Source organism: Priestia sp. YIM B13486, assembly GCF_042787865.1.
GTDB classification, from domain to species: Bacteria; Bacillota; Bacilli; order Bacillales; family Bacillaceae_H; genus Priestia; species Priestia megaterium.
On sequence record NZ_JBHZOZ010000020.1, the window covers coordinates 1 to 47297 of the forward strand.

A 47297-nucleotide genomic window follows, 5' to 3' on the forward strand; every position below is an offset into this window, starting at 1 on the left:
GATGCTAAAGTTGTTAAAGGAAGACATTGAAGCCATATTTGAACAAGATCCTGCAGCAAGAAGTTATATTGAAGTGATATTAACCTATTCGGGGTTGCATGCTATTTGGGCACATAGATTCGCTCACGGGCTTTTTAAAAGAAAGTGGTTTTTTCTGGCACGTGTAATCTCACAAATTAGCCGATTCTTCACAGGGATTGAAATCCATCCGGGTGCGAAAATTGGCCGCCGCTTTTTTATTGACCACGGAATGGGAATTGTGATTGGGGAAACGTGCGAAATTGGAGATAATGTAACAGTATATCAAGGAGTAACACTCGGAGGAACAGGGAAAGAAAAAGGAAAGCGTCACCCGACGATCGAAGACAATGTCTTAATTGCAACAGGTGCTAAAGTACTAGGGTCGATTACGATTCATGCGCACTCCAAAATTGGAGCGGGCTCAGTTGTGTTAAATGACGTCCCAGAAAACTCAACGGTTGTTGGTATCCCTGGCCGAGTCGTCATTCAAAATGGCGTCCGGATTCCAAAAGATTTGAATCATCAAGATTTGCCAGATCCAGATGCAGAGCGTTTTAAACAGCTAGAGAAAGAAATTTTACACCTGCAAAATCAATTAAAGGAATTAAAAGAAGGGAAGATTCACCATGGCAATTAAGCTATATAACACGTTAACACGTCAAAAAGAGACATTTGTACCGCTAGAAGAAAACAAAGTCAAAATGTACGTGTGCGGACCGACCGTGTATAACTATATTCATATTGGAAATGCGCGTCCTGCAATCGTATTTGATACGGTGCGCCGCTATTTAGAATTTAGAGGCTACGATGTAGAGTATGTCTCAAACTTCACAGATGTGGATGATAAATTAATTAAGGCAGCAAAAGAGTTAGGAGAAGATGTTCCAACGATCGCAAACCGCTTTATCGATGCTTACTTTGAAGATACGTCAGCTCTTGGATGCAAGCATGCCGATGTGCATCCACGCGTAACTGAAAATATGGATATCATTATTGAGTTCATTGATGAACTGGTGAGAAAAGGATATGCATATGAGTCAGAGGGTGATGTATACTATCGTACACGTAAGTTTGAAGGATACGGAAAATTATCACATCAATCTATTGATGAATTGCAATCCGGTGCTCGTATCGAAGTTGGAGAAAAGAAAGAAGATCCATTAGACTTTACTCTTTGGAAAGCAACCAAAGATGGAGAAATCGCATGGGATAGCCCTTGGGGTCAAGGAAGACCAGGCTGGCATATCGAGTGCTCTGCGATGGCACGCAAGTATTTAGGTGATACAATTGATATCCACGCAGGCGGTCAGGATTTAGCTTTCCCTCATCACGAAAATGAAATTGCCCAATCAGAAGCGCTCACTGGGAAATCGTTTGCGAAATACTGGCTTCATAACGGATATATCAATATTGATAATGAAAAGATGTCTAAATCACTAGGGAACTTCGTGTTAGTTCATGACATTATTAAAAAGCATGATCCGTCCCTACTTCGATTCTTTATTTTATCCGTTCACTATCGTCACCCAATTAACTATAACGAAGAAATTTTAGAGAATACGCGCAAAGGGTTTGAGCGTCTGCAAACAGCTTACGGCAACTTAACTCACCGTCTAGAGGCAGCAACAAATCTTCAAGAAGATGCTTCAGAATGGTTCGAAAAGCTAAAAGAGCTTCGCGAAACGTTTGTTGAAGAGATGGATGATGATTTTAATACGGCAAATGCCATTTCTGTTCTGTTCGAGCTAGCAAAGCAAGCTAACTTGTATTTATTAGAACAAACAACGTCTACAGATGTAATTGAAGCCTTTATTAAAGAGTTTAAAGAACTAGGTGCTGCAATAGGCATTACGTTTGGAGAAGCTGAACTTCTAGACGAAGAAATTGATCAATTGATCCAAGATCGTATTCAGGCTCGTAAAGATCGTAATTTCCAATTAGCAGATCAAATTCGAGATGAATTAAAGGCTAAAAATATTATTTTAGAAGATACGGCGCAAGGAACAAGATGGAAAAGAGGATAATAGTGTTATGAGCAGCAGTAAATTAGATGTAAAACAGCTAAATAGCTTAGCTCTTGCTTATATGGGTGATGCGGTGTTTGATTTACATGTTCGCCGCCACCTGCTGGTGTTAGGGACAGTGCGCCCTAACCAGCTTCATAATAAAGCTAAAAAATACGTATCAGCAAAAGCACAAGCGCAAATCGTATATTATTTTAAAAATGAAAACTTTTTTACTGAAGAAGAAGAAGGTGTACTGCGCCGAGGACGCAATGCAAAGTCCGGTACAGTCCCTAAAAACACAGATGTGCAAACGTATCGCTACAGTACGGCATTTGAAGCGGTCGTAGGCTATTTGTATCTTTTAGGTGAAGAAGAAAGAATGATGGAACTTATTACTAAAGCTATCTCTTTCGTCGATGAAGGAGAGGGAGGAATGAATCATGGAACATGAATTTATCATTGGACGTAATCCGGTCCTAGAAGCCCTAAAGTCTGGGCGCGACATTAACAAACTATGGATTGCCGAAGGATCGCAAGGCGGTTCTATGGGGCAAATCACGCAGTTAGCAAAACGTAATGGTGTATTGGTGCAGTTTGTACCGAAAAAGAAAATTGAGCAAATGGTAGAAGGTATTCATCAAGGAGTAGCTGCACAAGTTGCTGCTTATCAATATGCAGAGTTAGATGATTTATTTAACTTAGCGGAAAAACGTAATGAAAGTCCGTTTTTTCTTCTGCTAGATGAGCTTGAAGATCCCCATAATTTAGGTTCTATTATGCGAACAGCCGATGCCGTTGGCGCACACGGCATTATTATTCCAAAGCGCCGTTCAGTTGGATTAACGGCCACTGTAGCTAAGGCCTCTACAGGAGCGATTGAACATGTTCCCGTAGCAAGGGTAACAAACCTATCAAGGACGATTGATGAATTAAAAGATCGAGGCGTATGGATTGTTGGAACAGATGCGAAAGAAAGCGATGATTATCGCAACTTAGATGGAGGTATGCCGCTTACGTTAGTTATTGGAAGCGAAGGAAAAGGCATGAGTCGTTTGATTCGTGAAAAATGCGACTTCCTTGTACAGCTTCCAATGGTTGGGCATGTTACATCGTTAAATGCATCTGTAGCAGCTAGTCTTCTCATGTATGAGGTTTACCGAAAACGCCATCCTCTAGGTGAATAAGAATGGATATTCTACTGGTGGATGGTTATAACATGATAGGTGCGTGGCCCGACCTAAGAAAGCTTAGAGATAATGATTTAGCCGGTGCTCGAGACCTGTTAATCGAAAAGATGGCAGAGTATCAAGCATATATGGGGTATCGTGTCATTATTGTCTTCGATGCTCATATGGTCGAAGGAATTGAAAAGAAGGCAAAAAATCATAAGGTTGACGTTGTATTTACAAGAGAAAATGAAACAGCGGATGAGTACATTGAAAAGCTGGCTCAAGAGCTAAACAATGTAAAGACACAGATTCATGTTGCTACATCTGATTTCACGGAGCAGTGGGCAATCTTTGGACAAGGTGCGCTCAGAATTTCTGCTCGAGAATTGTACAACGAAATTGAGCAGATTGAGAAACATATTAATCTTGATGTGAAGTCTATTCAAAATCAAAAGCCAGCGGCACGCATTCAACTTTCCAATCAAGTAGCCGAAATTTTCGAAAAATGGCGTCGGGGACAGCGGTGAGGTTATTGACGGTACGGAATTAGCTACTGTATAATATTTCTATCTACTGTGCGGTCGGGGGGATCGATATGGGCGATAATTATGGGAGAAAACTGCATGCTCATTTCGAACAACAAGAGGATGAAACAGTTGTCGATCTTGTGCATAAAGGCGATATTGACGCATTAGAGTATTTGATTCATAAATACAAAAACTTTGTGCGAGCAAAGGCGCGGTCATATTTTTTAATTGGGGCAGACCGTGAAGATATTGTACAAGAAGGTATGATAGGGTTATATAAGGCAATTAGAGATTTTAGAGAAGATAAGCTAACTTCGTTTAAAGCTTTTGCTGAACTTTGCATTACCAGGCAAATTATTACCGCTATTAAAACCGCAACAAGGCAAAAACATATTCCATTAAACTCTTATGTATCATTGGACAAGCCAATATATGATGAAGAGTCCGACCGAACCTTAATGGATGTTATTTCGGGGACAAAAGTAGCAAATCCAGAAGAGTTGCTCATTAATCGAGAGAAGTTTGATGATATTGAATTAAAGATGGCTGAACTTTTAAGTGATCTTGAGCGAAAAGTTCTCGTTCTTTATTTAGATGGTCAATCTTATCAAGAGATTTCAGAAGAGTTAAACCGCCACGTCAAATCCATCGATAATGCACTTCAGCGTGTGAAGAGGAAATTAGAGCGCTACCTCGAGATTCGTGAAATCACAATGTAGCCTTCTATCCTCATATTGACATGCTAAGAAAGTCTGTGATACTTTTTTATAGACATTATCACTCTATAGGTGGTTGACATTATGCGTAAAAAAGTTGTACTTGCGTGTGTGCAATGCGCTAGTCGTAACTATACGACTATGAAAAACACACAGCAAAACGAAGAGCGTTTAGAAATGAAGAAGTTTTGCAAAACGTGTAACGCACATACGATTCATCGTGAAACAAAGTAGATCAATAATCTGCACAGACTAATACCCCTTTTAATTTATTGGAGGTTACAAACATGAACCGTGTAGGAAATTTCTTGCGTGATGTTGGGCGTGAGATGAAGAAGGTAAGTTGGCCTAAAAAAAATGAGCTAACTCGTTATACAATTACTGTTATTTCTACAGTTGTATTTATGACACTCTTTTTTGTAGTAGTTGATTACGGAATTTCGTCACTTATTCGTTTAATCCCTTGAATAAATTGACTTGAATCATGGTATAATAAAGCTAAATTATGTTTTTTTCAGAAAAGCCCGGAGACGGGTTTTTTAATTTGCTTTAAGAATGATTGTGCTAGGAGTCAACTATTTTCCTAGTGCGTTGTCTGTGCAATAGATTAGGACATCTTATTTTATAGTGAGCTGGGAGGGAAGGACGTATAGTCCTCAGAAATGGAGAAAAATTGGTATGTAGTCCATACTTATTCTGGATATGAAAATAAAGTAAAAACAAATTTAGAAAAGCGCGTAGAAACAATGGGTATGCAAGATAAAATTTTTCGCGTTGTTGTTCCTGAAGAAGAAGAAAGAGAAATTAAGAACAACAAAGAAAAGATTACAAAGAAAAAAGTATTTCCAGGGTACGTGTTAGTTGAAATCATCATGACGGATGATTCATGGTATGTAGTTCGTAATACACCTGGCGTTACGGGCTTTGTAGGTTCAGCAGGTTCTGGCTCAAAGCCAACTGCTCTTCTACCAGAAGAAGTAGAAATGATCTTAAAACAAATGGGCATGGACGAGAAGCATGCTGACTTTGACTTTGAACTAAAAGAAACAGTATTGGTTCAAGAAGGTCCGTTTGCAAACTTCGAAGGTACCATTGAAGAAATCGATACAGATAAACGTAAAGTTAAGGTTCATGTGGATATGTTCGGAAGACAAACGCCAGTAGAGCTAGACTTTACACAAATTGAAAAAATATAATCTGTAAGACCTTGCAATTCATGAAGTTTAATGTTAATATTTCATAAGTCAGTATGTCTCAAAACTAGAGACTAAAACAACTATTTCTTTATTTTATATATAAAGAACATTGAGTGGGAGGGCATCGCCCTATTACCACATCACGGACTTAAGGAGGTGTGTCTCGTGGCTAAAAAAGTAATTAAACTTGTTAAGTTACAAATTCCTGCAGGTAAAGCAAATCCAGCGCCACCAGTTGGTCCTGCATTAGGTCAAGCCGGTGTTAACATCATGGGTTTCTGTAAGGAGTTTAACGCTCGCACAGCTGATCAAGCTGGTCTTATCATTCCTGTTGAAATCACGGTATTTGAAGACCGTTCATTTACATTTATTACGAAAACTCCACCTGCTGCTGTACTACTTAAGAAAGCGGCTGGTATTGAGTCTGGTTCTGGTGAACCAAACCGTAATAAAGTTGCAACAGTCAAGCGTGACAAAGTGCGTGAGATTGCTGAAACTAAAATGCCTGACTTAAACGCTGCTAGCGTTGAATCTGCAATGCGCATGGTAGAAGGTACAGCGCGCAGTATGGGAATCGTAGTTGAAGACTAATTCCATTTGATTGGGTGTTAGAAGGTTGCGAGAAATGGAAGTTTTCCTATGCTCGCAACCTTTATTAGTGGGAGGTTATTCCGTTAAAACCACATAAGGAGGAAACAAAAATGGCTAAAAAAGGTAAAAAGTACGTTGAAGCTGCTAAGCTTGTAGATCGTACACAAACTTATTCAGTACAAGAAGCGATTGAATTAGTAAAGAAAACAAACACAACTAAATTTGATGCAACTGTAGAAGTAGCATTCCGTTTAGGAGTTGACCCTAAGAAAGCTGACCAACAAATTCGTGGTGCAGTAGTACTACCAAACGGTACAGGTAAAACTCAACGTGTATTAGTATTCGCTAAAGGCGAAAAAGCTAAAGAAGCTGAAGCTGCAGGCGCTGACTACGTTGGCGATGCTGACTACATCAACAAAATCCAACAAGGTTGGTTCGAGTTCGATGTAATCGTAGCTACTCCAGATATGATGGGTGAAGTCGGTAAACTTGGTCGTGTATTAGGACCTAAAGGTTTAATGCCAAACCCTAAAACTGGTACAGTAACATTTGATGTTCAAAAAGCAGTTAACGAAATCAAAGCTGGTAAAGTAGAATACCGCGTTGATAAAGCTGGTAACATCCACGTACCAATCGGTAAAGTATCTTTCGAAGAGAGCAAGTTAGTTGAAAACTTCACTACAATCTTCGAAACTATGGTAAAAGCTAAGCCGGCAGCAGCAAAAGGCACATACATGAAGAACGTAGCTGTTACTTCAACAATGGGCCCTGGTATCAAAGTTGATACTGCTTCATTCTCTGCTTAATAAATTTGGAAATAAATCGGTGTTGACTTTTTGAAAGTCCCTGATTATAATAGATAATGTTGTTAAAAAGAATAACATTTGTACCGTAGACAGTAGGTGCTGCAAAGCTTAATTTCCTACCGAGGTGTGTGAGATAAATTAGTGAAACGTTATGGTTCGCTTACTACACCTCCATGTCTTTATTGTCATGGAGGTTTTTTATTGCACCTTGTCTGAGTGTACGGAAGGAAATCTACAGGAGGTGTAAAGATGAGCAACGTAATTGAACAAAAGAAACAAGTCGTAGACGAAATTGCTGAAAAACTTCAAGCGAGTAACTCAATAGTTGTCGTTGACTACCGTGGTTTGAATGTTGCTGAAGTTACTGAACTTCGTAAGCAATTACGTGAAGCAGGCATTGAGTTCAAAGTTTACAAAAACACTTTAACTCGCCGTGCTGTAGAAAAACTTGAACTAACAGATCTTAATGATGCGTTAGTAGGTCCAAATGCAATCGCATTTGGTGGAGAAGATGTTGTTGCTCCAGCTAAAATTTTAAACAACTTCGCGAAAGAACACGAAGCGTTAGAAATCAAAGCTGGTGTAATTGAAGGTAATGTTGCATCTGTTGAAGAAATTAAAGCACTTGCAGAACTACCATCTCGCGAAGGCTTACTTTCTATGTTGCTTAGCGTGCTTCAAGCTCCAATTCGCAACCTTGCTCTTGCTACAAAAGCTGTGGCAGATCAAAAAGAAGAACAAGGTGCATAATCTAGTCTGTTATATATAACACAATCACAAGGAGGAAATTAACAATGACTCAAGAACAAATCATTGAAGCAGTTAAAAATATGACTGTTTTAGAACTTAACGATTTAGTAAAAGCAATCGAAGAAGAATTTGGCGTAACTGCTGCTGCTCCTGTAGCTGTAGCTGGCGGTGCTGCTGGTGAAGCTGCTGCTGAGAAAACTGAATTTGACCTAGTACTTGAAAGTGCTGGCGGACAAAAAATCAAAGTTATCAAAGTAGTACGTGAAATCACTGGTCTTGGCTTAAAAGAAGCTAAAGAAATCGTTGATAACGCTCCAAAAGCTCTTAAAGAAGGTATTTCTAAAGAAGAAGCTGAAGAAGCAAAAGCTAAACTTGAAGAAGTTGGCGCTTCTGTAGAAGTTAAGTAATTATTGCTTAACAACTGATATAAAAAAGCTCGCTTGTACAAGCGAGCTTTTTTGCTTCTGTCATCCTTTTCATTTATAGTAAAGAAGAACATATTGATTAGGAGGTTCTATTTTGACAGAACATTATTTTTCTAATACACCATCGTCTGCAAGTAATGAAGAGCGCTTTTCATTTGAATTGAGAGGAACCTCTTTTTCATTTACGAGTGACCGCGGTGTTTTTTCAAAAAAAGAGATCGATTTTGGATCGCGCCTGTTAATTGAAACGTTTCAAATGCCCGAGAATCCCGGCCCGCTTCTGGATGTTGGATGCGGATATGGCCCAATTGGGTTGGCACTTGCAAAAGAGGACAGCCAAAGAAACGTTCATATGGTTGATGTTAATGAACGTGCATTAGCGCTAGCTCAAAAAAATGCTGAAGTTAATTCAGTATCAAATGTTTCAATCTATCAAAGCTCTTGCTATGAAAATGTGAAGGAAACGAATTTTGCAGCTATTCTTAGTAATCCGCCGATCCGTGCGGGTAAAAAAGTTGTTCATGAAATTCTAGAAAAATCATTAGATCACCTTGCCGACCAAGGAGAACTTTGGATTGTGATTCAGAAAAAGCAAGGAGCGCCATCTGCTCTTGCGAAATTAGAATCTCTATTTAATGAAGTGGAAGTAGTAGACAAGAAAAAAGGGTATTATATCATATGTGCTAAAAAATGTTGACTAATATTTTTTAGTGTGTTAGCATTATAAAATGCCAATATATAAATATTCCATATAAGCTCGGGTTATACATAAAATAAAAGGTATAATTTTGAATTATATGGGAAAAACTAATAAAATCAATAGTACGTTTTTATGAAATTGTGGTTTTCTATTTAAAGAGACCATTTTTCTTTTGTTCAATAATAAACATATGGTTTATTATATATTTTGAATAATAACGCTTGATTTGAGGGGTGAATCAGTTGACAGGTCAACTAGTTCAGTATGGACGCCACCGCCAACGCAGAAGTTATGCTCGTATTAGTGAAGTTTTAGAGTTACCGAACTTAATCGAGATTCAAACGGCTTCATACCAATGGTTTTTAGATGAAGGTTTACGAGAAATGTTCCAAGATATTTCTCCAATTGATGATTTTACAGGTAACTTATCACTAGAATTTATTGATTACAGCTTAGGTGAGCCAAAGTATTCAGTAGGAGAGTCCAAAGAACGTGATGTAACTTATGCAGCACCTCTTCGTGTTAAGGTGCGGTTAATTAATAAAGAAACAGGTGAAGTAAAAGACCAAGATGTGTTCATGGGAGATTTCCCATTGATGACCGAAACAGGTACCTTTGTAATTAATGGTGCTGAGCGTGTTATCGTATCACAGTTGGTTCGTTCACCAAGTGTTTACTATAGTGGAAAGCTTGATAAAAACGGTAAAAAAGGATATACAGCAACTGTTATCCCTAACCGTGGTGCATGGCTAGAATATGAAACTGATGCAAAAGATGTAGTATACGTGCGTATTGATCGTACTCGTAAACTGCCAGTAACAGTGCTGTTACGCGCGCTAGGTTTCGGTTCTGACCAAGAGATTATCGATTTAATCGGTGATAATGAATACATCCGTAATACGCTTGAAAAAGATAATACGGAAACAACGGAAAAAGCGCTATTAGAAATCTATGAGCGTTTACGTCCGGGTGAACCACCGACAGTTGAGAATGCGAAGTCTCTATTAGTATCTCGCTTCTTTGATCCAAAACGATATGACTTAGCGAACGTAGGTCGCTATAAAATTAATAAAAAGCTTCATATCAAACATCGCTTATTTAATCAAAAGCTAGCTGAAACATTAGTTGATCCTGAAACAGGTGAAATTATTGCAGAAAAAGGCGCAATGATTGACCGCCGTCTGCTAGATCGCTTGATTCCGATGCTTGAAGGTGGAGTAAACTTCAAGACTTATAGTCCGGTTGGTGGAGTAGTAGAAGACGATGTTACATTACAATCTATTAAGATTTATGCGCCAAATGATCCAGAAGGTGAAAAAATCATCACTGTATCAGGTAACGCATATGTAACAGAAGAAGTTAAAAATATCACACCTGCTGATATTTTAGCATCAATCAGTTACTTCTTTAACTTGCTTCATCAAGTAGGAGACACAGATGATATCGACCACTTAGGTAACCGTCGTCTGCGTTCTGTAGGTGAATTGTTACAAAACCAATTCCGTATCGGTTTATCTCGTATGGAACGTGTTGTTCGTGAAAGAATGTCAATTCAAGACACGAATACAATCACACCTCAACAATTAATTAATATTCGCCCAGTTATTGCGGCGATTAAAGAGTTCTTTGGAAGTTCTCAATTATCACAGTTCATGGATCAAACGAATCCATTAGGCGAATTGACGCACAAACGTCGTCTTTCAGCTCTAGGACCTGGTGGTCTAACTCGTGAGCGCGCTGGTTTCGAAGTGCGTGACGTTCACTACTCCCACTATGGCCGTATGTGTCCGATTGAAACGCCAGAGGGTCCGAATATCGGGTTAATCAACTCACTATCTTCTTATGCAAAAGTAAACAAATTCGGTTTCATCGAAACACCTTACCGTCGTATCGATCCTGAAACAGGTAAAGTGACAGAGCGAATTGACTACTTAACAGCTGATGAAGAAGATAACTATGTTGTAGCCCAAGCGAACGCTCGTCTAGGTGATGATGGTTCATTCTTAGATGAAAATGTCGTTGCACGTTTCCGTGGAGAAAACACGGTTATCCGTCGCGATCGTTTAGATTATATGGATGTATCACCAAAACAAGTTGTATCTGCCGCTACAGCATGTATCCCATTCTTAGAGAACGATGACTCTAACCGTGCATTAATGGGTGCGAACATGCAACGTCAAGCAGTACCTTTATTAAATCCTGAAGCACCAATCGTAGGTACAGGTATGGAATACGTATCTGGTAAAGACTCTGGTGCAGCCGTGATTTGTAAATATCCTGGTGTTGTAGAGCGCGTAGAAGCAAAACAAATTTTTGTTCGCCGCTATGAAGAAGTAGACGGACAAAAAGTTAAAGGTAACTTAGATCAATACAAATTATTAAAATTTGTTCGTTCTAACCAAGGTACTTGTTACAACCAGCGTCCAATTGTTTCAGTTGGCGACGAAGTAGTAAAAGGTGAGATCTTAGCCGACGGTCCTTCAATGGAAAAAGGTGAGCTTGCTTTAGGACGAAACGTAATGGTTGGTTTCATGACATGGGATGGTTACAACTATGAGGATGCCATCATCATGAGTGAACGCCTTGTGAAAGACGATGTATATACGTCTGTTCATATTGAAGAATATGAATCTGAGTCTCGTGATACGAAGCTTGGACCTGAAGAAATTACGCGTGACATTCCAAACGTAGGTGAAGATGCGCTTCGTAACTTAGATGAGCGTGGAATCATCCGCATTGGTGCAGAAGTAAAAGACGGAGATCTTTTAGTTGGTAAAGTAACGCCAAAAGGTGTAACAGAACTAACAGCTGAAGAACGTCTTCTACACGCTATTTTCGGTGAAAAAGCGCGTGAAGTTCGTGATACTTCTCTTCGTGTACCGCACGGCGGCGGTGGAATCATTCTTGATGTTAAAGTCTTCAACCGTGAAGATGGCGACGAATTACCACCAGGTGTAAACCAATTAGTCCGTGTATATATTGTTCAGAAGCGTAAAATTTCTGAAGGTGACAAAATGGCCGGTCGTCACGGTAACAAAGGTGTAATTTCACGTATTTTACCTGAAGAAGATATGCCTTATCTACCAGACGGTACGCCAATTGACATCATGTTAAACCCATTAGGGGTACCATCTCGTATGAACATCGGTCAGGTGCTAGAGCTTCATTTAGGTATGGCTGCTCGTAAGCTTGGCATTCACGTTGCGTCTCCAGTATTTGATGGTGCGCGTGAGGAAGATGTTTGGGCAACAATCGAAGAAGCTGGCATGTCTCGTGATGCTAAAACAGTTCTATATGATGGTCGAACAGGTGAACCATTCGATAACCGTGTATCAGTAGGAATCATGTACATGATCAAACTTGCTCACATGGTAGACGATAAACTTCACGCTCGTTCTACTGGACCATACTCACTTGTTACACAACAACCACTTGGTGGTAAAGCGCAGTTCGGTGGACAGCGTTTTGGTGAGATGGAGGTATGGGCACTTGAAGCATACGGTGCTGCTTACACATTACAAGAGATCTTAACAGTGAAATCAGATGACGTAGTAGGTCGTGTGAAAACATACGAAGCAATTGTTAAAGGTGAAAACATTCCAGAACCCGGCATACCTGAATCGTTCAAAGTATTAATTAAAGAACTGCAAAGTTTAGGTATGGATGTGAAGATGCTTTCTGCTGACGAGCAAGAAATTGATATCATGGACTCAGAAGAGGACCATGAGCAACCAACAGAATCAATTATTGCTGATAACGAAGAAAGCCTTTCTGAAGGACAAAAAGATCCTGTCACAAAAGAGTAAGGAATTACTTTCATATAAACGTTAAGGGAAAAAACCTGTAGATTAAAAGGGAGGTAGGCTCCTTGCTAGATGTAAATAACTTTGAGTATATGAAAATCGGTCTAGCTTCGCCAGATAAAATTCGTTCTTGGTCGTACGGTGAGGTAAAAAAACCTGAAACGATCAACTATCGTACGTTAAAACCTGAAAAAGACGGCTTATTCTGTGAGCGTATTTTTGGTCCACAAAAGGACTGGGAATGTCACTGCGGAAAATATAAGCGCGTTCGTTATAAAGGTGTTGTATGTGATCGTTGCGGCGTAGAAGTTACGCGCGCAAAAGTTCGTCGTGAACGCATGGGTCATATCGAACTAGCTGCACCTGTTTCTCATATTTGGTACTTTAAAGGTATTCCTAGCCGCATGGGACTTGTCTTAGACATGTCCCCTCGTGCGCTAGAGGAAATCATTTATTTTGCTTCTTATGTAGTAACAGATGCTGGTGATACACCACTTGAAAAGAAACAGCTTTTATCAGAGAAAGAATACCGTGCGTATCGTGAGAAGTACGGACAAACTTTCCATGCAGCAATGGGTGCTGAAGCTGTTAAGAAATTATTGCATGACATCGATCTTGATAAAGAAGTAGATGCTTTGAAAGAAGAATTGAAAACTGCTCAAGGTCAACGTCGTACACGTGCTATTAAACGTTTAGAAGTACTAGAGGCTTTCCGTCATTCTGGTAACGAACCTTCTTGGATGATTTTAGACGTTCTACCGGTTATTCCGCCAGAACTTCGTCCAATGGTTCAATTAGATGGTGGACGCTTTGCTACGTCTGATCTAAATGATTTATATCGTCGTGTAATTAACCGTAACAACCGCTTAAAGCGTTTATTAGACCTTGGAGCTCCTAGCATTATCGTTCAAAACGAAAAGCGTATGCTTCAAGAAGCTGTAGATGCATTAATCGATAATGGTCGTCGCGGACGTCCGGTAACAGGACCAGGTAACCGTCCATTAAAATCTCTTTCTCACATGTTAAAAGGTAAGCAAGGTCGCTTCCGTCAAAACTTATTAGGTAAACGTGTTGACTACTCTGGCCGTTCGGTAATCGTTGTAGGTCCGAACTTAAAGATGTATCAATGTGGTCTTCCAAAAGAAATGGCGTTAGAGCTTTTCAAACCTTTCGTAATGAAAGAGCTTGTTGAACGCGGTTTAGCTCATAACATCAAGAGTGCAAAACGTAAAATTGAACGCGTGCAACCTGAAGTATGGGACGTATTAGAATCGGTTATTAAAGAGCATCCAGTTCTTTTAAACCGTGCACCAACGCTACACAGACTAGGTATTCAAGCATTTGAACCTACGCTTGTAGAAGGTCGCGCTATCCGTCTTCACCCGCTTGTATGTACAGCATATAACGCTGACTTTGACGGTGACCAAATGGCGGTTCACGTTCCATTATCTGCAGAAGCACAAGCAGAAGCACGTATCTTAATGCTTGCTGCTCAAAATATCTTGAACCCTAAAGATGGTAAACCAGTTGTTACACCTTCACAGGATATGGTATTAGGTAACTACTACTTAACGCTTGAGCGTGAAGAGGCAGTTGGAGAAGGTATGGTGTTCAAGGATACAAATGAAGCACTATTAGCGTACCAAAACGGTTATGTGCATCTTCATACACGTGTAGGTGTGTATGCAGGTTCTTTAAACAACGAAACGTTTACAGAAGCACAAAATCAACAGTTGCTTGTTACAACGGTTGGTAAATTAGTTTTCAACGAAATTTTACCAAAATCGTTCCCATACATTAACGAACCAACAAGAGAAAACTTAGAAGTGAAAACTCCTGAGAAGTACTTTGTTGAAAAAGGTGCAGATGTGAAGGAATTCATCAAGAATCAACCGGCTATCGCACCGTTTAAGAAAAAAATCTTAGGTAATATTATCGCTGAAGTATTTAAACGTTTCAAAATTACTGAGACTTCTAAAATGCTTGACCGTATGAAAGACCTAGGTTTCAAATATTCTACTAAAGCCGGTATTACAGTTGGTGTAGCTGATATCGTGGTTTTAGGAGAAAAAGAAGTTATCTTAACAGAAGCGCAAGCTAAAGTAGATAACGTACTAAAACAATTCCGTCGCGGTTTAATTACTGAAGATGAGCGTTATGAGCGTGTTATCTCTGTATGGAGTAGCGCGAAAGACGTTATCCAAGGTAAATTAATGGCGTCATTAGACAAACGCAACCCAATCTTCATGATGAGTGACTCTGGTGCCCGTGGTAACGCATCTAACTTCACTCAGCTTGCAGGTATGCGTGGACTAATGGCCAACCCGTCTGGTCGTATCATTGAGTTACCAATCAAATCTAGTTTCCGTGAAGGTTTAACAGTATTAGAGTACTTTATCTCTACCCATGGTGCACGTAAAGGTCTTGCCGATACGGCTCTTAAAACTGCTGACTCAGGTTACCTTACTCGTCGTCTGGTTGACGTGGCACAAGACGTTATCGTACGTGATGACGACTGTGGTACAGACCGCGGTATTCTGGCTGTTGCAATCAAAGAAGGAACAGAAGAAATTGAGAAACTTGATGAGCGTCTAATTGGACGTTATGCAAGAAAAACCCTACTTCACCCAGGAACAAACGAAGTGTTAGTGAAAGAAAACGAACTAATTACAGAAGACCTAGCTGAAACAATTGTGGATGCTGGTGTTGAAGAAGTATGGATTCGTTCTGCATTCACTTGTAACACTCGCCACGGTGTATGTAAAAAATGTTACGGTCGTAACCTTGCAACTGGTTCAGAAGTTGAAGTGGGTGAAGCAGTTGGTATCATCGCTGCTCAATCTATCGGTGAGCCAGGTACACAGTTAACGATGCGTACATTCCATACAGGTGGGGTTGCTGGAGACGATATCACTCAAGGTTTACCGCGTATCCAAGAGATCTTCGAAGCGCGTAACCCTAAAGGTCAAGCCGTTATTTCTGAAATTGAAGGTACAATTGCCGGCATTTCTGAAGGACGCGATCGTCAACATGAAATTACTGTTCAAGGAGAGATTGAAACGCGTTCTTACACAGCTCCGTACAGTGCACGTCTGAAAGTTATTGAAGGACAGCGCATTGCACGTGGTCAAGAATTAACAGAAGGTTCAATTGATCCTAAAGAACTACTAAAAGTAAAAGACATCACGGCTGTACAAGAGTACTTGCTTCGTGAGGTGCAAAAAGTATACCGTATGCAAGGGGTAGAAATTGGAGATAAACACGTAGAGGTAATGGTTCGCCAAATGCTTCGTAAAGTGCGCGTAATGGATTCAGGAGATACAGATGTATTACCAGGTTCATTACTTGATATTCACCAATTCACTGATGCAAATGAAAAAGTATTACTTGAAGGCAATCGTCCAGCGACGGGTCGTCCTGTATTACTTGGTATTACAAAAGCATCTCTTGAAACTGATTCCTTCTTATCTGCTGCATCATTCCAAGAAACAACGCGTGTTCTTACCGATGCTGCAATCAAAGGAAAACGTGATGAGTTGCTTGGACTTAAAGAGAATGTTATCATTGGTAAGCTAGTTCCGGCTGGTACAGGTATGACGAGATATCGTAATGCTGAACCGATCAAAAACCAAGCTGAAGAAACGGTAACAATCGACTAATTATAAAATCATTACTCTAGAATGGATGTTTTTTTAAAAAACTACAAAACGTTAGTTGACATCCATTCTAGGGAATGATACTATATCAAAGGTGCTCCTATAAACTACCTGTTACTTTGGAGGATATGATAATGTCTTATGAAAAAGTATTACAGGCTGATCATATTATTGTAGGAACAAAGCAGACGGTGAAAGCATTAAAAAAAGGTACAGTAAAGGAAGTCATCATTGCTGAAGACGCTGATTTTTATGTCACATCCATTGTGGCAAAAACAGCACAGCAAGAAAACGTTCCGTATACGTATGTCCCTTCTATGCGAAAGCTTGGTCAAGCTTGTAGGATAGAAGTTAACGCTGCAACTGTTGCAATTATTAGTTAACACGTTTTTGAACTTTTAGTTTCAAAGACTTTGTTTTTTGCTAAAAAATGAACCACCTGGATGTGTGGTCTTACAAAAGGCGAAAGGAGGAAAATTTAAATGCCTACTATTAACCAATTAATCCGTAATGGTCGTGTGAGTAAAGGTAAAAAATCTGACTCACCTGCTTTAAACAGAGGTTACAACAGCTTCAAAAAAGCTCAAACTAACCAATCTTCTCCACAAAAACGTGGTGTATGTACACGTGTGGGTACTATGACACCGAAGAAACCGAACTCGGCTCTTCGTAAATATGCTCGTGTACGTTTAACAAACGGTATCGAGGTAACAGCTTATATCCCAGGTATTGGTCACAACTTACAAGAACACAGCGTGGTACTTATCCGCGGTGGACGTGTAAAAGATTTACCAGGGGTACGTTACCATATCGTACGTGGTGCACTTGATACTGCTGGTGTGGATGGCCGTATGCAAGGTCGTTCTAAATATGGTACTAAGCGACCAAAAGCAGCTAAAAAATAATAGCTTAACAATTAATAGATAAACTTTTAAAAGTGAAAGGAGGAAGTAGAATGCCACGTAAGGGACCTGTTGCAAAAAGAGACGTATTACCAGATCCGATTTACAATTCTAAGCTTGTATCTCGCTTAATCAACAAAATGATGCTTGATGGAAAGCGCGGTAAGTCACAAGCTATTCTTTATAGAGCATTCGATTTAGTACAAGAGCGCAGTGGTAAAGAAGCTATGGAAGTATTCGACCAAGCTCTTAAAAACATCATGCCTGTACTAGAAGTTAGAGCACGCCGTGTAGGGGGTTCTAACTACCAAGTTCCTGTAGAAGTACGTCCAGAGCGTCGTACTACTTTAGGTCTTCGTTGGTTAGTAAACTATGCTCGTCTTCGTGGAGAAAAAACGATGGAAGAGCGTTTAGCTAACGAAATCCTTGATGCAGCTAACAACACTGGTGCTGCAGTTAAGAAACGTGAAGATACTCACAAAATGGCAGAAGCTAACAAAGCATTTGCTCATTACCGTTGGTAATCTTTTAACGAAACTTTTTAAAAAACAAATTATAATATGGAAGGAGAAATACCTAAGATGGCAAGAGAGTTCTCCTTAGAAAACACTCGTAATATTGGGATCATGGCTCACATTGATGCTGGTAAAACAACAACAACTGAGCGTGTTCTTTATTATACTGGCCGTATCCATAAAATTGGTGAAACTCATGAAGGAGCTTCACAAATGGACTGGATGGAGCAAGAGCAAGAACGTGGTATCACTATCACGTCTGCTGCGACAACTGCTTCTTGGAAAGGTCACCGCGTTAACATCATCGATACTCCTGGACACGTAGACTTCACTGTTGAAGTTGAGCGTTCATTACGTGTACTTGATGGAGCTGTGGCAGTTCTTGATGCTCAATCTGGTGTTGAGCCTCAAACAGAAACAGTATGGCGTCAAGCGACTACGTACGGTGTTCCCCGTGTCGTATTCGTTAACAAAATGGACAAAATTGGTGCTGACTTCTTGTACTCTGTAAAAACGATCCACGATCGTTTAGGTGCAAATGCTCACCCAATTCAGTTGCCAATTGGTGCTGAAGATGAGTTCGAAGCAATCATTGACCTAGTGGAAATGAAAGCATACTTCTACGAAGATGACTTAGGTACTCGTTCAGAGTCTCGTGAAATTCCTGAGGAATACAAAGAGCAAGCTGAAGAATACCGTGCAAGCTTAGTAGAAGCTGTTGCAGAACTTGATGAAGAATTAATGATGAAGTACTTAGACGAAGGCGAGCTTACAGTTGAAGAACTAAAAGCTGGTATCCGTAAAGGTACTTGTGACGTTGAATTCTACCCAGTTATCTGTGGTTCAGCATTCAAAAACAAAGGTGTACAATTAATGCTAGATGCAGTAATTGACTACCTACCATCTCCAGTTGATGTACCATCAATCCAAGGTATCGTACCTGACACAGAAGAAGAAGTTACGCGTGAGTCTAGCGACAACGCTCCTTTCTCAGCATTAGCGTTCAAAGTTATGACGGATCCTTATGTTGGTAAATTAACGTTCTTCCGTGTGTACTCTGGTGTACTAAGCTCTGGTTCATACATCAAGAACTCTACAAAAGGTAAGCGTGAGCGTGTAGGTCGTATCCTACAAATGCATGCTAACTCTCGTGAAGAGATTTCTGAAGTATACGCTGGAGATATCGCGGCAGCTGTAGGATTAAAAGATACTTCTACTGGTGATACTCTATGTGACGAAAAGAGTCTTGTAATTCTTGAGTCTATGGAATTCCCAGAGCCAGTTATCTCTTTATCTGTTGAGCCAAAATCAAAAGCTGACCAAGATAAAATGACTACAGCTCTTCAAAAGTTACAAGAAGAAGATCCAACTTTCCGTGCGGAAACTAATACAGAGACTGGTCAAATCATCATCTCTGGTATGGGTGAGCTTCACCTTGACATCATCGTTGACCGTATGCGTCGCGAATTCAAAGTAGAAGCAAACGTTGGTGCTCCTCAAGTAGCTTACCGTGAAACTTTCCGCGCTGGTGCGAAAGTTGAAGGTAAATTCGCTCGTCAATCTGGTGGTCGTGGACAATTCGGTCACGTTTGGATTGAGTTCGAACCTAACGAAGAAGGAAAAGGCTTTGAATTTGAGAACAAAATCGTTGGTGGTGTAGTTCCACGTGAATACATCCCTGCAGTTCAAGCTGGTCTTGAAGATGCATTACAAAACGGTGTTGTTGCTGGTTATCCATTAATCGATATCAAAGCTGCTTTAGTTGATGGATCTTACCATGACGTTGACTCAAGTGAGATGGCGTTTAAAATTGCCGCTTCTATGGCTCTTAAAAACGCAGTATCAAAATGTAGCCCAGCTATCCTTGAACCAATGATGAAGGTTGAAGTTGTTATCCCTGACGAATACTTAGGAGATATCATGGGTGACATTACGTCTCGTCGTGGACGTGTAGAAGGTATGGAAGCACGCGGTAACGCTCAAGTTGTACGTGCATTCGTTCCACTTTCTGAAATGTTTGGTTATGCAACTGCATTACGTTCAAACACTCAAGGTCGCGGAACATATTCTATGCACTTCGATCACTACGAAGAAGTTCCTAAATCAATTTCAGAAGAAATTATTAAAAAAAATAAAGGTGAATAATTGATTTTCACTCTTTATTGAAGTATAACTACTTATGTACGCTGTGAAAGTGGAGCTCATTCCCTTTCACGGCCTCATAAAACATAAACTACATGAATTTTAAGGAGGATTTTCGAATGGCTAAGGAAAAATTCGACCGTTCAAAAACACATGCCAATATCGGTACAATTGGTCACGTTGACCATGGTAAAACAACTTTAACAGCTGCTATCACTACTGTTCTTGCTAAGAAAAGTGGTAAAGGTGCAGCAATGGCTTACGACATGATCGACGCTGCTCCAGAAGAGCGCGAGCGTGGAATCACAATCTCAACTGCACACGTTGAGTACGAAACTGACACTCGTCACTATGCACACGTTGACTGCCCAGGACATGCTGACTATGTTAAAAACATGATCACTGGTGCTGCTCAAATGGATGGCGGTATCTTAGTAGTATCTGCTGCTGATGGTCCAATGCCACAAACTCGTGAGCACATCCTTCTTTCTCGTCAAGTAGGTGTACCTTACCTAGTTGTATTCTTAAACAAATGTGACATGGTAGACGACGAAGAGCTACTTGAATTAGTAGAAATGGAAGTACGTGACCTTCTTTCTGAATACGACTTCCCTGGTGACGATGTACCAGTAATCAAAGGTTCTGCTCTTAAAGCTCTTGAAGGCGAAGCTGATTGGGAAGCTAAAATCATCGAGCTTATGGACGCTGTTGATGAGTACATCCCAACTCCAGAACGTGACACTGAAAAACCATTCATGATGCCAGTTGAGGACGTATTCTCAATCACTGGTCGTGGTACAGTTGCTACAGGTCGTGTAGAGCGTGGACAAGTTAAAGTTGGTGACGTTATCGACATCATCGGTTTAACTGAAGAGCCAAAATCTACTACTGTAACAGGTGTAGAAATGTTCCGTAAGCTTCTTGACTATGCTGAAGCTGGCGACAACATCGGTGCTTTACTTCGTGGTGTAGCACGTGAAGAAATCCAACGTGGACAAGTATTAGCTAAACCAGGCTCAATCACTCCACACACTAAATTTACTGCTGAAGTATACGTTCTTTCTAAAGACGAAGGTGGACGTCACACTCCATTCTTCACAAACTACCGTCCACAGTTCTACTTCCGTACAACTGATGTAACTGGTATTTGTAACTTACCTGAAGGCGTAGAAATGGTAATGCCTGGCGACAACATCGAAATGACTGTTGAACTTATCGCTCCAATCGCGATTGAAGAAGGTACTAAATTCTCAATCCGTGAAGGTGGACGTACAGTAGGCGCTGGCGTTGTAGCTAAAATCAGCGAGTAATTTCTCGTTTCAGTCAGTAAAGGGAGTAGGGTAACCTACTCCTTTTTTATTTGGTGATAAAAGGTAAAGATAGTTTTTACTATTACACTTGCAAAATGATCTCCTTTTATATATAATGAAAAAAGTGTGCGACACATAAAAAAGTTTTTTAACTTTATTGTTGCAATATGAACCCATTTTTAGTATAATAAAAATGTTGGTCTTTGACTGCGATGATGCGGAAGGTTGCCGACACACCCGGCCGCTTTGCCATGGCGAGTGTGGGGAAATTTCCGCGGAGAATGTCTATTGTAAAATAGGCGAAAAAGGAGGGAAAATAATGGCAAAAGAAAAAATTCGCATTCGTTTAAAAGCATATGATCACAGAATTCTTGATCAATCTGCTGAGAAAATCGTAGAAACTGCAAAACGTTCTGGTGCGGCTGTATCTGGTCCGATTCCATTACCGACTGAAAAATCAATTTATACAATTCTACGTGCAGTACACAAATATAAAGATTCTCGTGAGCAGTTCGAAATGCGCACGCATAAACGCTTAATTGATATCGTGAATCCAACACCACAAACTGTTGATTCATTAATGCGTTTAGACTTACCATCTGGTGTAGATATCGAAATTAAACTTTAATTTAAAATAAAGAATGAAAAGATACTTAGGAGGTGTGACTAATGGCCAAAGGAATCTTAGGAAGAAAGATCGGTATGACTCAAGTATTTGCTGAAAATGGTGACTTGATCCCAGTAACAGTAATTGAAGCTTCTGCTAACGTAGTTCTTCAAGTTAAAAACGCTGAGACAGACGGTTACGAAGCGATCCAATTAGGTTTCGAAGATATCCGTGAAAAACTATCTAACAAACCTGCAAAAGGACATGCTACTAAAGCTAATACTGCTCCTAAGCGCTTCATCCGTGAGTTACGCGGTGTGGACGCTTCAGCATATGAAGTTGGTCAAGAAGTCAAGGTTGATATTTTCGCAGAAGGCGATGTAATTGATGTAACAGGAATCTCAAAAGGTAAAGGTTTCCAAGGTGCTATTAAACGCCACGGACAATCTCGCGGACCTATGTCTCATGGTTCTCGCTACCACCGTCGCCCAGGTTCAATGGGTCCTGTAGCTCCAAACCGCGTATTCAAAGGTAAATTATTACCAGGACGCATGGGTGGAGAGCGCATCACTGTGCAAAATTTATCAATCGTTAAAGTTGACGCAGAACGCAATCTTTTATTAGTAAAAGGTAACGTGCCAGGAGCTAGAAAATCTCTAGTTACTGTTAAATCTGCAGTTAAATCTAAATAATAATTCTTCGAGAAAGGAGGAATAACCAATGCCAAAAGTAGCATTGTTTAACCAAAACGGTGAAAACGTTGGAGAAATCGAACTTCAAGATGCCGTTTTCGGTATCGAACCAAACAACAAAGTACTTTTCGACGCGATCGTAATGCAACGCGCATCTCAACGTCAAGGTACTTCTAAAGTTAAAAATCGTTCTGAAGTAAGAGGCGGTGGCCGTAAGCCATGGCGTCAAAAAGGTACTGGTCGTGCTCGTCAAGGATCTATCCGTTCTCCACAATGGCGTGGTGGTGGCGTAGTATTTGGTCCAGTTCCAAGAAGCTATAGCTACAAATTACCTAAAAAAGTTCGTCGTTTAGCAATTAAGTCTGCATTATCAACTAAAGTTCAAGATAACAGCATCGTTGTTCTTGAAGCTCTTTCTTTTGATGCTCCAAAAACAAAAGAAATGGTAGCAGTTCTTAAAAACCTAACAGTAGAACGCAAAGCATTAGTAGTAACTGCTGATCTTAACGAAAACGTTGCACTTTCAGCACGTAATATTCCTGGTGTAACAGTTGTTGCAGCTAATGGTTTAAGCGTATTAGACGTTATGAACCATGATAAGCTTGTAATCACTAAAGACGCAGTTGAAAAAGTAGAGGAGGTGCTTGCATAATGAAAGATCCTCGTGATATTATTAAGCGCCCCGTAATTACAGAACGTTCAACAGACTTAATGGCTGAGAAAAAATATACGTTTGATGTTGATGTAAGAGCTAATAAAACTGAGGTTAAAGATGCTATCGAAAAAATCTTTGACGTAAAAGTTGAAAAAGTAAACATCATGAACTACAAAGGTAAATTCAAGCGTGTAGGTCGCTACAGTGGTCTTACTAACCGTCGTCGTAAAGCGGTAGTAACACTAACTCAAGAGAGCAACGAAATCGAATTCTTCGAAGCTTAAGATTACTAGAGAAGGAGGGAAATTGAGATGGCGATTAAAAAGTATAAACCAACCTCAAATGGTCGTCGTGGCATGTCAGTTTCTGATTTCGCTGAAATTACTACTGACAAACCAGAAAAATCGTTACTTGCACCTGTCAAGAGAAAAGGTGGTCGTAACAACCAAGGTAAATTGACTGTTCGTCACCAAGGTGGTGGGCACAAGCGTCAATACCGTATCATCGATTTTAAACGCGATAAAGATGGAATACCTGGACGCGTTGCTACAATCGAATATGATCCAAACCGTTCAGCTAACATCGCATTAATTCATTATGCTGATGGTGAAAAACGTTACATCCTTGCTCCTAAAAACCTAAAAGTAGGTTTAGAAGTTATGTCAGGTCCTGAAGCTGACATTAAAGTAGGTAACGCGCTTCCTTTAGCTAACATTCCTGTTGGTACAGTAGTACACAACATCGAATTGAAACCTGGTAAAGGTGGACAATTAGTTCGTTCTGCAGGTACATCTGCTCAAGTACTTGGTAAAGAAGGTAAATACGTATTAGTACGTTTAACTTCTGGTGAAGTACGCATGATTCTTGCAACTTGTCGTGCAACTGTAGGTCAAGTAGGTAACGAACAACACGAGTTAATCAACATCGGTAAAGCCGGTCGTTCTCGTTGGTTAGGTATCCGTCCAACTGTACGTGGTTCTGTAATGAACCCTAACGATCACCCACACGGTGGTGGTGAAGGACGTGCTCCAATCGGACGTAAGTCTCCAATGAGTCCATGGGGTAAACCAACACTTGGTTACAAAACTCGTAAGAAGAAAAACAAATCCGATAAATTTATCGTTCGTCGTCGTAAAAAATAACGGGATTGAGCTACGGTTCAAACGAACCGTAGGACAATCACGAAGGGAGGTTCATTTATGGGTCGCAGCTTAAAGAAAGGACCTTTTGTAGATGACCATTTAATCAACAAAATTGAGAAGTTAAACGAAACTGACAGCAAGCAAGTAGTAAAAACTTGGTCTCGTCGTTCAACTATCTTCCCTCAGTTCATTGGTCATACAATTGCTGTATATGACGGTCGTAAACATGTACCAGTTTATGTTACTGAAGACATGGTAGGTCACAAACTTGGTGAATTCGCACCATCTCGTACTTACAAAGGTCACGCAAGTGATGATAAGAAAACAAGACGCTAATATGAGAGGAGGCTTTTAAATGCAAGCTAAAGCTGTCGCGAGAACAGTACGTATTGCTCCTCGTAAAGTTCGTTTAGTTGTAGATTTAATTCGAGGTAAGCAAGTGGGTGAAGCGCTAGCAGTGCTACTTCACACGCCAAAGGCTGCTTCTCCAGTCGTTGAGAAAGTATTAAAATCTGCTATTGCCAATGCAGAACACAATTATGAAATGGACGCTAACAATTTAGTTATTACTGACGCTTTTGTTAACGAAGGTCCAACTTTAAAACGTTTCCGTCCACGCGCTATGGGACGTGCAAGCCAAATTAACAAGCGCACAAGCCACATCACAATCGTGGTATCAGAAAAGAAGGAGGGATAATTCATGGGTCAAAAGGTAAATCCGGTCGGTCTTCGCGTCGGTGTCATCCGTGATTGGGAATCAAGATGGTTCGCTGGCAAAGACTACGCTGACTTATTACATGAAGACTTAAAAGTACGTGAATATATCGCTAAACGTTTAAACGATGCAGCTGTTTCTAAAGTTGAAATCGAACGCGCTGCTAACCGCTTAAACGTAACGATCCACACTGCAAAACCTGGTATGGTAATTGGTAAAGGTGGTACTGAAGTAGAATCACTTCGTAAAGCTCTTAACCAATTAACAGGCAAGCGTGTACACATTAACATCCTTGAAATTAAACGAGCAGATTTAGATGCTAAACTAGTAGCTGAAAACATCGCTCGCCAACTTGAGAACCGTGTATCATTCCGTCGTGCTCAAAAGCAAGCTATCCAACGTAGCATGCGTGCTGGCGCACAAGGTATCAAAACAATGGTATCTGGTCGTTTAGGCGGAGCTGATATTGCTCGTTCTGAATATTACAGTGAAGGTACAGTTCCACTTCATACACTTCGCGCTGATATTGACTATGCTCACGCTGAAGCAGATACTACTTATGGTAAACTTGGTGTGAAAGTATGGATCTATCGTGGAGAGGTTCTTCCTACTAAAAAGAAAACTGAGGAAGGAGGAAAATAATTATGTTATTACCAAAACGCGTTAAATATCGTCGCGAACACCGCGGAAAAATGCGTGGACGCGCTAAAGGTGGTACGGAAGTACATTTCGGTGAATTCGGTTTACAAGCTACTGAAGCTTCTTGGATTACAAACCGTCAAATCGAAGCTGCTCGTATCGCAATGACTCGTTACATGAAACGTGGCGGTAAAGTATGGATTAAAATTTTCCCTTCTAAACCTTATACTGCTAAGCCTCTAGAAGTCCGAATGGGTTCTGGTAAAGGTGCTCCTGAAGGTTGGGTAGCAGTTGTTAAACCTGGAAAAGTAATGTTTGAAATTTCAGGTGTATCTGAAGAGGTTGCACGTGAAGCTTTACGTTTAGCTGCACACAAGCTACCTGTAAAATGTAAGTTTGTAAAACGTGAAGAAATTGGTGGTGATTCTAATGAAAGCTAATGAAATTCGTGACCTTACCACTGCTGAAATTGAACAAAAAGTTAAGGCTTTAAAAGAAGAGTTGTTTAACCTTCGTTTCCAATTAGCGACTGGACAATTAGAGAATACTACTCGTATTCGCGAAGTGCGCAAATCGATCGCTCGTATGAAAACTGTAGTTCGTGAAAGAGAGATTGCTGCTAATAAATAATTAAGTCTGAGAGGAGGCTTTCAGAATGAGTGAACGCAACCAACGTAAAGTTTACACTGGCCGCGTAGTTTCTGACAAAATGGATAAGACTGTTACTGTTCTTGTTGAAACTTACAAAAAGCATTCGCTTTATGGCAAGCGTGTAAAATACTCAAAGAAATTCAAAGCTCACGATGAAAACAATACAGCTCAACTAGGCGATATCGTGAAGATCATGGAAACTCGTCCGTTATCAGCTACTAAACGTTTCCGTCTAGTAGAAGTTGTAGAAAAAGCTGTTATCATCTAATAGTTAAGATAGATCGGATAAGAATGATTCATCCGAAGGGAGGTTTCGTACATGATTCAACAAGAATCTCGTTTAAAAGTTGCAGACAACTCTGGTGCACGTGAGGTACTTACTATTAAAGTACTTGGTGGTTCAGGTCGTAAGACAGCAAACATTGGTGATGTTATCGTTTGTACGGTGAAACAAGCAACACCAGGAGGCGTTGTTAAAAAAGGTGACGTTGTTAAAGCTGTTGTTGTACGTACAAAAAGTGGTGTTCGCCGTACTGACGGTTCTTACATCCGTTTCGACGAAAATGCTTGCGTAATCATCCGTGACGACAAAGGACCACGTGGTACTCGTATCTTCGGACCAGTTGCTCGTGAATTACGTGATAACAACTTCATGAAGATCGTATCATTAGCTCCAGAAGTTATCTAATTGATATATAGAACAAATACAAAATGCCTTTTAAGGAGGTGCGAATAGGATGCATGTTAAAAAGGGCGACAAAGTAGTGGTTATCTCTGGTAAAGACAAAGGTAAGCAAGGTGAAGTACTTGCAGCTTTCCCAAAGAAAGACCGTGTACTTGTTGAAGGTGTGAACGTTGTGAAAAAACACTCTAAACCTTCTCAAGTAAATCCACAAGGTGGAATCGTTAGCCAAGAGGCACCTATCCACGTATCAAACGTAATGCCGTTGGATCCTAAATCTGGTGAGCCAACTCGTGTTGGGTACCAAGTTATCGATGGCAAAAAGGTACGTGTAGCAAAAAAATCTGGTGAAACTTTAGATAAATAATTAATGAAATGTGAAGGGAGGTTTAGTTCACATGAACCGTCTTAAAGAGAAATTTACAAAAGAGATTACTCCTGCTCTAGTTAGCAAGTTTAATTATGAATCTGTAATGCAAGTGCCAAAAATCGACAAGATCGTAATCAACATGGGTATCGGTGATGCTGTTTCTAACTCAAAAGCTTTAGATAACGCTGTTGAAGAACTAGCTGAAATCACTGGTCAAAAACCTGTTGTAACTCGTGCGAAAAAATCTATCGCTGGTTTCCGTCTTCGTGAAGGTATGCCAATCGGTGCGAAAGTTACTTTACGCGGCGAGCGTATGTACGAATTCTTCGATAAACTAGTATCAGTATCACTTCCACGTGTGCGTGATTTCCGTGGTGTATCTAAAAAAGCATTTGATGGTCGTGGAAACTACACGTTAGGTGTTAAAGAACAATTGATCTTCCCAGAGATCGATTATGATAAAGTAACTAAAGTTCGTGGTATGGATATCGTTATTGTTACAACAGCAAACACTGATGAAGAAGCTCGTGAGCTTTTAACTCAGTTCGGTATGCCATTCCAGAAGTAATAACTGCCAACGTTAAGCAGAGGAGGCGAAAATGTGGCTAAAAAATCAATGATTGCGAAGCAAAAACGCCAGCAAAAATTCCAAGTACAAGAGTATACACGTTGCGAACGTTGTGGACGTCCACACTCAGTACTACGTAAATTCAAGCTTTGCCGTATTTGTTTCCGTGAGCTTGCTTATAAAGGTCAAATTCCTGGTGTTAAAAAAGCTAGTTGGTAAAACCCAAGTTTGGGAAGGAGGTAAATTAATATGGTAATGACTGATCCTATTGCAGATTTACTAACTCGTATCCGCAATGCGAACATGGTTCGTCATGAGAAAATTGAAGTTCCTGCTTCTAACATTAAGAAGCAAATTGCAGAAATCCTTAAGCGTGAGGGTTTCGTACGTGATGTAGAATACATCGAAGACAACAAACAAGGTATTATCCGTATCTTCTTAAAATACGGTTCAAATAACGAACGTGTAATTACAGGCTTAAAACGTATCAGTAAACCTGGTCTACGTGTTTATGCAAAAAATAACGAAGTACCACGTGTACTTAACGGTTTAGGTATCGCAATCGTTTCTACTTCTCAAGGTGTTTTAACTGACAAAGAAGCTCGTCAAAAGCAAGCTGGTGGAGAAGTATTAGCGTACGTTTGGTAATAAGTTTTAAATGTGAATGGAGGTGTAACTATGTCACGTGTTGGTAAAAAGCCTTTAGAACTTCCAGCAGGTGTTACAGTTACGAACGAGAGCAACACTGTAACTGTAAAAGGACCAAAGGGTGAATTAACTCGTACATTCCACCCTGAAATCGAAATTAAAGTTGAAGACAACGTATTAGTTGTTAATCGTCCTAGTGACAATAAAGAGCACCGCGCTCTTCACGGAACTACTCGTAGCCTTTTAGGTAACATGGTTGAAGGTGTTACTAAAGGATTCGAACGTGGTTTAGAATTAGTCGGTGTAGGTTACCGTGCACAAAAATCTGGTAGCAAATTAGTATTGAGCGTTGGATACTCTCACCCAGTTGAGATTACTCCTGAAACAGGAATCGAAATCGAAGTTCCTTCTCAAACTAAGATCGTTATTAAAGGTATTGATAAAGAACGCGTAGGTGCATTAGCTGCAAATATTCGTGACGTTCGTCCACCAGAGCCTTACAAAGGTAAAGGTATTCGTTATGAAGGCGAATATGTACGTCGTAAAGAAGGTAAAACTGCTAAGAAGTAATGCCGGTTAGGTAAAAGAAAGGAGTGCCCGAAATGATCACGAAGCTTGATAAAAACAAAGTTCGTAAAAAAAGACATGCTCGTGTTCGTGCGAAGTTATCTGGAACTGCAACTCGTCCGCGTTTAAACGTGTTTCGTTCTAATCAACATATTTACGCACAAGTTATCGACGATTTAAATTCAGTAACAATCGCAAGTGCTTCAACGTTAGATAAAGACCTGACTTTAGAAAGCACTGGTAACACTGAAGCTGCTATCAAAGTTGGCGAATTAGTCGCTAAACGCGCAGTAGAAAAAGGTGTAAACGAAGTAGTATTCGACCGTGGCGGTTATTTATATCATGGCCGTGTTAAAGCATTAGCTGACGCTGCTCGTGAAGCTGGATTACAATTCTAATTGTAAAAGGAGGGAAAATCATGCGTCGTATTGATCCAAATAAATTAGAGCTTGAAGAACGTGTTGTTACCGTTAACCGCGTAGCTAAAGTTGTGAAAGGTGGACGTCGTTTCCGCTTCGCTGCATTAGTTGTAGTTGGTGACAAAAACGGTCACGTTGGATTCGGTACTGGTAAAGCACAAGAGGTACCAGATGCAATCCGTAAAGCAATTGAAGATGCGAAGAAAAACTTAATTACTGTACCTATGGTTGGTACAACTATTCCACACGAAATCCTTGGACAATTTGGTGCAGGTCAAATTTTCTTAAAACCTGCTTCTGAAGGTACAGGAGTTATCGCTGGTGGCCCAGTTCGTGCGGTACTAGAATTGGGTGGAGTAAGTGATATTCTATCTAAATCTTTAGGTTCAAACACTCCAATCAACATGGTACGTGCAACTCTTAACGGTTTAGCTAACCTAAAACGTGCTGAAGATGTTGCAAAACTACGTGGCAAGACTGTAGAAGAACTGTTAGGATAAGGGAGGGATATGGAATGGCAAACAAACTAGCAATTACCCTTACTCGTAGCGTAATTGGTCGTCCAGAAGATCAACGTGTAACTGTTCGTACACTTGGCCTACGTAAGTTAAATCAAACTGTCGTTCAAGACGATAATCCTGCAATTCGCGGAATGATTAACAAAGTAGCTCACCTTGTTACAGTAAAAGAGCAATAAGTATAAATTGTCACTCTAAGGAGGTGCTCCGGAATGAAACTTCATGAATTGAAACCAGCTGAAGGTTCACGTAAAGTACGTAACCGTGTAGGTCGTGGTACTGGTTCAGGTAACGGAAAGACTTCAGGTAAAGGTCACAAAGGGCAAAACGCTCGCTCTGGCGGTGGCGTAAGACCTGGCTTCGAAGGTGGTCAAACTCCTTTATTCCGTCGTCTTCCAAAACGTGGGTTCACTAATATCAATCGCAAAGAATACGCGATCGTTAATTTAGAAGCTCTTAACCGTTTTGAAGATGGAACTGAAGTAACACCAGAATTATTAATCGAAACTGGTTTAGTAAGCAAAGCAAAAGCTGGCGTTAAAGTACTAGGAAACGGTACATTAAACTCTAAGCTAACTGTTAAAGCTGCTAAATTCTCTTCAACTGCTAAAGAAGCTATCGAAGCTGCTGGCGGTACAGTTGAGGTGATCTAATGTTTCAAACAATCTCCAATTTAATGCGCGTGCGTGAAATAAGACAAAAAATCTTTTTCACTTTGTTAATGTTAATTGTCTTCCGAATTGGTACATTTATTCCTGTACCAAGTGTTAATACGGATGTACTAAAATTGCAAGATGGGTTAAATGTATTCGGGGTTCTGAATACATTTGGCGGCGGCGCGTTAAAAAACTTCTCCATTCTTGCTATGGGCATTATGCCTTATATTACAGCATCCATCATCGTCCAATTATTGCAGATGGATGTTGTACCTAAGTTTACAGAATGGTCAAAGCAGGGAGATGTTGGGCGCCGTAAATTAGCTCAAGTAACTCGTTATGGAACAATTGTGCTTGGATTTATCCAGGCTTTAGGTATGTCTATAGGATTCAACAATATTTCGGGCGGACAATTGATCGCTAATCCAGGAATTTCTACGTATCTTCTAATTGCTACAGTGTTAACGGCAGGTACTGCCTTCTTAATGTGGTTAGGAGAGCAGATTACTGCAAAAGGCGTAGGTAACGGTATTTCCATCATTATCTTTGCTGGGATTGCAGCTGGTATTCCGACAACATTAAATCAAATTTATGCACAGCAATTTGAAGACGTTGGGGATCAATTATTCATTCGTATCGTAACGGTAGTTTTAATTGCGATTGCAGTTTTAGCTATTATTGTTGGGGTTATTTACTTCCAACAAGCGCTACGAAAAATTCCTATTCAATATGCAAAGGGTTCAGCTGGTCGTAATCCTGTTGGAGGTCAATCCACTCATTTACCGTTAAAAGTAAATGCAGCTGGGGTTATTCCTGTTATCTTTGCAGTTTCATTTATTATCACACCACCAACAATTGCATCATTTTTCGGTCCAAATGATGTAACGACGTGGATTCAGAATACATTTGACTATACTAAGCCAATTGGTATGATAGTGTATGTAGCGTTAATCATTGCTTTTTGTTACTTCTATACATTTGTTCAAGTTAACCCTGAACAAGTAGCAGAGAACTTGAAAAAGCAAGGTGGCTACATCCCAGGCATCCGTCCTGGTAAAAGCACACAAGCTTATTTAACGAAAGTGTTATATCGTCTGACATTAATCGGTTCGATATTCCTTGCGTTAATTGCTGTGTTGCCGGTTCTGTTCATCAAAATTGCAAACTTACCATCATCTGCTCAGATCGGCGGTACTAGTTTGTTAATTGTTGTCGGTGTAGCTCTTGAGACAATGAAACAGCTTGAGAGTCAATTAGTGAAACGCCATTATAAGGGATTTATTAAGTAAAGCTGTTTAGTGGGAAGCAAGCTGCTTTCCCATTAAACGGATAAGATACTGAGGGGGAAGCAAGAAATGAATTTAGTGTTAATGGGCCTTCCTGGTGCTGGGAAAGGTACTCAAGCAGAAAAAATCGTTGAGCATTACGATATCCCTCATATCTCAACAGGAGATATGTTCCGAGCTGCAATTAAAGAAGGAACGCAACTAGGTTTAAAAGCTAAATCATTTATGGACCAAGGTAACCTTGTTCCTGATGAAGTAACAATTGGAATTGTGCGCGAGCGTTTAAACAAACAAGATTGTGAAAACGGCTTTTTACTTGATGGCTTCCCAAGAACAGTAGCCCAAGCAGAAGCTCTTGAAACAATTACAAAAGAACTAAACAAGCAAATTGATTATGTGATTAATATTGATGTAGATCAAAGCATTTTAATGGAGCGTCTTACTGGACGCCGCATTTGTAAAGATTGCGGAGCTACTTACCACTTAGTATTCAATCCTCCTGCGAAAGAAGGAGTTTGTGACAAATGTGGCGGAGAGCTTTACCAACGTGCAGATGACAATGCTGAGACGGTTTCAACTAGACTTTCAGTTAATGTTAAACAATCTCAACCTCTACTTGATTTCTATCAAGAAAAAGGTTATCTACGCAATATTAATGGTAATCAAGATATTAACATTGTGTTTGAGGATGTTCGTCAATTACTTGCTGGGGTTAAGCAATGATCATTTGCAAGACACCAGAGGAAATTGAGGTCATGCGTGAAGCTGGACGAATCGTGGCTTTAACTCATCTAGAGTTAAAAAAGCATATCGCTCCAGGTATTACGACTATAGAATTGGATGCAATTGCTGAAAATTTTATTCGTCAACATGATGCAATTCCGTCTTTTAAAGGGTATAATGGTTTTCGCGGCAGTGTATGTGCTTCTGTGAATGAAGAATTAGTTCATGGTATTCCGAGTGAACGCAAGCTTAATGAAGGAGATATCATCAGTTTAGACATCGGAGCTAAATTCGGTGGCTATCACGGTGATTCAGCTTGGACATATGGAGTAGGAAAGATTTCATTAGAAAATCAAGAGCTGCTTAATGTGACTGAGCAATCTCTCTACAAGGGATTAGCAGAAGCTAAGCCGGGTGAGCGTTTGTCGAATATTTCACATGCTATTCAACAGTACGCAGAATCACGTAACTTTTCGATTGTAAGAGAATATGTTGGCCATGGGGTCGGCAAAGACTTACATGAAGATCCGCAAGTACCTCATTATGGTCCACCGAATAAAGGACCGCGTCTACGTCCAGGCATGGTATTGGCAGTTGAGCCAATGGTGAATGCTGGTATGCGATATGTAAAAACATTACCTGATAACTGGACAGTTGTCACAGTAGATGGTAAAATGTGTGCGCACTTCGAACATACTATTGCAATTACTGAGACGGGATATGAAATTCTGACAGCATTGTAATGTTAAAGGATGTTATCTCTATCCATTCCTCGCTAGATGCACTGGACAGTAAACAGTAATTATCTAAATTCACGATGATCGTTTTTCGTCTGAATTGCTGTTAAAATGGTAAAGATGTATATTAGCGTCAATCATCTTGAATTTAATGATTACGATCTCCGGATGTTCAGAACAGGTTCTTTTTAAGTCGTTTAATGATAGCTTGTTACTGTTTCAAAGAAAGGAGAGCACTTTAATGGCAAAAGACGATGTAATTGAAGTTGAAGGTACAGTTGCTGAAACTTTACCTAACGCTATGTTCAAGGTAGAATTAGAAAATGGTCATACAGTACTTGCTCACGTATCAGGAAAAATTCGCATGCATTTCATTCGAATCTTACCTGGTGATAAAGTAACTGTAGAATTGTCACCATACGATTTAACTCGCGGTAGAATTACGTACCGTTTCAAATAAAACCTATGCACTCCGTACTATCAAGGAGGTATGAAACATGAAAGTCAGACCATCAGTTAAACCAATCTGCGAAAAATGTAAAGTTATCCGTAGAAAAGGTAAAGTAATGGTAATTTGTGAAAACCCTAAGCATAAACAAAAACAAGGTTAATCAATAAGGAGGTGCACTATTCATATGGCACGTATTGCTGGTGTTGATATTCCTCGTGACAAGCGTGTAGTAATTTCATTAACATACATTTTCGGTATTGGTCGTCCAACTGCTGAAAAAGTTCTAGCTGAAGCTGGAGTTTCTGAAGATACTCGCGTTCGTGACTTAACAGAAGAAGAATTAGGTAAAATTCGTGATATTTTAGATAGCTATAAAGTAGAAGGCGATCTTCGTCGTGAAGTTTCTTTAAACATCAAACGTTTAATTGAGATTGGTTCATACCGTGGTATCCGCCACCGTCGTAGTTTACCAGTTCGTGGTCAAAACAGTAAAAACAATGCTCGTACACGTAAAGGCCCACGCCGTACTGTAGCGAACAAGAAGAAATAATTAGTAAGGGAGGTCATTAACAGATGGCACGTAAAACTAATACACGTAAACGTCGCGTGAAAAAGAATATTGAAGCTGGTGTAGCTCATATTCGCTCAACGTTTAACAACACTATTGTAACAATTACAGATGTTCACGGTAATGCGATTGCTTGGTCTAGTGCAGGCGCACTTGGCTTCAGAGGTTCTCGTAAATCTACTCCATTTGCTGCGCAAATGGCTGCTGAAACTGCTGCTAAAGTTTCTATGGATAACGGAATGAAAACTCTTGAAGTTACAGTTAAAGGCCCTGGTGCTGGTCGTGAAGCAGCTATCCGTGCTCTTCAAGCTGCAGGTTTAGAAGTAACAGCTATTAAAGATGTTACTCCTGTACCTCACAACGGATGCCGCCCACCAAAACGTCGTCGTGTATAATTAATATGTATAGATTCTATTTCGTTGTCTATAATGATGATGGTGTAGAATTTATTCATGCAACGAAATGTTTTCCATTTGTTGTGCACATTCGGGAACTGTCTAATAGGGAATTTCGGTTAGGCATTTGAGAAATCAGCCGTCTAGCCGAGGTTTCGACGTTTTGAAGGAGGGTTTATATTGATAGAGATTGAAAAGCCAAAAATCGAAACGGTAGAAATCAGCGATGATAGAAAGTACGGTAAATTCGTCGTCGAACCACTTGAGCGTGGATATGGTACTACTTTGGGTAACTCCTTACGTCGTATCCTATTATCCTCACTCCCTGGTGCAGCTGTAACATCTATTCAAATTGAAGGTGTATTACATGAATTTTCAACAGTTCCTGGAGTTGTTGAAGATGTAACAAACATCATTTTAAACGTTAAAAAGTTAGCGTTAAAGATTTACTCTGATGAAGAGAAAACACTTGAGATCGATGTTAAAGGTCCTGGTACAGTAACGGCTGCTGACATTCAAGCAGACAGCGATATCGAAGTTCTAAATCCGGATCTTCATATTGCAACACTTGAGTCAGATGCTCATTTCCGTATGAGACTTACTGCTCGCACAGGTCGAGGTTATAATCCTGCCGATGCTAACAAGCGTGAAGACCAACCAATTGGTGTACTTCCAATTGATTCAATCTATACGCCTGTTACTCGCGTATCGTATTATGTAGAGAATACTCGTGTTGGTCAAATGACAAATTACGATAAGTTAACGTTGGATGTTTGGACTGACGGTAGCATCGAGCCAGAAAAAGCTGTTGCTTTAGGTGCAAAGATTCTAACTGAACACTTAAATATCTTCGTTAACTTAACAGATGAAGCTCAAAAAGCAGAGATTATGGTAGAAAAAGAAGAAGACCAGAAAGAAAAAGTTCTAGAGATGACGATCGAGGAACTGGATTTATCTGTTCGTTCTTACAACTGCTTAAAACGAGCAGGCATCAATACTGTACAAGAGCTTGCTAATAAAACAGAAGAAGATATGATGAAAGTTCGTAACTTAGGCCGTAAATCTTTAGAAGAAGTTAAAGCTAAACTTGAAGAATTAGGTTTGGGTCTACGTAAGGACGACTGATTATATCTACCTGTTTAACTACTTAACAAAGGAGGGGACCTCACATGTCTTACCGTAAATTAGGTCGTACAAGCGCACAACGCAAGGCGCTTCTTCGTGATTTAACAACTGATTTAATCATCAGTGAACGCATTGAGACAACTGAAGCTCGTGCAAAAGAATTACGTTCAACTGTTGAAAAAATGATTACTTTAGGTAAACGTGGAGATCTACACGCTCGTCGTCAAGCTGCATCTTACATCCGTAATGAAGTAGCTAACGAAGAAGCTGGTCAAAGCGCTTTACAAAAACTATTCAGCGATATTGCTACTCGCTACGAAGATCGCCAAGGCGGTTACACTCGTATCTTAAAAGTTGGACCTCGCCGTGGTGACGGTGCTCCAATGGTTATCATTGAATTAGTTTAATATTTTTAATACAGATAGAAAAGGGCGAGACAGTGTGTAACTAGTCGTTGCCCTTTTTTTATACCTAAAACTGGGTAAATAGCGTAAAAAATCAATGTAGGCAATGCTGCAATAGAAAAAGCTGAGAGGAAGATAGCGTTGAAAGAAATGTCTTTAGAGGTAAAAGATTTATGCTTTCGATACGATCCTGAAGCAGACCTAACATTAGATCACCTTTCTCTCTCTGCTTATAAAGGTGAATGGTTAGCGATAGCTGGACATAATGGATCTGGTAAGTCGACGCTGGCACGAATTCTAAATGGCCTTTTGCTACCTGAAAAAGGAACGGTTCGAGTGGGCGATACTCTTTTATCTGAAGAAACAATATGGGATGTGCGCAAGCAGATTGGAATGGTGTTTCAAAATCCAGATAATCAATTTGTTGGCTCAACCGTTCAAGACGATATTGCTTTTGGGCTTGAAAACAACGGGATTCCATTTGAGATTATGGAAAAACGTATACCTGAAGCAATCGAGATGGTCAATATGAGTGCTTTTCTGGATCAAGAGCCTCATCAGCTATCAGGTGGACAAAAACAGCGTGTGGCCATTGCGGGTATAATTGCCGTACAGCCATCTGTCATCATTCTAGATGAAGCAACATCTATGTTAGATCCTATTGGGCGAACTGAAGTACTTGAAACTGTTAGAAAATTAAAAGAAGAAAAACAACTGACGGTTATTTCAATTACTCACGATTTAGATGAAGTAGCAATGGCTGACAGAGTCGTTGTGATGAACAAAGGGAAGATCTATGCAACAGGTACTCCACGCGAAGTATTTGCATTAGGTTCCAAGTTAACGGATATTGGACTAGACTTGCCGTTTTCCGTTAAACTAAGCCATCGTTTTGCTTCCGTAGGAATTCCTTTATCAAAAATTCATTTAACAGATGAGGACTTGGTGGACGAACTATGGACATTATATTCAAAGAAGTAGAGCACCGTTATCAAGTTAATACACCATTTGAACGAATTGCTCTACATGACTTAAATTTAAACATTCAATCAGGTACATTTTTGGCTGTTATTGGCCATACTGGTTCTGGGAAATCAACAATCATACAGCATCTGAATGCCTTATTGAAGCCAACTGCTGGTGAAATTCAAATCGGTGAGCGCACCATTAAAGCCAATCGAAAAGAAAAGAATTTAAAAGCTATTCGTCAGCAAGTAGGCGTGGTGTTTCAATTTCCAGAACATCAGCTTTTTGAAGAAACGGTGGAAAAAGATATAGCTTTTGGACCAATGAATTATGGCGTTTCGGAAAAAGAAGCAAAGCAAAAAGCAAGAGAGCTTATCAAGTTAGTAGGGTTGCCAGAAGACATTCTCGCCAGATCTCCTTTTGATTTGAGTGGTGGACAAATGCGTCGTGTAGCGATAGCAGGTATTCTAGCGATGAATCCTAGTGTGCTAATTTTAGATGAGCCAACTGCTGGATTGGACCCTAGAGGGCGTCAAGAAATTATGAATATGATTTATCGTCTTCATAAAGAAAAAGGCTTGACGACGATTCTCGTAACTCACAGCATGGAAGATGCAGCTATGTACGCAGATGAGCTAATTGTGATGAATAAGGGAACGATTGCGATGAAAGGGTCACCTAGAGAAGTATTTGGTCAGCATACGCAGTTAAAAGAATATGGATTGGATGTTCCAGAATCGCTTCGCTTTATGCTGAAGCTGCAAGAGAAATTTCAGCTTGAAGCATCGGATACGGTTATTACCTTTTCTGAGGTGGTAGAGAAAGTGCAGCACCTTATGCAGCAAGGTGAACGATTATGATGAACTCAATCATTATTGGTAAGTATGTGCCGGGTCATTCGGTTGTCCATCGAATGGATCCTCGGGCCAAGCTGCTTCTCGTATTTGCGTATGTATTAATTGTGTTTTTAGCAAATAATCCTATCGGCTATGCTTTTTTAGGTGTGTATACCCTTATGATAGTGGCCATGAGTAAAGTGCCCGTCTCGTTTATTTTAAGAGGGTTAAAGCCCGTTATGTTTATTATTATCATCACGTTTCTTTTGCACATTTTTATGACAAAGGAAGGTCCTCTTTTGTTTGAATGGGGATGGTTTTCTGTCTATAAAGGCGGCCTTATTCAAGGTGTTTTAATTTCCTTGCGCTTCTTGTTCTTAATTTTAATTACGACGATGCTAACTTTAACGACTACGCCTATTGAAGTAACAGATGGAATGGAAAGCTTGCTGAATCCATTTAAAAAGCTTAAGCTTCCCGTACACGAATTAGCTTTAATGATGTCCATTTCTCTTCGCTTTATTCCTACATTGATGGAAGAGACAGATAAAATTATTAAAGCGCAGACAGCACGAGGAGTGGACTTTAGCAGCGGCCCCCTTAGGGATCGTTTGAAAGCTGTCGTTCCTTTACTTGTTCCTCTATTTATAGGTTCATTTAAGCGTGCTGAAGAGCTAGCTATTGCCATGGAGGCAAGGGGTTATAAAGGCGGAGAAGGGCGTACAAAGTATCGTCAATTGAAATGGGGAAGCATAGATACAATTATGCTTTTACTTCTGCTGGCAGTAGCAGTTGTTTTAGTGCTGATTAGAACGTAAAGATTGTTTGGTGAAAAGATGAAACGTTTAAAATGTATAGTTGCATACGACGGCACACACTTTTCAGGTTATCAAGTTCAGCCCAATAAGCGAACTGTTCAACTGGAGATTGAAGCCGTTTTAGAGAAAATGCATAACAAAAAAGTTCCGATTTACGCCTCTGGACGAACGGACACAAATGTTCATGCACAGGGGCAAGTCATTCATTTTGATACAAACCTAAATATTCCATGTGATAAGTGGAAAAAAGCATTGAATTCAATGCTACCAGATGATATTGTAATGAAGAATGTATGTGAAGTTGATGCACATTTTCACGCCCGGTATGACGTTACTTCAAAAGAGTATCGCTATCATATTTTGCGCGGCGAAGATCGAAATCCTTTCACTCGTTCTTATGCATACCATTACCCTTATCCATTAGACTACTCAAAAATGAAAAAAGCCATCACATATTTACTCGGTACACACGACTTTACAAGCTTTTGTTCAGCGAGAACAGAAGTGGAAGATAAGATTCGTACGATTTACAAGATTGATATGTATGAAGAGAATAGTCAGCTTGTGTTTAGATTCGTTGGAAGTGGCTTTCTGTATAATATGGTTCGTATTCTTGTTGGAACGCTTTTAGAAGTGGGACAAGGCCGTATTGAACCAGATGCTATAAAAGATATTCTAGAAAGCAAATCACGTCCTCGTGCAGGAAAAACTGCGCCTTCGCAAGGACTATATTTATGGCGCGTTTTCTATGACAACTAAACCTGGTGTAACATTTTCTTGACATTAGTAGCTTAAAGATATAATATATCATATGGTATGTATTTTAACCCCACGGTTAGCCCCGGAAATTAATCGTGTTGAAATAGAAGGTTGAAATAATTTTATAATTGATGATGAAAATTAGGAGGGAAACTCATGCGTACAACTTTCATGGCGAAAGCAAACGAAGTAGAGCGTAAATGGTATGTTGTCGATGCTGAAGGTAAAACTTTAGGTCGTTTAGCAAGTGAAGTAGCATCAATCTTACGCGGTAAACATAAACCAACTTTTACACCACATGTTGATACTGGTGATCACGTGATCCTTATCAATGCGTCAAAAATCGAACTAACAGGTAAAAAATTAACTGATAAAATTTATTACCGTCACAGCATGCACCCAGGTGGTTTGAAACAACGTACAGCATTAGAAATGCGTACTAACTACTCTGAGAAAATGCTTGAATTAGGAATCAAAGGCATGCTTCCAAAAGGTAGCCTAGGCCGTCAAATGTTCAAAAAATTACATGTGTATGCTGGTGAAACACATCCACATGAAGCACAAAAACCAGAAGTTTACGAACTTCGCGGATAATTAATAAGAGGAGGTTATTATCTTGGCACAGGTACAATATTACGGAACTGGTCGTCGTAAAAGCTCTGTTGCTCGTGTACGTTTAGTACCAGGTAACGGTCGCGTAACAATCAACGGTCGTGAAATCGAAGAATACATTCCATTTGCTGCACTACGTGAAGTAGTAAAACAACCACTTGCTTTAACTGAAACTGTAGGTAACTATGACGTATTTGTAAACGTTAATGGTGGAGGTTATGCAGGTCAAGCTGGCGCTATTCGTCACGGAATCTCTCGTGCTTTATTAGAAGCAGACCCTGAATACCGTGGAACATTAAAACGTGCTGGTCTATTAACTCGTGACGCTCGTGCGAAAGAACGTAAAAAATACGGTCTTAAAGGCGCTCGTCGTGCACCACAATTCTCAAAACGTTAATTTTATATTACGTTTCAAGCCTTGGTCTTTGGACCAAGGCTTTTTTTATTTGTTGTTTGCGTATGAGACGAAGGCTTGTGCAGACAATATGTAAAAAAGGGAGGCGTTATGGTGAACGAGGTTACATATTTAAAAGAAAAACGTTATGAAAAAGAAATGAAATATGAACGCAAAGTCCTAAGAGAACTGTCGTTTGATTTACTTCAAGAGAGGCTGCGCCGTTATTTTCATCCCATGTTTCAGTGGAATATGCTAGGAGACGAACATGTGGAGGAGTACTGTCTTGATATTGCCATCGAATCATTTTTATTAGGTGCCCGGGTGAGTAAACGTGGTAAAGGCTACGAAGACTTTCAGAAGCACAGTAAGCAAGAAGAGTCTCTTTTAATTGATACATTGTACGGAGCCGTCAGCATGTCTGTAACAGATCTTTATCAAGACGGTCTGTATTATTTGTGTCAAGGATATGTGCAAGACTGGTGGAAAGAAGGTTATCGTACCGCAGAAAAAAGACGTCGGTTACGTTTGCATTAAAAAGTACTCATAATTCCCGTTCTTGTCCCATATAGAAATAAATAGGTGAGGCAAGAAGGGAAGGGATAAAATGTCTAAAGTAAAAATAATGAGCACAATTATAGCGCTTCTCGTTCTTTTTGTCATTGTACAATATCAGATAGATCATAGAACATCATCCGGTTCGCTTTCACTCCCTCTTAGCGGGAAAGTTATTGTACTAGATCCTGGACACGGCGGTGTTGATGGAGGAGCGGTAGGAGAGGATGAAGTGCTTGAAAAAGAAATAACTCTTAAAATTTCATTAATGCTTCGGGACTATCTACAAGAGCAAGGGGCACTTGTTATTATGACGAGAGAAAAAGACGAAGACTTAGCGGCCAAAGATACAAGAGGATACAGTCGCAGAAAAGTAGAAGACTTAAAAAATCGCTTAACGATGATTAATAAATCCAATGCTGATTTGTACTTAAGTATTCACTTGAATGCTATTCCATCCTCTGCGTGGAGAGGGGCTCAAACTTTCTATTACGGATCCCTAAAAGAAAACGAGCAAGTGGCCAAACTCATTCAACAAGAGCTAAGAAATAACCTGGACAATACGACTCGTGAAGCAAAAGCTATTCAAACTCTTTACCTTCTTAAGCATTCTAAGCCACCCGGTGCTTTGGTTGAAGTAGGGTTCTTATCAAATCCTACAGAACGTAAAATGCTTCAATCGAAACGCTATCAAAAAAAGTTAGCTGAATCCGTTTATGAAGGAGTCAGCCGGTATTTTACTGGAGAAAAGCCGAAATAAAAAGCATAGCATCCTTCTATTCAGAAAAATCTAATATGTATGATATACTTGATAGTATAAATAAATAGATTTTAACATGGTGGTGGGAGTATGCTAACGGAAAAGCAAGTAAAAGAAGTAGTAGGGGAAATTACAGATCCATTTTTAAATAAAAAACTATCAGAAACAGATGCGATTAAAGAAATAACAATTAAATCTGAAAAACAGCATATAAGCCTGAAGATTGCTGTTGCAAAAACAGGTACTAGTGAACAGCTGAGCCTTCAAGGCACAATTGTAGAAGAATTAAAAAAAGCAGGTGTACAGTCGGTTGGACTGCGATTTGTTGAGTTTACGCCTGAGGAACTTCAGCAGTACCGCGCTGAGCAGCCGAATACTGGCAACTTACTAACTAGTCCGAATGCGCCTGAATTTATTGCTATTGCCAGCGGTAAAGGAGGCGTTGGTAAATCAACAGTCTCTGTTAACTTGGCCGTTTCTCTAGCTCGTTTAGGAAAGAAAGTTGGTTTAATTGATGCTGACATTTATGGATTCAGCGTTCCAGATATGATGGGAATCACACAGCGTCCTGTAGTAGAAGGTGAAAAGATTATCCCAGTTGACCGTTTCGGAGTAAAAGTTATTTCCATGGGCTTCTTTGTAGAAGATAATTCACCTGTTATCTGGCGAGGACCTATGCTTGGAAAAATGTTGACAAGCTTTTTTACAGAAGTTGAATGGGGAGAATTAGATTATCTTCTACTAGACTTACCTCCCGGAACAGGTGATGTCGCATTAGACGTTCACTCTATGCTTCCTGCTTGTAAAGAAGTGATTATTACAACACCACATCCTACAGCGGCATTTGTTGCAGCTAGAGCGGGTGCTATGGCTTTGAAAACCGACCATGAGGTAATTGGAGTTGTAGAAAATATGGCCTACTTTGAAAGCCAGCTAACAGGGGAAAAAGAGTATGTATTTGGTAAAGGCGGAGGTCCAAAACTCGCTGAGGAACTTCAGACAGAGCTGTTAGGACAGCTTCCGTTAAGTCAGCCTGACTGGAATGAAGAAGATTTTGCACCTTCCATTTACGATGAATCGCATCGTTTAGGTAAAATATATGGAGAGATTGCAAGCAAGATTGCATTTATTTGCGAAAATGAAAAAGCAGCAACAGGAAAATAACGAAAAGCACGCGCTCGAACAGCGCGTGCTTTTTGCTATTATACAGAGAGTTCAATCTGCGCCTTTTTTAAATCAAATGCAAGGTTTTGTTTTAAGAGAGCTAAAAATGTTTTTCCGGCTGTACTTACGGTGTGAGACTGGTGCTTTAAAATGCCGATTGCAGGCCCCTCATGCAAGTCATGAATCGTTTTAACCACCACTTGATCTGGCGGAAGAGTTGCGCTTATTTGTGGAACAACGGCTACTCCTAAGTTTTCTTTTACAAAATGCTGAAGTGTGCTAATAGTGCCTAACTGGACTTTAGCAGGCAGTTGGCCTGTTCGTTCAAAGATTAGCTGCTCAATTTTCTTTTGAACGGAAGAGTGCCCAGCTGTAATCAGCGTTTCGTGTATTAAATCTTTTGCAAAGATTGTTTTTCTTTTTGTTAGAGCATGATTGAATGGTAGTAGCAGCACAAGTTTTTCCGTTAGTAGTGCCTCAAATTCTATATCTCTGAACGATTCTGAGACAGTGCCAATCGCGAAATCAATTTCTTGATTGCGTATATGTTGATGAAGATGCTTTTCGTCTGCAACGAGTAAGCTAATTTCTGTGTTGGGATATCTTTTTTTAAATAATGAGAGAATGGAAGGCAGTCGACTGCTTGCTGTAGGCTCTGGAGCACCTATACGGATAGTGCCAGCTTCGCCTGTTGAATAATCCTTTAAGGTGTTATTTAGATATTCATATTCCTTTAGTAAAATATTTGCCCGCTCGTAAAAGATTTTACCTGCTTCAGTAAGTTTTATGCTTTTTCCTCGTTCTAAAAGCTTAAATCCTAGTTCGGATTCTAACTTTTGAATGTGCAGTGTAATGGTAGGCTGAGAGTACTTTAAATATTCAGCTGCTAATTGAAAGCTTCCTAAACGAACAATGGTTTGAAACGTTTTAATAACGCGAAATTCCATCGAATTCCCTCCTTTTGCTATAAAACGATTGTGTTAATTTCTAATATTTTACCATAAAGCTAAGAATTAAAGTTTACAATTCCAATAAAAATACTAAGTATTAAAAAATATAAAGAAGTTATTTAGGTTTTTTAATAAAAATAAATGACATAATTAAATACGCACCTCATATGAGATGCGTATTTAATCACTGCTGTTGCTGTTCTCCGCCTGAATCAGATCCAGAGGAAGAAGAACCACCATCGTCGCTGCTTTGTTTTTGTCCACCTTGTGTTTCTTCAGCGGCTTTCAAAAGAATGTCTTGAATTTTAGATTGATAAAGAGGGCTATCAAACGTTTCGGTCATAATCTTTTGTAAATAAGTGCGATATTCTTTACTCTTTAAAACAGTCAGTACTTCTTTTTCCATAGCCGGATCCTTTAAAACATCTTGAAGCATTCCTTGATATTCAGGATCTTTCATCAGTTGTTTGATGACCGTCTTATTTTCTTTTTCCAAACTTTTAGCAAAGCTTTCAGCAAACTTCGGATCATCCATGGCTTTTTTCCAAAATTCCACGCCTTTATCTGAGACTAGGGTTTGAGAAATTGTATCTTTTATCGCGTTTTGATCCATTAAAATATCTTGTCTAACAGAAGGGTCTTTCATAATTGCCTCGACTGCTTTTTTTCCTTCATCTGTTTTTAAAATATCAACAACCATTTTCTTTGTTTGATCATAATCCATACCATTGTTCTCTTCATCTTGCGGTGCACAGGCTGTAGCTAAAAGCATACACATTCCTATATAAATGAGGAGCATGAGTCGCTTTTTCATAGTAATGAGCTCCTTTCCTAATATGCTTACGCTTAATATGAGATAATCAAGGTTTTTTATTCATAAAAGAGCTCTAGATTTTTCAAAACGTGATTGGTACAATTTATGAAAAGGTACAATTTTGTAACTTATGGGGGAGATGGAAGTGAATAGTCGAAATTGGGTTCGTCTATTTCTAACCACGTTAGCTGTCGGGGGGATAAGTACAGCTTTTGTTGGATTTGCGGTGCGCTGGGGGGAATACGGTCACTTATTTCAACAAGGAAAGATAGGAGAAATTGTTGCTGTTTTAACATGGCTCGTAGGCGTAGGGTTTATTTTTAGTTTAATTAGTCAAATGGGGTTTTTTGCATATTTAACTATTCACCGATTTGGGTTGGGAATTTTTAAATCTGCATCACTTTGGAAATCGGTTCAAATTGTATTTGTTTTATTTGTATTATTTGACGTTGCTTATTTTCGATATAAGTTCTTTCAACAACCGGGAGAAGGCATAGGCAAGTATATTTTGTTAAGCGTTTTCTTGTTAGCGGTAGGGTTGTTAGTGGCGTATGCAAAGAAAAAGCAGACGAATAAAGAGGCTTTTGTACCAGCGCTGTTTTTTATGATTGTTGTAACGACAATTGAATGGTTCCCTGCGCTGCGAACGAACGAAGAAAGCTGGCTTTACCTTATGGTGTTTCCACTTCTAATTTGTAATATGTATCAACTTCTTATTTTGCCGAAACTTCTTACGCACGAAAGAATAGCAAAAGCAGACAAATAGTATATTTGTCTGCTTTTGCTTTCCATATACAGTGCGAATAGATCTTAGCGGATATCTTTTACTTGGGTTTTTGAATTTGAAATTAATGTTGAAACACTTACGTTTGAGACTTTTTTATTTTGTAATGAATTCTTGATATATGGAATAGCCTTTGCTGTTTGTTGAGCGGAGTCAGACGCGTGCAGCAAGATAATATCTCCCCCATCTAAGGGTTTTGTGACATTCGATACAATCTTTTCAACTCCTGGATTTGTCCAGTCTTTAGAGTCGATGCTCCAGTGCACGGTTGTATATCCTATATCCGCTGTTAATTTTAAGATGTCTTTATTAAATTGCCCGTTAGGAGGCCGAAGAAGGTGAACATCTTTAAGTCCTAGGGAATCAAAGACTTTCTTTGATTTTGCAAGATCTTGTCTAATTTCATTAGGTTTTAGGCTTGTATAGGAAGTATAGTCATAGCCCATTGTGCCAATTTCGTGGCCTTCTTTTTTTATGCGCTCTACAACATCTGGATGACGTTCAGCCCATGAAGCAGATAAAAAGAAAGTAGCATGTTCAATATGCTGTTTTTTCAGTTCATTTAGAATAGGAATAGCTCTTTCGTCTCCCCAGCTGATGTTAAATGTAAGAGCGACTTCGGGATTTTTATCATCCGCCTTATAAACAGCTCGTGGACCGTTATCTGTTGAAAACACAGGAAAGTGAAACGTCTGTTGAGCATAAAGAAAAAAGCTTGTAAACAAAGCAGCAACTACGATAAGCATTGTTTGTTTGATTCTTTTGGCTCGAATAGTATAAAACATATTCATTTTGTCACCTCATTTAATAAGTAGTACTTGTCTAATTTGTATGCGTTTTGTCTACAATTAATAACAGGTAAGGAAAAGAACGACTGATTTTATTTTGATGTTTTGAGAATCAATGTCGCAAAAAGCAGGTGAATCAATGAAAATTTGTTTATTTAATCAAGTGGAGTGTTTAGAGTTAGAAGCACTACTCAGAGAAGAAATGAAAAGAACAAACGTTGCTTTTCAACAAAGTTTGAATCATGTAGTTCTTGAACGAAACATTCAAGAGAAGTACCAAATCCTTTCAAAGATCTTGCTAAGGTTCAGTGAAAACAGGGAAGTAAATAAGGTTTTTTGGTAAAACGAAAAAAACTTTTTAAAAAGTGTTGACTTTATATAGTACAGATGTTAAATTATTAAATGTCGCTGATGAGTGATTGGAAAACAATCGCAATTCATCAGAAATAAAATATTAAAAAGTTGTTGACAAATGAACGACAACTTGTTAATATAAAAAAGTCGCTCAAGAGCGACGGTTGAACTTTGAAAACTGAACAAAGCGACAAACGTCAACGTTAAATTTTATTTTTAAATTGAGCAAGTCAAACATTTCTTCGGAGAGTTTGATCCTGGCTCAGGATGAACGCTGGCGGCGTGCCTAA

Annotated in this window: 64 protein-coding genes and 1 other annotated feature; of the genes, 61 read left to right on the top strand and 3 right to left on the bottom strand. The window is 39.6% G+C overall.

Features of this window, described 5'->3' with window-relative positions; genetic code table 11:
• The first annotated feature begins 1 nt into the window (after nucleotide 1).
• From cysE to ACFX4G_RS26980, 60 genes are all read left to right on the top strand, one after another.
• Nucleotides 2-658: a serine O-acetyltransferase gene (cysE, locus tag ACFX4G_RS26685; protein WP_025753192.1), complete on the top strand. Its 657-nt coding sequence runs from the start codon at nucleotides 2-4 to the stop codon at nucleotides 656-658.
• Nucleotides 648-2045, top strand: a complete 1398-nt coding sequence (gene cysS, locus ACFX4G_RS26690; RefSeq protein WP_043982717.1) for a cysteine--tRNA ligase — start codon at nucleotides 648-650, stop codon at nucleotides 2043-2045. The genes cysE and cysS overlap by 11 nt, the downstream gene beginning before the upstream one ends.
• A gap of 7 nt (nucleotides 2046-2052) precedes the next feature.
• Nucleotides 2053-2478, top strand: a complete 426-nt coding sequence (locus ACFX4G_RS26695) for a Mini-ribonuclease 3 (protein ID WP_013054907.1) — start codon at nucleotides 2053-2055, stop codon at nucleotides 2476-2478.
• Nucleotides 2468-3211: a 23S rRNA (guanosine(2251)-2'-O)-methyltransferase RlmB gene (gene rlmB / locus ACFX4G_RS26700; protein ID WP_043982715.1), complete on the top strand. Its 744-nt coding sequence runs from the start codon at nucleotides 2468-2470 to the stop codon at nucleotides 3209-3211. The genes ACFX4G_RS26695 and rlmB overlap by 11 nt, the downstream gene beginning before the upstream one ends.
• Nucleotides 3212-3213: 2 nt before the next feature.
• A complete protein-coding gene (locus tag ACFX4G_RS26705; protein WP_013081364.1) occupies nucleotides 3214-3723 on the top strand; it encodes an NYN domain-containing protein in 510 nt (169 codons plus the stop codon).
• A 68-nt stretch (nucleotides 3724-3791) separates the two neighbouring features.
• The gene (sigH, locus tag ACFX4G_RS26710; protein WP_013054910.1) at nucleotides 3792-4442 is read left to right on the top strand and encodes an RNA polymerase sporulation sigma factor SigH; all 651 of its coding nucleotides are present in this window, start codon (nucleotides 3792-3794) and stop codon (nucleotides 4440-4442) included.
• A gap of 81 nt (nucleotides 4443-4523) precedes the next feature.
• Entirely contained in the window at nucleotides 4524-4673 is a 150-nt protein-coding gene (gene rpmG, locus ACFX4G_RS26715; protein WP_013081365.1) for a 50S ribosomal protein L33, read from the top strand.
• A 53-nt stretch (nucleotides 4674-4726) separates the two neighbouring features.
• Nucleotides 4727-4906: a preprotein translocase subunit SecE gene (gene secE / locus ACFX4G_RS26720; protein ID WP_013054912.1), complete on the top strand. Its 180-nt coding sequence runs from the start codon at nucleotides 4727-4729 to the stop codon at nucleotides 4904-4906.
• A gap of 195 nt (nucleotides 4907-5101) precedes the next feature.
• Nucleotides 5102-5635, top strand: coding sequence for a transcription termination/antitermination protein NusG (gene nusG, locus ACFX4G_RS26725; protein ID WP_013054913.1), 534 nt, complete (start codon nucleotides 5102-5104; stop codon nucleotides 5633-5635).
• Nucleotides 5636-5800: 165 nt separating this feature from the next.
• Nucleotides 5801-6226 (top strand): 50S ribosomal protein L11, encoded by a 426-nt coding sequence (gene rplK, locus ACFX4G_RS26730; protein ID WP_013054914.1) that lies wholly within the window; start codon nucleotides 5801-5803, stop codon nucleotides 6224-6226.
• A 110-nt stretch (nucleotides 6227-6336) separates the two neighbouring features.
• The gene (rplA, locus tag ACFX4G_RS26735) at nucleotides 6337-7032 is read left to right on the top strand and encodes a 50S ribosomal protein L1 (protein WP_013054915.1); all 696 of its coding nucleotides are present in this window, start codon (nucleotides 6337-6339) and stop codon (nucleotides 7030-7032) included.
• Nucleotides 7033-7097: 65 nt separating this feature from the next.
• Nucleotides 7098-7241, top strand: a sequence feature (ribosomal protein L10 leader region).
• Between the two features lie 40 nt (nucleotides 7242-7281).
• A complete protein-coding gene (gene rplJ / locus ACFX4G_RS26740; protein ID WP_013054916.1) occupies nucleotides 7282-7782 on the top strand; it encodes a 50S ribosomal protein L10 in 501 nt (166 codons plus the stop codon).
• 44 nt (nucleotides 7783-7826) lie between these two features.
• Complete coding sequence (rplL, locus tag ACFX4G_RS26745; RefSeq protein ID WP_013054917.1) at nucleotides 7827-8189, top strand: 50S ribosomal protein L7/L12; 363 nt, start codon at nucleotides 7827-7829, stop codon at nucleotides 8187-8189.
• Between the two features lie 112 nt (nucleotides 8190-8301).
• Nucleotides 8302-8904: a class I SAM-dependent methyltransferase gene (locus ACFX4G_RS26750; protein ID WP_097825353.1), complete on the top strand. Its 603-nt coding sequence runs from the start codon at nucleotides 8302-8304 to the stop codon at nucleotides 8902-8904.
• A gap of 245 nt (nucleotides 8905-9149) precedes the next feature.
• Nucleotides 9150-12713 (top strand): DNA-directed RNA polymerase subunit beta, encoded by a 3564-nt coding sequence (gene rpoB / locus ACFX4G_RS26755; RefSeq protein ID WP_013081368.1) that lies wholly within the window; start codon nucleotides 9150-9152, stop codon nucleotides 12711-12713.
• A gap of 62 nt (nucleotides 12714-12775) precedes the next feature.
• Complete coding sequence (gene rpoC, locus ACFX4G_RS26760; RefSeq protein WP_013081369.1) at nucleotides 12776-16369, top strand: DNA-directed RNA polymerase subunit beta'; 3594 nt, start codon at nucleotides 12776-12778, stop codon at nucleotides 16367-16369.
• A 131-nt stretch (nucleotides 16370-16500) separates the two neighbouring features.
• Complete coding sequence (locus ACFX4G_RS26765; protein WP_013054921.1) at nucleotides 16501-16749, top strand: 50S ribosomal protein L7ae-like protein; 249 nt, start codon at nucleotides 16501-16503, stop codon at nucleotides 16747-16749.
• A 99-nt stretch (nucleotides 16750-16848) separates the two neighbouring features.
• A complete protein-coding gene (gene rpsL / locus ACFX4G_RS26770; protein ID WP_013054922.1) occupies nucleotides 16849-17271 on the top strand; it encodes a 30S ribosomal protein S12 in 423 nt (140 codons plus the stop codon).
• Between the two features lie 50 nt (nucleotides 17272-17321).
• Nucleotides 17322-17792 carry a 30S ribosomal protein S7 gene (rpsG, locus tag ACFX4G_RS26775; protein ID WP_013054923.1) on the top strand — a complete coding sequence of 157 codons (471 nt, stop codon included), beginning with the start codon at nucleotides 17322-17324 and terminating at the stop codon, nucleotides 17790-17792.
• 57 nt (nucleotides 17793-17849) lie between these two features.
• Complete coding sequence (gene fusA, locus ACFX4G_RS26780; protein ID WP_043982712.1) at nucleotides 17850-19928, top strand: elongation factor G; 2079 nt, start codon at nucleotides 17850-17852, stop codon at nucleotides 19926-19928.
• Between the two features lie 116 nt (nucleotides 19929-20044).
• The gene (gene tuf / locus ACFX4G_RS26785) at nucleotides 20045-21235 is read left to right on the top strand and encodes an elongation factor Tu (protein WP_013081371.1); all 1191 of its coding nucleotides are present in this window, start codon (nucleotides 20045-20047) and stop codon (nucleotides 21233-21235) included.
• 319 nt (nucleotides 21236-21554) lie between these two features.
• A complete protein-coding gene (gene rpsJ / locus ACFX4G_RS26790; RefSeq protein ID WP_013054926.1) occupies nucleotides 21555-21863 on the top strand; it encodes a 30S ribosomal protein S10 in 309 nt (102 codons plus the stop codon).
• Nucleotides 21864-21904: 41 nt separating this feature from the next.
• Nucleotides 21905-22534: a 50S ribosomal protein L3 gene (gene rplC / locus ACFX4G_RS26795; protein WP_013054927.1), complete on the top strand. Its 630-nt coding sequence runs from the start codon at nucleotides 21905-21907 to the stop codon at nucleotides 22532-22534.
• Between the two features lie 28 nt (nucleotides 22535-22562).
• Complete coding sequence (rplD, locus tag ACFX4G_RS26800; RefSeq protein ID WP_013054928.1) at nucleotides 22563-23186, top strand: 50S ribosomal protein L4; 624 nt, start codon at nucleotides 22563-22565, stop codon at nucleotides 23184-23186.
• Complete coding sequence (rplW, locus tag ACFX4G_RS26805) at nucleotides 23186-23473, top strand: 50S ribosomal protein L23 (protein WP_013054929.1); 288 nt, start codon at nucleotides 23186-23188, stop codon at nucleotides 23471-23473. Before rplD ends, rplW begins: the two co-directional genes overlap by 1 nt.
• Before the next feature lie 27 nt (nucleotides 23474-23500).
• Nucleotides 23501-24331 (top strand): 50S ribosomal protein L2, encoded by an 831-nt coding sequence (gene rplB / locus ACFX4G_RS26810; protein WP_013054930.1) that lies wholly within the window; start codon nucleotides 23501-23503, stop codon nucleotides 24329-24331.
• Nucleotides 24332-24388: 57 nt separating this feature from the next.
• Nucleotides 24389-24667 (top strand): 30S ribosomal protein S19, encoded by a 279-nt coding sequence (gene rpsS / locus ACFX4G_RS26815; RefSeq protein ID WP_013054931.1) that lies wholly within the window; start codon nucleotides 24389-24391, stop codon nucleotides 24665-24667.
• A 19-nt stretch (nucleotides 24668-24686) separates the two neighbouring features.
• On the top strand, nucleotides 24687-25028 hold the full coding sequence (rplV, locus tag ACFX4G_RS26820; RefSeq protein ID WP_013054932.1) for a 50S ribosomal protein L22: 342 nt from the start codon (nucleotides 24687-24689) through the stop codon (nucleotides 25026-25028).
• Nucleotides 25029-25031: 3 nt separating this feature from the next.
• Nucleotides 25032-25688: a 30S ribosomal protein S3 gene (rpsC, locus tag ACFX4G_RS26825; RefSeq protein ID WP_013054933.1), complete on the top strand. Its 657-nt coding sequence runs from the start codon at nucleotides 25032-25034 to the stop codon at nucleotides 25686-25688.
• Nucleotides 25689-25690: 2 nt separating this feature from the next.
• Nucleotides 25691-26125 (top strand): 50S ribosomal protein L16, encoded by a 435-nt coding sequence (gene rplP / locus ACFX4G_RS26830; RefSeq protein ID WP_013054934.1) that lies wholly within the window; start codon nucleotides 25691-25693, stop codon nucleotides 26123-26125.
• A complete protein-coding gene (rpmC, locus tag ACFX4G_RS26835; protein ID WP_013054935.1) occupies nucleotides 26115-26315 on the top strand; it encodes a 50S ribosomal protein L29 in 201 nt (66 codons plus the stop codon). Before rplP ends, rpmC begins: the two co-directional genes overlap by 11 nt.
• A gap of 25 nt (nucleotides 26316-26340) precedes the next feature.
• Nucleotides 26341-26604: a 30S ribosomal protein S17 gene (gene rpsQ / locus ACFX4G_RS26840; RefSeq protein WP_013054936.1), complete on the top strand. Its 264-nt coding sequence runs from the start codon at nucleotides 26341-26343 to the stop codon at nucleotides 26602-26604.
• Nucleotides 26605-26655: 51 nt separating this feature from the next.
• Nucleotides 26656-27024: a 50S ribosomal protein L14 gene (gene rplN, locus ACFX4G_RS26845; protein WP_013054937.1), complete on the top strand. Its 369-nt coding sequence runs from the start codon at nucleotides 26656-26658 to the stop codon at nucleotides 27022-27024.
• Nucleotides 27025-27073: 49 nt separating this feature from the next.
• Complete coding sequence (rplX, locus tag ACFX4G_RS26850) at nucleotides 27074-27385, top strand: 50S ribosomal protein L24 (protein WP_013054938.1); 312 nt, start codon at nucleotides 27074-27076, stop codon at nucleotides 27383-27385.
• Nucleotides 27386-27416: 31 nt separating this feature from the next.
• Nucleotides 27417-27956, top strand: a complete 540-nt coding sequence (rplE, locus tag ACFX4G_RS26855; RefSeq protein WP_013054939.1) for a 50S ribosomal protein L5 — start codon at nucleotides 27417-27419, stop codon at nucleotides 27954-27956.
• 33 nt (nucleotides 27957-27989) lie between these two features.
• A complete protein-coding gene (locus tag ACFX4G_RS26860; RefSeq protein ID WP_013054940.1) occupies nucleotides 27990-28175 on the top strand; it encodes a type Z 30S ribosomal protein S14 in 186 nt (61 codons plus the stop codon).
• Between the two features lie 30 nt (nucleotides 28176-28205).
• Entirely contained in the window at nucleotides 28206-28604 is a 399-nt protein-coding gene (rpsH, locus tag ACFX4G_RS26865; protein ID WP_028410368.1) for a 30S ribosomal protein S8, read from the top strand.
• 30 nt (nucleotides 28605-28634) lie between these two features.
• Complete coding sequence (gene rplF, locus ACFX4G_RS26870; RefSeq protein ID WP_013054942.1) at nucleotides 28635-29174, top strand: 50S ribosomal protein L6; 540 nt, start codon at nucleotides 28635-28637, stop codon at nucleotides 29172-29174.
• Nucleotides 29175-29206: 32 nt separating this feature from the next.
• Nucleotides 29207-29569 carry a 50S ribosomal protein L18 gene (gene rplR / locus ACFX4G_RS26875; protein ID WP_013054943.1) on the top strand — a complete coding sequence of 121 codons (363 nt, stop codon included), beginning with the start codon at nucleotides 29207-29209 and terminating at the stop codon, nucleotides 29567-29569.
• Nucleotides 29570-29589: 20 nt separating this feature from the next.
• Nucleotides 29590-30090 (top strand): 30S ribosomal protein S5, encoded by a 501-nt coding sequence (gene rpsE, locus ACFX4G_RS26880; protein ID WP_013054944.1) that lies wholly within the window; start codon nucleotides 29590-29592, stop codon nucleotides 30088-30090.
• A 14-nt stretch (nucleotides 30091-30104) separates the two neighbouring features.
• Entirely contained in the window at nucleotides 30105-30287 is a 183-nt protein-coding gene (rpmD, locus tag ACFX4G_RS26885) for a 50S ribosomal protein L30 (protein WP_013054945.1), read from the top strand.
• Nucleotides 30288-30320: 33 nt separating this feature from the next.
• Nucleotides 30321-30761, top strand: coding sequence for a 50S ribosomal protein L15 (rplO, locus tag ACFX4G_RS26890; RefSeq protein ID WP_013054946.1), 441 nt, complete (start codon nucleotides 30321-30323; stop codon nucleotides 30759-30761).
• A complete protein-coding gene (gene secY / locus ACFX4G_RS26895; RefSeq protein ID WP_013054947.1) occupies nucleotides 30761-32053 on the top strand; it encodes a preprotein translocase subunit SecY in 1293 nt (430 codons plus the stop codon). The genes rplO and secY overlap by 1 nt, the downstream gene beginning before the upstream one ends.
• 66 nt (nucleotides 32054-32119) lie before the next feature.
• Nucleotides 32120-32773: an adenylate kinase gene (locus ACFX4G_RS26900; RefSeq protein ID WP_013054948.1), complete on the top strand. Its 654-nt coding sequence runs from the start codon at nucleotides 32120-32122 to the stop codon at nucleotides 32771-32773.
• A complete protein-coding gene (map, locus tag ACFX4G_RS26905) occupies nucleotides 32770-33516 on the top strand; it encodes a type I methionyl aminopeptidase (RefSeq protein WP_377578037.1) in 747 nt (248 codons plus the stop codon). The genes ACFX4G_RS26900 and map overlap by 4 nt, the downstream gene beginning before the upstream one ends.
• 235 nt (nucleotides 33517-33751) lie before the next feature.
• Nucleotides 33752-33970: a translation initiation factor IF-1 gene (gene infA / locus ACFX4G_RS26910; protein WP_010285101.1), complete on the top strand. Its 219-nt coding sequence runs from the start codon at nucleotides 33752-33754 to the stop codon at nucleotides 33968-33970.
• 37 nt (nucleotides 33971-34007) lie between these two features.
• Nucleotides 34008-34121, top strand: a complete 114-nt coding sequence (gene rpmJ, locus ACFX4G_RS26915) for a 50S ribosomal protein L36 (protein WP_003156543.1) — start codon at nucleotides 34008-34010, stop codon at nucleotides 34119-34121.
• 24 nt (nucleotides 34122-34145) lie between these two features.
• Nucleotides 34146-34511, top strand: coding sequence for a 30S ribosomal protein S13 (gene rpsM / locus ACFX4G_RS26920; protein WP_013054950.1), 366 nt, complete (start codon nucleotides 34146-34148; stop codon nucleotides 34509-34511).
• A gap of 23 nt (nucleotides 34512-34534) precedes the next feature.
• Entirely contained in the window at nucleotides 34535-34924 is a 390-nt protein-coding gene (rpsK, locus tag ACFX4G_RS26925) for a 30S ribosomal protein S11 (RefSeq protein WP_013054951.1), read from the top strand.
• 180 nt (nucleotides 34925-35104) lie between these two features.
• Nucleotides 35105-36049: a DNA-directed RNA polymerase subunit alpha gene (locus ACFX4G_RS26930; RefSeq protein ID WP_013054952.1), complete on the top strand. Its 945-nt coding sequence runs from the start codon at nucleotides 35105-35107 to the stop codon at nucleotides 36047-36049.
• 44 nt (nucleotides 36050-36093) lie between these two features.
• Nucleotides 36094-36456 (top strand): 50S ribosomal protein L17, encoded by a 363-nt coding sequence (gene rplQ, locus ACFX4G_RS26935; protein ID WP_013054953.1) that lies wholly within the window; start codon nucleotides 36094-36096, stop codon nucleotides 36454-36456.
• A 138-nt stretch (nucleotides 36457-36594) separates the two neighbouring features.
• Nucleotides 36595-37434, top strand: a complete 840-nt coding sequence (locus ACFX4G_RS26940) for an energy-coupling factor ABC transporter ATP-binding protein (protein WP_013054954.1) — start codon at nucleotides 36595-36597, stop codon at nucleotides 37432-37434.
• Nucleotides 37410-38279 carry an energy-coupling factor ABC transporter ATP-binding protein gene (locus tag ACFX4G_RS26945; protein WP_162215143.1) on the top strand — a complete coding sequence of 290 codons (870 nt, stop codon included), beginning with the start codon at nucleotides 37410-37412 and terminating at the stop codon, nucleotides 38277-38279. Before ACFX4G_RS26940 ends, ACFX4G_RS26945 begins: the two co-directional genes overlap by 25 nt.
• Nucleotides 38276-39073 carry an energy-coupling factor transporter transmembrane component T family protein gene (locus tag ACFX4G_RS26950; RefSeq protein WP_043982706.1) on the top strand — a complete coding sequence of 266 codons (798 nt, stop codon included), beginning with the start codon at nucleotides 38276-38278 and terminating at the stop codon, nucleotides 39071-39073. Before ACFX4G_RS26945 ends, ACFX4G_RS26950 begins: the two co-directional genes overlap by 4 nt.
• An 18-nt stretch (nucleotides 39074-39091) precedes the next feature.
• Nucleotides 39092-39832, top strand: coding sequence for a tRNA pseudouridine(38-40) synthase TruA (gene truA, locus ACFX4G_RS26955; protein WP_013054957.1), 741 nt, complete (start codon nucleotides 39092-39094; stop codon nucleotides 39830-39832).
• Between the two features lie 156 nt (nucleotides 39833-39988).
• Nucleotides 39989-40426: a 50S ribosomal protein L13 gene (gene rplM, locus ACFX4G_RS26960; RefSeq protein ID WP_013054958.1), complete on the top strand. Its 438-nt coding sequence runs from the start codon at nucleotides 39989-39991 to the stop codon at nucleotides 40424-40426.
• A gap of 22 nt (nucleotides 40427-40448) precedes the next feature.
• On the top strand, nucleotides 40449-40841 hold the full coding sequence (gene rpsI / locus ACFX4G_RS26965; RefSeq protein WP_013054959.1) for a 30S ribosomal protein S9: 393 nt from the start codon (nucleotides 40449-40451) through the stop codon (nucleotides 40839-40841).
• 108 nt (nucleotides 40842-40949) lie between these two features.
• On the top strand, nucleotides 40950-41375 hold the full coding sequence (locus ACFX4G_RS26970) for a DUF2521 family protein (protein ID WP_013081382.1): 426 nt from the start codon (nucleotides 40950-40952) through the stop codon (nucleotides 41373-41375).
• A gap of 70 nt (nucleotides 41376-41445) precedes the next feature.
• The gene (gene cwlD, locus ACFX4G_RS26975; protein ID WP_043982704.1) at nucleotides 41446-42153 is read left to right on the top strand and encodes an N-acetylmuramoyl-L-alanine amidase CwlD; all 708 of its coding nucleotides are present in this window, start codon (nucleotides 41446-41448) and stop codon (nucleotides 42151-42153) included.
• Between the two features lie 90 nt (nucleotides 42154-42243).
• Nucleotides 42244-43317, top strand: coding sequence for an Mrp/NBP35 family ATP-binding protein (locus ACFX4G_RS26980; protein WP_034654900.1), 1074 nt, complete (start codon nucleotides 42244-42246; stop codon nucleotides 43315-43317).
• Between the two features lie 38 nt (nucleotides 43318-43355).
• Here the strand turns inward: ACFX4G_RS26980 and ACFX4G_RS26985 are convergent, their stop codons facing one another.
• On the bottom strand, nucleotides 43356-44264 hold the full coding sequence (locus ACFX4G_RS26985; RefSeq protein WP_097825349.1) for a LysR family transcriptional regulator: 909 nt from the start codon (nucleotides 44262-44264) through the stop codon (nucleotides 43356-43358).
• A 187-nt stretch (nucleotides 44265-44451) separates the two neighbouring features.
• The gene (gene gerD, locus ACFX4G_RS26990) at nucleotides 44452-45081 is read right to left on the bottom strand and encodes a spore germination lipoprotein GerD (RefSeq protein ID WP_013054964.1); all 630 of its coding nucleotides are present in this window, start codon (nucleotides 45079-45081) and stop codon (nucleotides 44452-44454) included.
• Nucleotides 45082-45226: 145 nt separating this feature from the next.
• Between gerD and ACFX4G_RS26995 the strand changes: the two genes are divergently transcribed.
• Nucleotides 45227-45847: a KinB-signaling pathway activation protein gene (locus tag ACFX4G_RS26995; RefSeq protein WP_043982702.1), complete on the top strand. Its 621-nt coding sequence runs from the start codon at nucleotides 45227-45229 to the stop codon at nucleotides 45845-45847.
• A gap of 44 nt (nucleotides 45848-45891) precedes the next feature.
• Here the strand turns inward: ACFX4G_RS26995 and pdaB are convergent, their stop codons facing one another.
• On the bottom strand, nucleotides 45892-46656 hold the full coding sequence (gene pdaB / locus ACFX4G_RS27000; RefSeq protein WP_164796829.1) for a polysaccharide deacetylase family sporulation protein PdaB: 765 nt from the start codon (nucleotides 46654-46656) through the stop codon (nucleotides 45892-45894).
• Nucleotides 46657-47297 lie beyond the last annotated feature (641 nt).

Bases quoted from the DNA above. Each gene is read 5' to 3' on its own strand.
- rplC (WP_013054927.1), top strand. From the start codon at position 21,905: ATGGCCAAAGGAATCTTAGGAAGAAAGATCGGTATGACTCAAGTATTT.
- rplF (WP_013054942.1), top strand. From the start codon at position 28,635: ATGTCACGTGTTGGTAAAAAGCCTTTAGAACTTCCAGCAGGTGTTACA.
- cysE (WP_025753192.1), top strand. From the start codon at position 2: ATGCTAAAGTTGTTAAAGGAAGACATTGAAGCCATATTTGAACAAGAT.
- ACFX4G_RS26985 (WP_097825349.1), bottom strand. From the start codon at position 44,264: ATGGAATTTCGCGTTATTAAAACGTTTCAAACCATTGTTCGTTTAGGA.
- rpsH (WP_028410368.1), top strand. From the start codon at position 28,206: ATGGTAATGACTGATCCTATTGCAGATTTACTAACTCGTATCCGCAAT.
- rpsC (WP_013054933.1), top strand. From the start codon at position 25,032: ATGGGTCAAAAGGTAAATCCGGTCGGTCTTCGCGTCGGTGTCATCCGT.
- rplE (WP_013054939.1), top strand. From the start codon at position 27,417: ATGAACCGTCTTAAAGAGAAATTTACAAAAGAGATTACTCCTGCTCTA.
- ACFX4G_RS26950 (WP_043982706.1), top strand. From the start codon at position 38,276: ATGATGAACTCAATCATTATTGGTAAGTATGTGCCGGGTCATTCGGTT.
- rpsQ (WP_013054936.1), top strand. From the start codon at position 26,341: ATGAGTGAACGCAACCAACGTAAAGTTTACACTGGCCGCGTAGTTTCT.
- pdaB (WP_164796829.1), bottom strand. From the start codon at position 46,656: ATGAATATGTTTTATACTATTCGAGCCAAAAGAATCAAACAAACAATG.
- rplM (WP_013054958.1), top strand. From the start codon at position 39,989: ATGCGTACAACTTTCATGGCGAAAGCAAACGAAGTAGAGCGTAAATGG.
- rplJ (WP_013054916.1), top strand. From the start codon at position 7,282: ATGAGCAACGTAATTGAACAAAAGAAACAAGTCGTAGACGAAATTGCT.
- ACFX4G_RS26980 (WP_034654900.1), top strand. From the start codon at position 42,244: ATGCTAACGGAAAAGCAAGTAAAAGAAGTAGTAGGGGAAATTACAGAT.
- rpsG (WP_013054923.1), top strand. From the start codon at position 17,322: ATGCCACGTAAGGGACCTGTTGCAAAAAGAGACGTATTACCAGATCCG.
- fusA (WP_043982712.1), top strand. From the start codon at position 17,850: ATGGCAAGAGAGTTCTCCTTAGAAAACACTCGTAATATTGGGATCATG.
- rpsJ (WP_013054926.1), top strand. From the start codon at position 21,555: ATGGCAAAAGAAAAAATTCGCATTCGTTTAAAAGCATATGATCACAGA.
- rplR (WP_013054943.1), top strand. From the start codon at position 29,207: ATGATCACGAAGCTTGATAAAAACAAAGTTCGTAAAAAAAGACATGCT.
- rplX (WP_013054938.1), top strand. From the start codon at position 27,074: ATGCATGTTAAAAAGGGCGACAAAGTAGTGGTTATCTCTGGTAAAGAC.
- ACFX4G_RS26765 (WP_013054921.1), top strand. From the start codon at position 16,501: ATGTCTTATGAAAAAGTATTACAGGCTGATCATATTATTGTAGGAACA.
- ACFX4G_RS26970 (WP_013081382.1), top strand. From the start codon at position 40,950: ATGGTGAACGAGGTTACATATTTAAAAGAAAAACGTTATGAAAAAGAA.
- cysS (WP_043982717.1), top strand. From the start codon at position 648: ATGGCAATTAAGCTATATAACACGTTAACACGTCAAAAAGAGACATTT.
- rpmD (WP_013054945.1), top strand. From the start codon at position 30,105: ATGGCAAACAAACTAGCAATTACCCTTACTCGTAGCGTAATTGGTCGT.
- tuf (WP_013081371.1), top strand. From the start codon at position 20,045: ATGGCTAAGGAAAAATTCGACCGTTCAAAAACACATGCCAATATCGGT.
- rpsE (WP_013054944.1), top strand. From the start codon at position 29,590: ATGCGTCGTATTGATCCAAATAAATTAGAGCTTGAAGAACGTGTTGTT.
- rplD (WP_013054928.1), top strand. From the start codon at position 22,563: ATGCCAAAAGTAGCATTGTTTAACCAAAACGGTGAAAACGTTGGAGAA.
- map (WP_377578037.1), top strand. From the start codon at position 32,770: ATGATCATTTGCAAGACACCAGAGGAAATTGAGGTCATGCGTGAAGCT.
- truA (WP_013054957.1), top strand. From the start codon at position 39,092: ATGAAACGTTTAAAATGTATAGTTGCATACGACGGCACACACTTTTCA.
- rpmJ (WP_003156543.1), top strand. From the start codon at position 34,008: ATGAAAGTCAGACCATCAGTTAAACCAATCTGCGAAAAATGTAAAGTT.
- rpsL (WP_013054922.1), top strand. From the start codon at position 16,849: ATGCCTACTATTAACCAATTAATCCGTAATGGTCGTGTGAGTAAAGGT.
- rplN (WP_013054937.1), top strand. From the start codon at position 26,656: ATGATTCAACAAGAATCTCGTTTAAAAGTTGCAGACAACTCTGGTGCA.
- rpsK (WP_013054951.1), top strand. From the start codon at position 34,535: ATGGCACGTAAAACTAATACACGTAAACGTCGCGTGAAAAAGAATATT.
- rpsS (WP_013054931.1), top strand. From the start codon at position 24,389: ATGGGTCGCAGCTTAAAGAAAGGACCTTTTGTAGATGACCATTTAATC.
- rplA (WP_013054915.1), top strand. From the start codon at position 6,337: ATGGCTAAAAAAGGTAAAAAGTACGTTGAAGCTGCTAAGCTTGTAGAT.
- rlmB (WP_043982715.1), top strand. From the start codon at position 2,468: ATGGAACATGAATTTATCATTGGACGTAATCCGGTCCTAGAAGCCCTA.
- rplP (WP_013054934.1), top strand. From the start codon at position 25,691: ATGTTATTACCAAAACGCGTTAAATATCGTCGCGAACACCGCGGAAAA.
- secE (WP_013054912.1), top strand. From the start codon at position 4,727: ATGAACCGTGTAGGAAATTTCTTGCGTGATGTTGGGCGTGAGATGAAG.
- gerD (WP_013054964.1), bottom strand. From the start codon at position 45,081: ATGAAAAAGCGACTCATGCTCCTCATTTATATAGGAATGTGTATGCTT.
- rplB (WP_013054930.1), top strand. From the start codon at position 23,501: ATGGCGATTAAAAAGTATAAACCAACCTCAAATGGTCGTCGTGGCATG.
- cwlD (WP_043982704.1), top strand. From the start codon at position 41,446: ATGTCTAAAGTAAAAATAATGAGCACAATTATAGCGCTTCTCGTTCTT.
- ACFX4G_RS26900 (WP_013054948.1), top strand. From the start codon at position 32,120: ATGAATTTAGTGTTAATGGGCCTTCCTGGTGCTGGGAAAGGTACTCAA.
- ACFX4G_RS26695 (WP_013054907.1), top strand. From the start codon at position 2,053: ATGAGCAGCAGTAAATTAGATGTAAAACAGCTAAATAGCTTAGCTCTT.
- rplL (WP_013054917.1), top strand. From the start codon at position 7,827: ATGACTCAAGAACAAATCATTGAAGCAGTTAAAAATATGACTGTTTTA.
- infA (WP_010285101.1), top strand. From the start codon at position 33,752: ATGGCAAAAGACGATGTAATTGAAGTTGAAGGTACAGTTGCTGAAACT.
- rplV (WP_013054932.1), top strand. From the start codon at position 24,687: ATGCAAGCTAAAGCTGTCGCGAGAACAGTACGTATTGCTCCTCGTAAA.
- rpmC (WP_013054935.1), top strand. From the start codon at position 26,115: ATGAAAGCTAATGAAATTCGTGACCTTACCACTGCTGAAATTGAACAA.
- ACFX4G_RS26945 (WP_162215143.1), top strand. From the start codon at position 37,410: ATGGACATTATATTCAAAGAAGTAGAGCACCGTTATCAAGTTAATACA.
- secY (WP_013054947.1), top strand. From the start codon at position 30,761: ATGTTTCAAACAATCTCCAATTTAATGCGCGTGCGTGAAATAAGACAA.
- rpmG (WP_013081365.1), top strand. From the start codon at position 4,524: ATGCGTAAAAAAGTTGTACTTGCGTGTGTGCAATGCGCTAGTCGTAAC.
- rpsM (WP_013054950.1), top strand. From the start codon at position 34,146: ATGGCACGTATTGCTGGTGTTGATATTCCTCGTGACAAGCGTGTAGTA.
- rplO (WP_013054946.1), top strand. From the start codon at position 30,321: ATGAAACTTCATGAATTGAAACCAGCTGAAGGTTCACGTAAAGTACGT.
- ACFX4G_RS26705 (WP_013081364.1), top strand. From the start codon at position 3,214: ATGGATATTCTACTGGTGGATGGTTATAACATGATAGGTGCGTGGCCC.
- sigH (WP_013054910.1), top strand. From the start codon at position 3,792: ATGGGCGATAATTATGGGAGAAAACTGCATGCTCATTTCGAACAACAA.
- rplW (WP_013054929.1), top strand. From the start codon at position 23,186: ATGAAAGATCCTCGTGATATTATTAAGCGCCCCGTAATTACAGAACGT.
- rplQ (WP_013054953.1), top strand. From the start codon at position 36,094: ATGTCTTACCGTAAATTAGGTCGTACAAGCGCACAACGCAAGGCGCTT.
- nusG (WP_013054913.1), top strand. From the start codon at position 5,102: ATGGAGAAAAATTGGTATGTAGTCCATACTTATTCTGGATATGAAAAT.